The organism is Bradyrhizobium sp. NBAIM01 (genome assembly GCF_020194115.1).
Lineage (GTDB): Bacteria > Pseudomonadota > Alphaproteobacteria > Rhizobiales > Xanthobacteraceae > Bradyrhizobium > Bradyrhizobium yuanmingense.
Window position 1 is genome coordinate 1 of sequence record NZ_JADYVU010000019.1, and the last position, 55271, is coordinate 55271.

A 55271-nucleotide genomic window follows, 5' to 3' on the forward strand; every position below is an offset into this window, starting at 1 on the left:
AGGTGGCAACGAAGAATTTGCACAGCGGCATACAGGTGAAGCCAAACATCCGGCCTTCCCTGCGCAGTGGCTTTACGGCTTATGTCGTGCTCTCCTCGGGGAGCGATGCACTATTGCCCCCGTCGCCCCGCGGATGGCTGATGCGCTTGCCCGGTTGGGCCGCAACATCACCGCAAGACTTGACGCACAGACCCCGGGCGTCAGGACCACACGATTTTGCCGTACGCCGATGACACCGGTCGTATGCGCGAGGTCTTTGCTCACGGCTCTCCGCCCTGCAAACCCTTTCGCGCCAACGCCATCAGCGTCCACCGCCCCCCGGCCCGCGTTCGTGACGATCGCGATACGCCCCTCTTCCTTGGGCCGGGTTGCGCGACACATACGCGATTTCCGAATTTCGGTAAAGCGGAATATTTTGGGCCGCGTGCGTTGACCCATAGATTGGATGTTTTGCCCGTCGGGCAACGCAAGGGATGGTAGCTGCAACCATTCAATCCGGCGCGGTCTGCGCCGCCGGTGGATTCGGTGCAAGCGCCTGCGCCGGCTTCGTCGCGGCCGGATAGAGCTCGGTCTTGGCGAGATCGCGGCGGAGCGACGATGGCGCCGCGTGCAGGGCAAAGGCGATCGCGATCTGCGTTCTGTTCTGAAGCCGGTACTTGCGCATGATGTTGCCGATATGCGCCCGCACCGTGTTCTCCGAGATGTTGAGCTCGTAGGCGATGTTCTTGTTCTGCATTCCCCGCGCGATCAGCGTCATCAGCTCCCGTTCGCGCGGCGTCGGTGCGATCAAGTCCTTCGGATCCGAGCTCATGGCTGATGCCTCCCTGGCCTTTGCGAACATCCCGGCATGCTCTCACTCCGTCTTGAGCGCCTCGATCGGGCTCAGCTTGGACGCCTTGTGGGCTGGATAGACCAAAGACGAGGCCGGTCGCGATCGAGAAGACGAGAGACAGGCCGATCGCCTGGCCGTCGATCGAGGTGACCCAACCGGCCATGCGGGCGACCGTCATCGAGAGCGTGATGCCGCCGGCGACGCCGATGGCGCCGCCGAGCAGGCAGAGGACGAGCGCTTCGGAGAGAAACTGCAGACGGATGTCGCGCATTCGCCCACCGAGCGCCCCGGGCGACGGTCACACCACAATGGTCCAGGACGAGAACGGCACGTCGGTGATCACGCAGAGCGGCGATCGGCAGAAGGAGCCCGGGCGCACGACGGTCACTCGCCGCAGCGGCGGCAACACCGCGATCGTGACACAGGGCAGCGCAAGCCCGCAGGACATGCTCGACTGGCTGCGCAAGCTGCAGGGCCACTGATGCACGAAGCCATTGAAATGAGAGAGGAATTCCGGGCGTTCTGCCGCACCTTGTTCCCGGTTATTCGCGTGCCTTAACCAATAATTAATTATACGTTTGCGGGTGGGCGACAGCCCGGCCTAGCCTCCTTTCGGGGAGCCGCTATCGCGAAGCCAAACGAGTGTGGTGCGTATCATGATTGCCAGATCATATGGGGCGTTGTTCGCCTCGCTCAGCGCAGCTGCGCTGCTGTTCAGCTCCAGTGACAGTCTTGCCGGACCCGCCGGCGCCACTGCGTCAGGCGTCGCAACTGCCGCCGCGCCGCCGGCTGCGGCACGTCCGCCGATCGGGCCGGGCGCCAGGTTCCACCGCCGCAGCGCTCCCTGGGTCTATTGGCCGGGCGGCGGCAGCTACTTCTACGACGGCGCCGGCTACAGCCAGCCCTTCGCCGATGTGAACCAGTCGCTCTCCGCCGATGTGCGCTACACCTACACCTATGATGTGCCCTGGGACTGGACGCATCGCTATCCGCCGAACGTCGTGCCGTCCAATCGGCCCTACGTGCCGAGCTGCCCGACGGAGCAGGTGACGGTGCCCGGCCGTGGCGGCAGCGAGCACACCGTCAACATCATGCGCTGCTATTGAGCTAGCCGAGTTCGAAGCTGGTGACGCCGAAGACGCGGTCGATGCGCAGCGGCGCGATCGGCCCCGTATACATCCGCGCCGTTTCGAACACCGGCGCAAGGCCGAGCGCTTCGGCGAGCGCGATGGCGGCGGGATTGACGGCGGGGACATCGAGGAACACCTCGCCGGCGCCCGTGCTTGCGAGCAGGGCCTGCACGACGTCATCTGCGGCGGTGCGATCGTCGGCGACGAGCGGGCCGATCTTGTAGCCCGTTCGGCACGGACGGATCACGCCCCATGCAGCGAGCCTGCCCTCGCGGAGCAACGCACGGCCCACGTGACTTGGTGTGTTGATCCAGGCGCGCAGGAAGGCGCTGCGCGCGGCGGGGAAGACGCTGGCGTCATCGGCTTCCACCAGCGCAAACGGGACCTTGTCGAGCGCAACGACGCCGGCCGCCGGCTTCACCGATCCAGCAACCGTGCCGCCATAGCGGATATTGGCGTAAGCGAGCTGGAATCTCGATTTCTTGTAGTTCTCCTGCTGCGCCACCACGCCGTCGAGGCCGATCACGCGCGCGCCTGCATGCGCAATCGCGGCATTCCAGATGCGTAGGCCATGGCCCGCGCCGCGAAAGCGCTCGCGCACGATGTAGAAGCCAAGGAAGGCGAAGCGGTCGTCGTAATTGACGCAGGAGACGGTCGCGACCGGCTCGCCGTCGATCTCGCCGACGAAGAAGCCTCGGGCATCGGGGATCGCGAAGCAGGCGGCATCCGCCAGCCCCGGATTCCAGCCCTCCGCCGCGGCCCAGTCGACGGCGAGGGCGATTTCGTCGGGGCGCAAATTGCGGATCTGCAGATCACTCATTTCAAGCGCCTCATGATGGATGCCTTCGGCCATGGACCTGCCGACGGGTCTGGCTGTAGAAGGCCTCATGATAGGCCGAGCCTGCGGCTCGCCTCAACTGAAGGGATCATCGGATCATGGCAGTAGAGAAGGTTGCGCTCGTCACCGCCGGCGGCAGCGGCATGGGGGCGGGGGCTGCGCGGCGGCTGGCGGCGGACGGGTTTCGGGTCGCGATCCTGTCGTCCTCGGGCAAAGGCGAGGCGCTGGCGGCCGAGCTCGGCGGGCTCGGCGTTACCGGCTCGAACCAGTCGAACGACGACCTGAAGCGCCTCGTCGAGGCTGCGATGGCGAAGTGGGGACGGATCGACGTTCTCGTCAACAGCGCGGGGCACGGGCCGCGTGCCCCCATCACCGAGATCACCGACGAGCAATGGCACACCGGCCTCGACACTTATCTCTTGAACGTGATCCGTCCGACCCGGCTGGTGACGCCGCTGATGCAGGCGCAGAAGGGCGGCGCCATCATCAACATCTCGACCGCTTGGGCGTTCGAGCCCAGTGCGATGTTCCCGACCTCGGCGGTGTTCCGCGCAGGGCTCGCCGCCTTTACCAAGATCTTCACCGACACTTACGCGGCCGACAATGTCCGCATGAACAACGTGCTGCCGGGCTGGATCGACAGCCTGCCGCAGCAGGACGCGCGGCGCGACAGCGTGCCGATGAAGCGCTACGGCAAGGTCGAAGAGGTCGCGGCGACGATCTCGTTCCTCGCCTCCGACGGCGCCGCCTACATCACCGGCCAGAACATCCGCGTCGACGGCGGGCTGACGCGCTCGGTCTGAGCGGCCGCCGCGCGTCAACGAAGATAATTACTTAGCTTTTGAGCTAACAATCATTGACGCCGCGTCGCCCTGCCCTTATAGTTAGCTTCATGGCTAACCAATTATCCAATCTCGACCAGATCTTCGCCGCGCTCGCCGATCCGACGCGGCGGGCGATCGTGATGCGGCTGTGCGCGGGCGAGGCGTCGGTCGGCGAGCTCGCCGATCCCTTCGACATGGCGCTGCCGAGCTTCATGAAGCACATCCACGTGCTCGAGACGAGCGGGCTAGTTCAGTCCGAGAAATCGGGACGCGTACGTACCTGCCGCCTCAGCGCCGATGCGCTTGTCGGCGCGGAGGACTGGTTCCAGCAGCAGCGCGCGGTCTGGGAAGCGCGGCTCGACCGGTTCGAGGCCTATGTGATGAAGCTCAAGAAAGAACGGGCGGGGGCCGAGCGACCGTCCCGAACAACCAAACGGAAAGGTTCCTGACAATGACTGGTTCTGCCAACCCCGCTCTGTCGCAATGGTCGCTCGACCGCGAGATCGTGATGTCGCGCGTGATCGACGCGCCACGCGATCTGGTGTTCGAGGCATGGTCCGACCCGAAGCATCTGCCGCAATGGTTCGGCCCGAAGGGCTTCAAGGTCGAGACCTTCGAGATCGACGTGCGCGTCGGCGGCGTCTGGCGCTTCAACATGATCGGGCCCGACGGTACGGTCTATCCGAACCGGATGCGCTTCCGCCGCATCGAGCGGCCGTCGCTGATGGAGATGGATCACGGTACAGACCAGGATGACGATCCCCGCATGTTCCGCTTCACCGTCACCTTTGCCGAGCAGAGCAACGGCAAGACCGTGCTGATGATGCGGCAGCTGGCCTCGAGCACCGAGCAGCGCGATGGCATGATCGGTTTCGGCGCCGTCGAATACGGCTACCAGACGCTCGACAAGCTCGCGGCCTATGTGGCGGGCATGAAGCGGTGAAGGCAGCCCCGCCATTCCCGGGCCCTGAGATGGCGAGCCGGGAATGACGGCGTGCGCGAACGCATTCTGATCAAGCCGCCGTCGAAATGGCGGCTTGCCTCGTACAGGTCAGGTCAGCGCGTTGGTGACCGGCGGCTCCTGCATCTGCTCCACTTGCGCGGCGCTGTCGGGACGTGCGGGTCCAAGCACGGGCTCGTCGCCGAGCGGCTCGAAGGCGGGGCGGAAGCTGAATTCGCCGCGGCCGTCGAGCGAGGGACCTTCATTGTAGCGGCCCGGCTGGAGCGGCGCTCCGTTGCGCTCGGTACCCATGAACATGTAGCTGAACTCGGTCGCTTCCTTGCTCCGGTCGAAGCTGTTCGGAATCGGCAGCGCGGCATCTCCGCCCAGCTCCTCGATCACGGCGAGCCATTGCTGTTGATGCATGGTGTCGCGCGCGATCAGGTAGCTGAGCATGTCCTGCATGCCCGGATCGCTCGTGGAGTTGAAGAGGCGCACCGCCAGCGTTCGGCCGGTGGCTTCGGCGGCCACGTTGCAATACATATCGGCGGCGAGATTGCCGCTGGCGTAGATGTGCGAACAATCGAACGGGACGCCGTCGGCGTTGGCCGGGAAGGCCGCCATGCCCGTCGACAGGATATGCCGATGCAGCATGCCCTCGATCACGTGCCGCGGCCGCTCGCCGCCGGACATAACCGCGCCGACGATCGGATTGCCCTGCATGCTGCTCTCCTGCATCGTCGCCGGTGCATTTTCCAGGTTCAGGGCGACCGCGGTCGAAAGCATCTCGATGTGGCTGATCTCCTCGGTTGCGGTGTTGAGCAACACGTCGCGATATTTGGCCGGACCGCGCGCGCCCCAAGCCTGGAAGAAATATTGCAGGCAGACGCGGATCTCGCCCTCCACGCCGCCGATCGCCTGCTGCAGCTGGCGGGCGAAGATCGGATCGGGCTTCTCGACCCTGACCGGGTATTGCAGTCGCTTGTCGAAATAGTACATGCGCAACTCCTTTTTGTTCTGTCGTATTGGCGCAATGAAGCCCGTGGGGTTGCGTTCCTAATCATCTGCAATCGCAGTTCAGATCGCTTCGAAATTCGCGGACCGCAAAGCCGAAATTGACGCGGTCCCCCACCACCACTCCTATGCGCGTCGATGGGAAGGTACGGCGACCTCGTCGAACAACTCGGCCAGAGCATCGAGCGCAACGCGCATCGCCGGTCCTTGCATCGCCGCGCCATGGCCGGTCACGACGATCTCGGGAGCAAGCGCGGCAAGTTCGCGCACCGAGGTTTTTGCGCTGGCCCAATCCGGCGTGAAATACATCGGCGGCCCGTGCATCTCTGGCGTTTGCGTCATTGCCGCGTAAACTGACTCCTGCCGGGTGGTGATGAAGGCGTCGCCGGCGATCAGGACGCGGTCGCGCTCACGCCAGAGCGAGACATGACCGGGCGTGTGGCCGGGCGTCGGGATCCACCGCCAGTCTTGCATGAAGGGCACGCTGTGGTCCGAGGGCAGATCATAAAGGCGGGATGCGACGTTGACGGGTCTTGTCGGAAACAGCGGAGAGAGCAGGGCGAGCAAGCCGCCACCGACACTCGGATCGGCTGGCGGATAGGATTGCGTGCCGTCGAGATAGGGATGCTCGGCGTGATGCGCATAAACCGGGACGTCCCACTCGTTCGCCAGCGTCTCGAGCACACCGACGTGATCGAAATGAGCGTGTGTCATGATGATGCAGGCCGGGCGGCCGTGGCCGCCGAACCGAGCCTTGGCGGCGGAGCGAATCGCCGGTGCCGCTCCGGGGATGCCGGCGTCGACCAGTACCCAGTTGCCGTCGCCAGCACCTTCGCGGCCGACAAAGATCACGTTGACGATGGCAAGCTGCCGGTAAGCAACGTCGGCCACGATCTGTCGTGTGTTGTCGTTTCGCTCGAGGTCGAATTCGGGGTTTTCCGCCTCGGCCGCCGGGGAAAGAGGAATTTGCGTCATGCCGGTCCGTGTCGACCCAGTCTGATGTGTCATCGTTCTATCGTGCCCATCCGCCGGATTTTCTTCTGGAGCAGCATCACGCCGTAGAGCAGCGCTTCCGCGGTCGGCGGGCAGCCGGGGACGTAGATGTCGACCGGCACCACGCGGTCGCAGCCGCGCACGACGGAATAGGAGTAATGGTAATAGCCGCCGCCGTTGGCGCAGGATCCCATCGAGATCACGTAACGCGGCTCGGGCATCTGGTCGTAGACCTTGCGGAAGGCCGGGGCCATCTTGTTGGTCAAGGTGCCTGCCACGATGATCACGTCGGATTGACGCGGTGAGGCCCGCGGCGCAAAGCCGAACCGCTCGGCGTCATAGCGCGGCATCGACATCTGCATCATCTCGACGGCGCAGCAGGCGAGTCCAAACGTCATCCACATCAGCGATCCCGTCCGCGCCCAGGTGATCAAATCCTCGGCGGTGGCGGTGAAGAAGCCCTTGTCCGCGAGGTCATCGCGGATCTGCATGAAATAGGGATCTGAGGCGTTGTCCGGCTGCCCCTGGCCCGGACGCGGCACCGGGAAATTGCTGGCGGGTGAAGGACTGTCGGTCATTAGATCATCATTGTCGCTGGGGTGAGGGCGCAACGTCGCGCTGTGACCACGCGCTGCTGTGAACGGCGGGGCGCAGCCGGCGTTCCCGCGGTCGAAGACCACGTTTGCGTTTGGCTATCGCAGGTTAGCGCTGGGTCCTTCGGCCGGAACAGGCAACGAAGACATGGTCTCTCCTGCGGCAATCAGCGCGGCCGTGTTAGGAACAATCGCCCGTGCTTCCCGGTTGCGCGAACGACGCCAGTCAAATGGAGAACAGGAAAATGGCCAATGCAGCCCGCGATACGTTCGTGGTGGGACTACGCAATGCGCATGCGATGGAAGTGCAGGCGCGAGAGTTGATGGAGCGCCAGTCGGAGCGGCTGGACGAATATCCCGAGGTCAAGGCGAAGATCACGGCGCACCTTCAGGAGACCAATGAGCAGCTGCGTCGCCTCGAAAAGTGCCTGGAAGCCTGTGGCGAGAGCACGTCGAGCCTGAAGGATACGGCGCAGTCGGTGATGGCCAACATGATGGCCATGGCGCATTCGGTTGCCGGCGACGAGATTCTGAAGAACACTTTCGCGAACAACGCCTTCGAGAATTTCGAGATCGCCGCCTACAAGTCGCTGCTCGCGCTGTGCGGCGCGGCCGGCATGCCGGAGGCGAAGGAGCCGCTCGAGACGTCATTGAAGGAGGAGCAGCGCATGGCGGCCTGGATCGATTCCAATGTCGAGAAGGTCACCATGGAGTACCTCACGCATCAGCGCCAGGCCGCGTAGTTCTTCGCGTTCCTCGCTGACAGCGAACCACCGGCGCGCCCCGCGGCCGGTGGTTTTTTCGCGCCGCCGGGTTCCCTGCCATCTGCGCGTGAGCCTAGGAACGATCGCTGCGATCAGGCTTTGGCAGTGATGACGCACATCATCTTCAGCGATTACCGCAATCCCGCGGCGGAGCAGGCCTACGAGATCGCCTGGGACTTTCTTACGCGAACGGGCGCCATCAGCGACGAATTCGACGCCTGCGTGTTCCTGGCGCAGCGCATCACCGTGATGGTCGAGGAGGGACACACGAATCGGATCCGCATGGCCAACCGCGCGATCTCCGAATACCAGCGCCATGCCGCGGAACGCGACGATCTCATCCGTGGCGGCGGCCGTTACGCCGAAAGGCGTTGAGCGCCGGCGAAGCGGGTTCACTCCCTGGCTTCGTCCGTGACGATGTCGCCGAGCTTCTGCCAGCGCTGGCCGTCGAACTGCACCATCTGGAACTGCTTGTTGACGCGATAGTCCGTCGGCGTGGTCGTGACCGAGATCCCCGGGAGCGTCAGGTCGAGCTCGACGTTCTTGAGGTTGGCCGCCTGTCGCATCACGTTCTCGCGGGTCAGATCGTCGCCGCATTGCTTCAGCACTTGCACCAGGAGCTGCGCGGTGATGTAGCCGTAGACGTTCAGGTTCGAATCCTTGTCGCCCTCAGGATAGTACTTGGCCATGAAGGCGAGGTAGCGCTTCATGCCCGGGTCGTCCTTCCATTCGGGATCCGCGGCATCCTTGACGTATCCGACGCTGATGATGCCCTTGGAATTGTCGAGCCCGGCGGGCTTCAGCACGGCGCTGAGCGAGGAGGCGTTGATGTCGATGATGTGCAGCGCCTTCCAGCCGATCTCGGCGACCTTCTTGATGGCCTGCGCGGCCTGCTTCGGCGTGGTCGCGCTAAACAGCACGTCGGCGCCCGCATCCTTCAACCGCAGGATCTGCGAGTCGATCGTCGGCTCGTTGATCTCGTAGGAGGTCTCGGCGACGACCATGCTCGCCTTGTCGCCGAGGCCCGCCTTGAGGCCGGCGAGATAATCCTTGCCGAGATCGTCGTTCTGGTAGAGCACGCCGATTTTGGCGTTCGGATGGTTCTTCAGGAGGTATTGCGCATAGATCCGGCCCTCGACGAGGTAAGAGGGGTTGAAACCCATGGTCCAGGGGAAGTTCTTTGGATCGGTGAAGCGTGCGGCGCCGGTGGCGGCGAAGAGCTGCGGGATCTTCTTGGCGTTGAGATATTTCTGCACGGCGACGTTCGGGGCGGTGCCGATGATCTGGAAGGTCAAAAGCACTTCGTCGCTTTCGACGAGCTTGCGGACCTGCTCCACCGTCTTCGGCGGCGAATAGGCATCGTCATACTGGATCAGCTCGACCTTGCGGCCGTTCACGCCGCCCTGGTCGTTGATCATCCTCAGATAGGCGGCCTGGGTCTTGCCGATCACCGCGTAGGCCGAGGCCGGGCCGCTGAGCGGCACGGTCTGGCCCACCTTGATCGCGGTGTCGGACGCGCCGGGATCGTATTTCTTTTGTGCCTGCGCTGCCGCGACCGAGAGGAGAAGGGCGGAGGTGGCGATGAATTTGGTGACGACGTTTTTCATGTCGGTTTCCTCCAGCAATCCTCATTCGCCCTTGAGGCCGGCGTCGCGGATCAGCTTGGTCCATTTCTGCGTTTCGGCGTCGATGAACTTGCTGAACTCGGCGGCGGTGCCTGGGCGCACTTCGAGGCCCTGCGCGGTCAGCTTGTCCTTGATCGCAGGCTCGGCGAGCGCCCGCAGAACCTCGGCCTGGAATTTGTCCACGATGGCGCGCGGCGTCGTGGACGGCACCATGAAGCCGTACCAGCCGGCCGCAGCCACATTGGGAAAGCCCTGCTCGCGCAGCGTCGGTGCCTGCGGATACAGCGCGCTGCGCTCGGCCGAGGCGACGCCGGGCACGGTGAACTTGCCGCTCTGGATGTAGGGCAAGGCCGTCGGCAGCGCGGTCAGTGTGGCGTCGACGCGTCCGGCGAGCAGCTCGGTGTAGGAGGCCGCATCGCCCCGGAACGGGATGTTCAAACCCTTGACGCCCGCGTCGCGGAACAGGAGCTCTCCGGCAAGATGCGGCTGCGAGCCGGCGCCTGGGGAGGCGAAGGTGAGGCCGTCGGGCTTGGATTTGCCGTAGGCGATCAGGTCGGGAAGCGTCTTGAACGGCGCGTCGGCGCTGATGATGAGGAACAGCGGCGCGATCACCACCATCGCCACCGGCGCCAGATCCTTGCGCTCATAGGTCAGCTTGCCGAACAGCGCCTCGGCGGTGGCGTAGGGCGCCGCGACATAGAGGATGGTGTAGCCGTCGCCCGGCGCATGGGCGACCATGTCGTTGGCGATGCGCGTGCCGGCGCCCGGCTTGTTCTCGACAATAAACTGCTGACGCAGGCTGCGGCCGAACTCTTCGGCGAGCAGACGCAGCGAGATGTCGTTGGACCCGCCGGGCCCGTAAGGCGAGATCAGACGGACCATGCGCGAGGGCCAGGCGTCCTCGGCATGTGCCCTCATGCCTGAGCCGGCCGCGAGCCCGCCCGCGATCGTGCCCAGCAGAGCTCGCCGCGTCACCTTGAACGATGCCACTGTTGTCTTCCTCCCTGTATTTGTTTCTCTTTTATCTGCCGCTCTTACGACCTCAGATCACCTTTCGTTGGGTGAGCTGCTCGATCCTGGCGTCCGAGAGCCCGAGCCAATCCCGGTAGACCTCGTCATTGTCCTGGCCGACGTCGCCCGCGGCATGGCGCAGGCGCGCGGGATCGACGGTGAAACGCGGCACGACATTGGTCATGGCGACCGTGCCGAAATCCCGGTCGGCAACGCGCGTGATCACCTCGCGCGCCTTCACCTGCGGGTCGTCGGCGATCTGATCTATCGAATAGATCGGGGCGAGCGTTCCCTGCGCGGCGTTGAAGCTCGCGAGGACCTCGTCGAGGGGATGCGCGGCGCACCAGGCCGCGAAGATGTCGTTGAGTTCGACGGCGTGCTTGACGCGCTGCTCATTGCCGGCAAAGCGCGGATCCGCGATCAGATCGGGGCGGCCGATCGCCCGGCAGTTCGCTGCAAAGAGCGCGTTGGTCGAACCTGCGAGCGTGACCCAGTGACCGTCGCGGGTGCGAAACACCGCGGCCGGTGCTGAATAACCATTGGCGTTGCCGATGCGGCTGCGAACGGTGCCGAGCTGGTCGTGCTCGATGGCGAGGACGTCGAGCAGGCGGAAAGTGGCTTCGGTCAGCGCGAGATCGATCTCCTCGCCCGGCGCATCCGGGTCGCGCGCCCGCTTCCACAGCGCTGCCAGCACGCCGACGGCGCCGAACAGGCCGCCGATCGAATCCCCGATCGGGTATCCGGGATGGGTCGGTTCGCCGCCGCTCTCGCCGGTGATGTAAGTCAGTCCGCCCATGGCCTCGAAGATGCGGGCGAAGCCGGGGCGCTCCCGATAGGGACCATCCTGCCCGAAGGCGGTGGCGCGCAGAATCACGAGACGCGGCTGGATCGACCACAGCACCTCCTTGGGAAGCCCCCAGCGATCCAGCGTTCCCGGACGAAAATTCTCGATCAGCACGTCGAAGCGTGGAAGCAGCTGCTTGAACAGCGCAAGCCCTTCCGGCGTGCGCAGATCGAGCGTGGCAAACTTCTTGTTGCGGTTGGCGGCCTTCCACCACAGCGGCTTGCCGTTCTTGAACGGCGGAAACGACCGCACGCCGTCGCCGTGCCCGGGCATCTCGATCTTGAGCACGTCCGCGCCGTAGTCGGCCAGCCGTGGCGGCGAACGGCGCGGCGATGATCGTCGCGATGTCGAGAACCTTCAATCCTTCGAGCGGTCCAGCCATATCATGTTCCGGCGCTTGTGATTTTCTTGGTTTTGCGCGGCGGCGGCTTGAGCTCGGCCTGCCCGACCATGGCGCGGATGCTATCGGCGAGCGCCGCGATGCGCGGACCGATTTCGCCCTCGAGCTGCCCGGGCTGCAGCCGGAAGGCGGGGATGCCGCAATTGATCGAGAATGATTGTTTCGCTTCGCCGATATGAAACAGCGGCGCGGCGACGGCATGGATCGAGGCCATGTACTCGCCCCAGCAGGTGCAGAAGCCGCGGCTTTTGCATTGCGCGATGCCGGCGCGGTATTTGTCGCGGAGCGCCGACCACAATCCGGCATCCTCGGCGGCGAGATTGCGTTCCAGCCGGTCTGCATCGGCCGGCGGCAAGGTCGCCGCCGCGGCGCGGCCCATGGCGGTCATCACGACGGGAATGGGCATGCCGATGTCGGGCACGTGCGGGCCGACATCGCCGGAGCGCGCGGTCTCGACATAGATCATCGACGTCGCATCGAGCAGGCCGATCGACACCGTGCCGCGGACGCTGTGCGCCAGCTCCTGCATCATCGGCCGCGCCACCTGGCGGAATTGCATTCCGGCGAGCAGGGGATGCGCCATCCGCAGCGCCCGTGCACCGACGCGGTACTTCGACCGCTCGGCGTCGTAGCGGAGATAGCCGAGCTCGGCCAAGGTATGGGTCAGCCTCGCCACCGTCGGGCGCGGGATGCCGGTCAGCGTCGACAGCTCCATGTTGCCCAGCAGCGTGCTCCCGGCCTTGAACGCCTCGAGCACGACGAGCCCCTTGGCCAGAGTGGTGGCGAAAGCGGCGTCATCAGCGCTCTCGGCCAGCACGGCTGCGGCAGAGGAGAGCGGGCGCTGCGGCTTGGGTGAGTCAGTCGGAGCCATCCGGGCATATCAGACGGACGGATTTCGAATGTCCAATAGATTCGCCATCCATGAGAAAATTGTCCGATATGTGGACACTCGGCTCGCAGCGCTTCTTGCGCCTTCCGAGCACCGCTGGAACGACCGGGCACACAGATTTTTGTCGTGATTGCGTGTCGTTCTGTGACAGGATTATTACGACGACGTGTCAGATCGATAATTTTTGCGGAGCGGTTCATGTTGCAGTGGCAGGCGCGGTCAAATCCCCTGGCGTGGTGGTGGGGATCCCTCACGCTTGTGAGCAGCGCCAATATCCTCGTCTGGTTCATGCTCTATCGTGAGTTCTATCCGACGCCTTCGGCCAGCCTCGGTGGCGGCTCGGACATCGGGTTGATGTTCCTGCTGTGCGCCGGCTATGTGTTCGGCTGCGCCTTCCGTTCGGTGCTGCCGCGCGCCGACGTGCAGCGCATCTGCCTGTTCGACACCTGGCTCTCCAGCGTCGCCGTCGGCCGGACGGTGGCGACGGTGGCCGAGCTCTGCTTCGCCGCGCAATGGGCCATCATCCTGCATCAGCTCGGCAAGATGACGGGCGCGGAGACCGCGGTGAACATCGCGCTCGTGATCGTGCCGATCATCATCATCGCGGAATGCTTCTCCTGGTACGCGGTGGTGACGACCAACTTCCTCTACAACGCGATCGAGAATTCGCTGTGGGCTGTGACCTTCTTCCTGGCCGGCATCGCGCTATGCCGTCTGATGCCGGAATTCCAGGGCGTAGTGCGCTGGGCGCTGATGTCAGGCATCGTCGGCATCGCCTGCTTCCTTGCCTTCCTCATCACCGTCGATGTGCCGATGTATCTCAGCCGCTGGCGGGCAGGGCATGAAGAGGGCAACACATTCCTCGGCTTCCTCGAAGGACTGCATGACGTCTCGACGCGCTGGGTGGTGACCCATGACATCGCGCACTGGAAGGGCGAGCTGACCTGGATGTTCCTGTATTTCAGCGCCGCGGTGTGGTCGAGCCTCGCGCTCTGCGCGCTCTACGCGATGGAAGGCTATCTGACGCGCTATCTCGCCTGACGGTCAGATTCCAACTTGACGCGTTCTCTGAAGCGAAGCGGTATCCACTTCGCTTCAGAGGCTTTATTTGCCGACCAGGCTGCATTTGCTGCGATCGAGCGGGCGGAAGGCCTGGTCGGGCGGGATCGTCGCGACCAGCTTGACGAAGTCCCACGGGCCCTTGGATTCCTCCGGTGTCTTGACCTGCACCAGATAGAGATCGTGCACCATGCGTTGGTCCTCGCGAATGCGGCCGTTGGGGGTGTAGGCGTCCGACACCGGCGTCGCCTTCATTTTGGCCATCACGACGGCGCCCTCATCGGAACCGGTGTCCTTCACGGCCTGCAGATAGTGGCGCACGGCGGAATAGACGCCGGCCTGAATCTGCGAGGGCATCGCCTTGCGGCGAGCATAGAACGCATCGGAGAATTTCCGGGCTGCCGGCGAGACATCCTCGAAGAAGGAGGTGACGATGAGATCACCGCGCGTCGCTTTGAGCCCAACCGCCTCGATGTCGACGTTCTGGAACGACATCGGCACGATCTTCATGCCTTGGCTGGCGAGGCCGAACTCCTCGGCCTGCTTGATCGCGGTCGCGTTGTCGCCGGCAACGTTGATGGCCAGGATCTTGGCGCCCGACGACTGCGCCTGGAGCAGGAATGAGCTGTAATCGGGCGTGCCGAGCTGCGCCTTGACGCTGCCGGCGACCTTGCCGCCGAGTGCGGCGATGCGCTCGCGTGCGGTCACCTCGATCGAATGGCCGAAGGCGTAGTCGCCGGTGATGAAGAACCAGGGCTCCTTGCTGGTCTGCATGATGCCGGAGACCACGGCGGTCGCGGTGGAATAGGCGTCCTGGGTCCATTGCACGCTGGTTGGCGCGCACGCTTCATCGGTCAGCTGGTTCGCGCCGGCGCCGGAGATGAGGAATATCTTGCCGTTGCCGCGCACCAGCTCCTGCACCGCCAGCGCTGCGCCGGAGCTGCCGCCATCGGCGACGGCCTGGACCCCGTCGCTGAACCATTTTCGCGCCAGCGATGCGGCGAGATCCGGCTTGTTCTGGTGATCGGCCTGCAAGATCTCGATCGGCTTGCCGTCGATCTTGCCGCCGAACTCCTCGGCGGCCATTCGCGCCGCTTCGACCGAGCCCGGACCCATGGCGGTCGCGAACACGCCGTTCATGTCGGTGAGGACGCCGATGCGGATGGCCTCGCCCTTGATCTCGGCCCGCGCGGGGAGGGGCGCGAGCGCAAGTGCGATCAGGAGGGTGGCGGCGGAGGTGGTGCGGGTCGTGCCCATGGCGTTTCCTTGATGTTATCGTTGATTGATCGATGTTGACGGTCAGGCCTGTTCGGCGATCACCGAGTTGCGCAAGGTGCCGATGCCGGAAATCTCGACCTCGACGGTGTCGCCGGGGCGCATCCACAGCGGCGGCGTGCGCTTGGCGCCGACACCGCCCGGCGTGCCCGTGACGATGACGTCGCCGGGCACGAGCGGGCAGATGGTGGAGATGTAGGCGATCAGCTCGGGGATGGCGGTGATCAGGAGATCCGTCGTGGTGTCCTGCACGACATTGCCGTTCAGCCTTGTCTGCAAGGTGAGCTTTGACGGATCCGGAATCTCGTCGGTCGTCACCAGCCACGGACCGAAACTGCCGCTCTCGGCAAAGGTCTTGCCGGCGAGGAATTGGCTGGTGTGGCGCTGCCAGTCGCGGATGCTGCCCTCGTTGTAGCAGGAATAGCCGGCGACGTGGTCGAGCGCGCGGCCGGGGGGAATGTGACGGCCCGCCGTGCCGATGACGAGCGCGAGCTCGCCTTCATAGTCGAAGTCGTCGCTCACCCCAGGTTTGACGATGGGCTGGAGATGGCCGACCTGGCTACAGGCAAAGCGCGCAAACAGCGCCGGCTTTTCGGTGACGGTGCGGCCGGTCTCGGCGACGTGGTCGCGATAGTTGAGGCCGACGCAGATGATCTTGCCGGGATCGGGAATCACGGGCGCGAAGTTGATCTTGTCGAGCGGATGATCAGGGGCCGCGGAGGCGGCCAGCCTTGCCGCCTCGGCGAGCTGACCGGCTTCGAGCAGCTCCCGCAGCGTGGTGCACGCCGCCATCCGCGCGCCGAGATCGACGACGCCGTTGTCCTTGACGGCGCCGAAGGAGGGGCGTCCGTCCACACTGAATGAGAGCAGCTTCATGAAATGTCCTTGACAGGGTTCGGTCAGGCCGCGGAGGGCGCTTGGGCTGAAGGAATTCGGGTTGCAGGGGCGATGGCGGCGATGAGGCGGTCGAGCTCGGCCTCGTTGCGGGCGGAGCCGCGGATGTAACGGTCGGGACGAACCAGTGCGGCGATGATGCCGTGCTCGCGCAGCCAGGGCCCAAGATCGTTGGCATCGTCGCTGGTCAGGATCTTGATCCCTGCCTGCGACAGCGCGAGACGCGATGAGAGTGCCGCCGCTGTCTCGACGAGCAGCACGTGGTTGTAGCCGGTCCGGTCATCGCTGCGGCTGGCGTCAGTCAACGTGAACTGCGGCGCGAGATGTCCGGCGAGCGGCAGGTCGCCGAACTCTAGTCCGGGGCCGAGCAGGGGCTTCTTCACATCCAGTTTGACCGGCGCGTTCTCGCGCGCTTCGCCGGCGGCAAGGCCGGCCTCGATCGCCTTGGTGTTGATGACACCGCCGAGGCGAATGGCGAGCTCGATGAACTCGCGCACATGCGGCAGGCGTTCGCTCTGATAGGTGTCGAGCAGATCGGGCGCGGCGCCTTCGCGGATCACGCTCGCCAGCTTCCAGGCGAGGTTGGCGGCATCACGGATGCCGGCGCACATGCCCTGGCCGAGGAAGGGCGGGGTCTGGTGCGCAGAATCGCCCGCGAGCAGCAATCGCCCGTTCCGCCATTGCTGCGCGATGACCGAATGGAACGTGTAGACCGCGGCGCGCTCGATCTCGGCATCGGCGGGCGTGATCCAGCGCGACAGCAGCTCCCAGACCTTCGCGGGTTGCGCAACGTCCTGCGAATCCTCGTCCGGGAGAACCGTGATCTCCCAGCGGCGCCGCGTGCCGGTGCCGCGCACGTAAGTCGCGGGCCGGCTGGGATCGCAGTGCTGAAGGCTGTAATCACCGAGGTCGTCGCGCACGCGCTTGAGCAGGACGTCGATCACGAGCCAGCGCTCGTGGAAGCCGAGGTCGTCCATGCCAGAACCGATGAAGCGGCGCACCAGCGAGCGGGCGCCGTCGCAGCCGATCACGTAACCGGCGCGGACCTCGCTGAGCCTCCCGTTGGAGAGGTCTTCGCAGCGGACGCGCACGCCGTGCTCGTCCTGATCGAGCGCGAACACCTCGCAGCGGTTGCGCAAGGTGACGTGTGGCCAGCGGGCGAGGCCACCGATCAACGCGTCCTCCAGATCCGGCTGGTGGAAGCGGTAGCTGAGATGCCAGCCCATCGGCGTCAGCGTTTGCGGACGGGACCAGTCCAGCAGCATGCGGCCGGCTGCATCGAGAAACAGCATGCCGGGACTGAGAATGACGTGCGGCAGGATCGCCTCGGCAAGCCCGATGGTCTGGAACACGCGCATGCATTCATCGTCGAAATGCACCGCGCGCGGCAGATGATAGGTCCGCGCCTCGCGCTCCAGCACCAGAGTCCGCACGCCGCACAGGCCGAGCAGGTTGGCGAGCGTGGCGCCCACCGGCCCGCGGCCGACGATCACGACGTCAAACTCTTCCGGGGTGGATTTATCTTGCATGGGGTATCTCTTCCCCAAGCAGGGCCGGCGCATCAACGCCGGCGCGGCAAGTGTCCGCCCAGCGGACGGCCTCTATTCCGCAACAGGAATGGCCGACGCCGTTTCCAGCAGCTGGCTCGCAAACTGCGCGACCGCTTCCTCGATCCCCAGCGCCGAGCGGATCCAGATGATCGAGATGCAGCCGAATACGGCGCCGTCCCGCACGATGGCAACGGCAATCGAAGCCGTCTTGGGATTGTATTCGCCCTCGGTTCGGATGGCGTAACCTCGCGCCGCGGTCTCGGCGATCATGCGGTCGAGCCGGCCCTGGTCGAGGAAGGGGCGGTCGTCGGCCTCATCGATGCGGCGGAGATGATTGATGATGAGATCGCGTTCGCGCGCAGGGCAGGCGGCGAGATAGGCGCGGCCCGCAGACGTGCGCAGCATCGGCAGGCGCTTGCCGATCATGCCGCGGTCGATCGAGAGCGGGCTGCGAGAGTGGGTGGTCTCCTGCACCACCATCGCCGCGTTCTCGTAAGTCGAGAGATCGACCGGCCAGACCAGCTTCTTGCTGAGATCGGCGAGATAAGGCGCCGCCGCCTGGCAGATCACCACGCCGGGATCGTAGCCGTCGCCGAGGCTTAGGGCACGCCGGGTGACCCGAAATCGGTCGTCGCTGGCGCTGCGGGCGATATAGCCGAGCTCCTCCAGGGTTTCGAGGAGGCGGTAGACGGTGGGTCGGGGCAGGTCGAGCGCGCGGGCGACGTCGCCGGCGCGGATGCCGCCGGAGCGGTTGACCTCGTGCAGCACGTCGAGCCCGCGCTTGAAGGCACGGACGCCCTCAGACTGCCGAGGCTGGCCGTTCCGCGTCCGCTCCTTGGACACTTCCTATTTCCTCCCTTGTGGCACATCGCGGCGCGCTTATTGTCGCCTGCGAACGCGAGGCGATTGCGGAACGCCACCGTAGGATCGCGCGCGGCCGGTATCAAGCTCGCCGCAGTACGGTGATCGCGTCGCCTTCGGGAGGAGTTCGATGGAAATCGCAGCGCTCGGCTATATCGGAATCAGTTCATCCCAGCTCGAGCAGTGGAGCCGGATGGCGACCGGGCTGCTCGGCATGCAGCAGGTCGATCGCGGCGGCAAGATGCGGGCCTTTCGCATGGACGACCGCAAGCAGCGGCTGATCGTCGACGGCGGCAGCGATGCCGGCCTTGCGGTGATGGGATGGGAGGTTCCTTCGACCGCCGAACTGGATAAGCTGGCAGGACGGCTCGAAAGCCATGGCATCAAGGTGGCGAGGGGCTCGCGCGCACTCGCTGACGAGCGGCATGTCGCCGAGCTGATCGCGTTCACTGACCCCGCCGGCAACCGGCTGGAGGCTTTTTGCAAGCCGGAGCTTGCGAGCGAGCCGTTCAGGCCGGGTCGCCCGATCTCGGGCTTCCGCACCGGCGCGCTCGGCATGGGGCATGTCGTGCTCAATGTGGAGGACGTGGAGCCGCTGTTGCCGTTCTATCGCGACGTGCTCGGCTTTCACGTCTCCGATTTCGGGCTGAAGCCTTACGGGCTTTATTTCTTCCACGTCAACGGCCGCCACCACTCCTTTGCGATGGTCGGCTCGGGGCGAAAGGCGATGCATCACTTCATGGTCGAGCTCGGCTGCCTCGATGATGTTGGGCAGGGCTACGACCTCGCGCAGATGGACGAGGGGCGCATCGCCTACACGCTGGGCCGGCACACCAATGACCACATGACCTCGTTCTACGTGAATACGCCGTCCGGCTTCTTCATCGAATATGGCTGGGGCGGACGCGTCATCGATCCCGAGACCTGGCAGCCGCACGAGACCTTTGATGGGCCCTCGCTGTGGGGCCACGAGCGGCTGCATATGCCGGAAGAGCAGCGCAAGCGGTTGCGCGAGATGCGGCTGGATGCGGCTGCCCGCGGCGTGCGCGTCGCCGATCCGCGCGTGCCGCCACTCAACTGCGCGTGGCTGGACTCGGTGGTCGCACGTGAGTGATCCGCGACGCCGCGATCAGGCTTCGCCGAGATCAACCTCCGTCAAGATCCCCTGGCGCAGCGCCAGCCGGACCAGCTCGATGTCGGAGCCGACGCCGAGCTTGTCCTTGATCAGCGAGTGCAGGTTCGCCACCGTCTTCGGGCTGACATGCAGCGTCTCGGCGATCTCCTCCGTCGTGTTCTCGGCGAGCAGCAACCGCAGCACCTCGAACTCGCGTGGCGTCAGCACGTCGGCGGCGGAGCTCTCGCCGCTGATGCGGCTGAGCGCAAGCTCGTGGTCGATGTCGGGGCTGATGGCAATCTTGCCGGCGAGCACGTCCTTGACCGCGCGCACCAAGGTCTCGGGCGGGCTGGTCTTGGTGACGTAGCCCCGTGCACCGGCGCGGATCGCCTGCACGGCAAATCCGGCGTTCTCGTGCATGGTGAAAACGAGAATCCGTGCCGCCTTGTCCCACTGCCTGATCCGCCTGACGGCCTCGATGCCGCCTATGCCGGGCATGCTGAGGTCCATGATGACGAGGTCGGGCGTCTCGGATTTGTAGAGGCGATAGGCTTCCGCTCCGTCGGCCGCCTCGGCGACAACGCGCAGGCCCGGCTGCTTCTGCAGCACCGAGCGATAGCCCTCACGGACGACGGAATGGTCGTCGACCAGCAGGATGGTCGCTTCCGCCGTGCTCATGCAGCGTGCTCCAGGGCCTCAGAGGCGGCAGCCGGGAGCGGAATGAATACGCGCAGCGAGGAGCCCTGAAGGCCGGTCTCGAAGCTGATCCGGCCGCGAAGCGCGGCGACGCGCTCGCGCATGCCCAGCAGGCCCATGCCCGATTTTGCGGAAGCCTCGTTCGGGCGGCCGTCGTCCTCGACCACGAGAGCAATCTCGCTGTCGGCCATGGTCAAATGCAGGCTAACCTTCGTTGCACCGGCATGCTTGGCCGCGTTGGTGAGTGCCTCCTGCACGATGCGGTACAGGTTGGCACTGACGGAGGCGGGCACGCTGTCGAAGGCGCCGTCGAACCGGATCTCGAAGCGCGGCTGGCCGCGGCTGCGGCCGTTCCACCCCGAGATCAGGCCTTCGAGACTGGCGACCAGGCCGAGCTCCTCGACATCGGGCGGCCGCAGCCGGAACAACGCGCCGCGCAGCGTCTCCATCATGCCTGTCGCGGTGCGGGCGATGCTGTCGCATTCGCCGAGCAGGTCGGGACAGTCCTGTGCCGCAGTCTGGCGGGCGGATGCGGCCAGCGCGCGGATCGCGGCGAGGGACTGGCCGAATTCGTCGTGCAGTTCGCGGGCGAGATGGCGGCGCTCCTCGTCCTGGAGCGCGATCAGCTTCCGCGTCAGCTCGTTGCGCTCGGCAAGCGCAGTGTCGAGGCTTTCGGCGAGGTGGTTGAAGACGTCGCGGATGGCGGAGAGCTCGGCGAGATCGAACGGCGGCAGCCGCGTGGTGAGGTCGCCGGCGGCGATGCGTTCGAGGCCGCTGCCGATCATGCGGGTGGGGCGCAGGGCACGGGCCAGTGCGGCATAGACCAGCGCACAGAGCAGCGGCAGCGCGATCGCAAGCGCGATCATCAGGCGGCCGGCCTCATGCCAGGCCTCTGCCGTCTGCACCGCCGGGTCGATCGAGACCACGGTCTCGCCGAGTTTGGTTCCGCGCACGATCACGGGCCGCGCCGCCTCGCGGCCGGGGTCGAACAGGCTGCGATAGAAGGCGGAGAAGGCTTGCGGCGGCGGGCTCGCCGGGGCAGGCGCGCCGCTACAAAAGCGCTGCAGCATGTCGCCGCTCGCGCTGCGGAAGCCGAGGCAGAGGCCGGGCGTCATCACATGGGCCGACACCGGGTCGAGGTCCGGAAAGTCCGAGCGAGGGCTCGCCGCCCACTGCACCTTGCCTTGCTGCAGCTCCAGCGTCTTGGCCACGATGGCGGCGATCCCGTCGATGCGCGCATGCGCGGCGCTATCGGCGGTGACGAGGAAATAGGTCGATATCACGGCGAAGCAGGCAGCCGATATCGCCGCCACGCGCAGCGTCAGACGGACCTTGAGATCGAATCTCGGGCGATTCCACATCGGCTTGCACCTGGTGCGAACGGGCTTGTCGCGCCTCATTAAAGGGCAGAACGCCGGCGGCGGGAAGCGTTCCCGACTTGCCGCACCGCAATGTCGTGAAAATTTCCCGGCATTGGTCGGGATCGTGGCAGCTGCGGGGCCTGAGGCGGCCCGTCTAGATTTTCGTCCCATCCACGAGGTTCGTTCATGCACCGCTGCCGCCTTGTTCTCTCCGCCTGTCTCCTCCTCGTCCTCTCTTGCTCGCCCCTCGCTGCGCAGGCCGCCATCGGCGTCGCCATGGACGATTTCAGCTACACCGACACTTCGGGCGAGCCGACCGACCAGACCGCGGCCCACGAGCGGCGGCTGGCGGCGTTCATGGCCGCGCTTCGAAGGGACATCGAGGGAGACCAGCGCTACCGCTTGGTGCGATCCGTCCAAGACGGAGCGGTGTTCAAGGTGGTCGGCGGCATTCAGAAGACGAGCACGCTGGTGCAATGGGCCAAGGTCGCCGTTATCGACGTCGGCGCCAAGACGCTTGTGCTGGACAAGCTCTACAGCTTCCGCGGCGACAATGACGAGGCATGGGAGCGCGCCCAGATGTTCGTGTCTCGCGAGGTCATGGCCGCGCTCGGCACGCCTGCGCCGGTCGCGCTTGCCGTGTTCGATTTCGAGCTCGAGGACATGACGGCCGCCTCAGCGGGGACGTCCGGTGCGTCGGATGCGTCATATCTCGCGGAGGTCACTGGCGGTGTGCGCGAGGCGCTCGGCCAATCCGGCCGCTATCGCATCGTCGAGGTCGGCGCAGAGGCGGGGAAGGCCGGCGCTTTGCGGGATTGCGGCGGCTGCGAGGTCTCCATTGCGCGCAAGCTCGGCGCGGACCAATCACTGATCGGCGTGGTGCGCCGCGTCAGCCGCACCGAATACACGCTCGGCTTCCAGGTGCGCGATGCCAGGACCGGCGCGGTGCTGGCGCGTGGCGACAGCGGACTACGCATGGGCGCCGACTATTCCTGGAAGCGCGGGGCCGTGCGGCTGGTCACCGACCGGCTGATCGAGGGGCAACAGGCCAACGACGCGCCTAGAAGGTAAGCTGGACCTTCATCGACTGCGCGCGGTCGCTGGCGAGCTCGAAGGCCGCGACCGCATTCTCGAACGGCATGGTGGCCGTGATCAACGGCTTGACGTCGATCAGGCCGTCGCCCATCAGGCGCACCGCGAGCTCGAATTCGGGATCGAAGCGGAACGTGCCGCGCAGCTGCAATTCCTTAGCGACGATCGTGTTGATCGGCAGCGTCATCTCGCCGCCGAGGCCGAGTTGCACCAGCGTCGCGCCGGGCCTCAGCACGTCGAGCGCGGTGCGGAGCGCGGCCTGGTTGCCGGAGGCCTCGAACAGCGTGTCGAACACGCCCTTGCCGGCGCGCCAGGGATCGAGCGCAGTGGCATTGGTCGCGACGTTGATGGCATGCGTGGCGCCGAGCTTTTTCGCGACCGCGAGCGGGGCGTCGGCCACATCGGTGACAACGATCTCCGACGCGCCGCCGAAGCGCGAGACCAAAATCATCAGCGCGCCGATCGGACCGCAGCCGGTGATCAGCACGCGCTTGCCGAGCAGGGGACCGGCCTGCTTGCCGGCATGCAGGCACACCGCAAGCGGCTCGGCGACCGCGGCTTCCGCCAGCGACAGCTTGTCTGAGATCGGCACGGCCTGCGTCGCGTCGACCGTGATGAACTCGCGAAAGCCGCCCTGCACATGGGGAAAGCGCATCGCGCTGCCGAGGAAGCGCATGTCGAGGCACTGGTTGCGCATGCCTTCCTGGCAATGCAGGCAAGCCCCGCACGGTTTGCTCGGGTTGACCGCGACGCGCGTGCCCGGCCTGACATTGGCGACGCCGTCACCGACGTCAGCGACGACGCCGGCGATCTCGTGACCCAGGGCCATCGGTTGCTGAATCCGCACGACACCGAAGCCGCCGTGATGATAGTAGTGCAGATCGGAGCCGCAGATTCCGCCATTGGCGATCTTGACGCGGACCTCGCCAGGGCCGGCGGCGGGATCGGCATAGTTGTCGATCCGCAGGTCCTTCGGGGCGTGGATGACGACGGCGCGCATGGCTTGCTCCTTCGTGGTCTTGGCGATCACATCGCGGCGATCATGCCGCCATCGACATAGATGATCTGGCCGTTGACGTAGGTCGACGCATCCGAGGCGAGGAAGATCGCGGCGCCCACCAGCTCATCCGGCTTGCCCCAGCGCTTGGAGGGAATGCGGCCCATCAGCCAATTGTTGAAATCGGCGTTGTTGACCAGTGCCTCGTTCATGTCGGTGAGCATGTAGCCGGGGCCGATCGCATTGGCCTGGATGCCGTGCTGAGCCCATTCCACCGCCATCGAACGGGTCAGGTTCTTGATGCCGCCCTTGGCCGCGGTGTAGGGCGCAATGGTGGGGCGGGCGAGCTCGCTGCCGAGCGAGCCGATATTGATGATCTTGCCGTGCTTGCGCGGGATCATGCGCTTGGCCGCTTCGCGGCCGATCACGAAGGCGCTGGTGAGGTTGGTCTCGATCACCTTGCGCCATTCGTCGGTGGTGAACTCCACCAGCGGCTTGCGATGCTGGATGCCGGCATTGTTGACGAGGATGTCGACGGCGAGGCCTTGCCTGTCGAACTCGTTGAAGGCGGCGACGATTGCAGGCTCATCGGTGACATCAAAGGCGGCGCCTTCGGCCTGATGGCCGGCGGCGCGAAACTCGGCGACGGCCTGCTCGACTCGCTTGGGATCGACGCCGTTGATGATGATCTTCGCGCCGGCCTTGGCCATGCCCTCCGCAATGGCGCGACCGAGGCCGCGGGAGGAGCCGGTGACGAGCGCGGTGCGGCCGGAGAGATCGAAGAGGGAAGTGCTCATCTCAAGAATTCCTCAGACGTTGGAGCGGCGCACGGTGAGATCGGTGCGCTCGAAGACGGCAGGCAGGAGGTCGACGCCCAGGCCGGGGCCTTCCATCGGAAAGACATAGCCGTCCTTGATGGTGGGCATCGTGGTGACGAGCTCATTGTACCAGCCCTTGTAGAAGGCGCGCACTGATTCCTGGATCAGGGTGTTGGGCTGGCTGAACGACATGTGGATGGCCGCGATGAAGCCGATCGGGCCAATACAGTCATGAGGAGCAAAAGGCCGATGATAGGTCTCGGCCATTGCCGCGATCTTGCGGCCTTCGGTGAGACCCCCGGTCCAGCACAGATCGGCCATCACCACGTGCATGGCATCGCGGTCGAGCATGTCCTTGTAAGGGAAGCGCGAGCCCAGCGTCTCGCTGGCGCAGACCCAGACGTCGGTCGAACGGGCATATTCGGCCAACGCCTGCGGCGAGTTCATCCGGATCGGGTCTTCATACCAGGTCGGCTTGTAGGGCTCGAGCGCACGGGCGATCTGCTTGGCGGTCGGCAGATTCCAGAGCGAATGGAGCTCGACCATGATCTCCATCTTGTCGCCGACGGCTTTGCGGATCTTCTCGAACGGCTCAATCGCCTGCTTCATCTGTGCGGCGGTGATGTAGAGGCCCTTGTTCTCCTGCGCGGCGGGATCGAACGGCCAGATCTTCATCGCCGAGATGCCGCTTTCGAGCAGGCTTTCGGCGAGCGCATCGGCATGGTTCATGAAGCCGTCGAGATCTTCATAGGGCCCCTTGGAGGCGCCGAGATTCCAATTGGTCACCGGGCTGATATTGGTCGAGCGCACATATTGCGTGCCGGCGCAGGTGTTGTAGATGCGCTGCTTGTCGCGGCAGAGGCCGCCCAGCATCTGGTGCACCGGCTGACCGCAGACCTTGCCGAATAGATCCCACAGCGCGATGTCGATCGCTGATGCCGCGCGGTATTCGACGCCGGTCGAGGACTGCGCCATCGGCAGGTTCAGCATGTCGCGATGGATCGCTTCGATGTGCAGGGGATTGCGGCCGAGCAGGCGGCCGGCAAAGGTGTCGTGGATCTGCGCTTCGACCGCGCCGGCGCCATAGAAGGTTTCGCCGAGACCGATCAGACCAGTGTCGGTGTGGATGCGGACCCAGATGACGTTGGAAAATTCCTCGGCGCGCAATGTCTCGATCGACGTGATCTTCACGGCAAGTATCCTCCCATCGAACGGCGCTTCGCACCCGACGTCTCATTTTGCGCTGCAGCATGCTGCAGGTCGTGCCGAGTTCTTACGCTTGCTTGTAATATATCACAACATGTTTTAAGGGTGCCACAAACAAAGCGCCACCCAGCAACGAGAGCGCGGGCTGACGGGAGAGGACGGCATGGCACGGCGCAAGCGCGCACTCGCGGTGGTGAGACACGACGACGGGGAGGGCAGGCCCTCCCGGCGCAACCGTCTCAACTTCTTCGAGCTGGCTTATCAGAGGATCGAGGAGCTGCTCGTTCATTGCGAGCTCAAGCCCGGACAATTCATGACGATGCTGGAATTGCAGCAAATCACCGGTTTCGGCCGCACGCCGGTGCATCACGCCGTCAATCGTCTCTCCGCCGACACTCTCATCGTCATCCGGCCGCGTCACGGCCTGCACATCGCGCCGATCGATCTGGCGCGCGAGCGCATGCTGCTGGCCTTACGCCGCGACATGGAACGCTTCGTGATCCGCCTCGCCGCCGATCGCGCCACCCTGTCGCATCGCAATCAGGCGATGCACATCGAGCGTCTGCTGCGCGAGCGCCGCGCCAGCCTCACCCTCGACGAATTCAATCATATCGACCGCCGCATCGACGCGTTGGTGCTGGAGGCCGCCGGCGAGCCGTTCCTGGTGCACACGCTGCGGCCGCTGCACACGCTGTATCGGCGCATCGGTTACATCCACCATCGCTTTATGCCGGGGCAGGCGGATCTGTCAGGCACGATCGATCATCATCTCGCCATTCTTGCAGCCGTCGCCAACCGCCGCGTCGAGGAGGCGGTGAAGGCGAGCGACGCGTTGATCGACTACATGGGCGAGATGTTTACGGGCATGGAGGCGGGGATCGATCCGCGCCTGCTCGATTGCAGCATCGAGCCGCTGCTCGGCGCGTAGGGCTTGATCCGGAAAAATGTGAGGCGGTTCTCCGAAGAGATCATGCGCAAGACAACAAGCTAAAGCGCGAGGAGATCCTGATCTCATCGCGCTTCAGAGAGTTGTGAAGAAAGGAAGAGTCAACGATGGCGATGCCACAGGCGACCGCGAGCGAAGCCGCGGTCCGCTACCTCATCACGAACTACAGTCCCAAAGGCAACAAGGTCGGTTGGCTGATGATGGCCTCGATCCTGGTCGAGGCCTGGGACCTCTATTCGATCGCCTTCGTGCTGATCTTCATCAAGGAGCAGTACAATCCCGATCCACTGATGCTCGGCCTCGCCGCCGCGGGCACGCAGGGCGGTGCCCTGATCGGCGCGCTGCTCGGCGGTTGGCTGTCCGACAAGATCGGCCGCCGCGTGATGTTCCTCGTGACGATGGTGCTGTTCATCGTGCTGGCGCTGGCGCAAGCCTTCGTACCCAGCGTCGGCTGGCTCGTCGTGATCCGCTTCCTGCTCGGCATTCCGCTCGGCTCCGACATCTCGACCGGCTACACCTACATCATGGAATCCATGGCCAAGGGCGAGCGCGAGGTCATGGGCAACCGCTGGCAGTTCATGTTCGCCGTCGGTGAAGTTCTCACCATCGGCGTCATCGTGATCTTCCTGCTGGTCGACATGAACCACGAGATGCTGTGGCGCGTGACGCTCGGTCTCGGTGCGGTGCCGGCACTGATCATCCTGATCATGCGTCACGACGTGCCGGAGACGGCGGTGTGGCTGGTGCAAAAGGGGCGCTACCGCGAGGCCAAGCAGGTCGCGCGCGAGATGTTCAACGACAATCTCGACATGCTGCCGGATCGGGACGTCGAGGTTCCCAAGACCAGCACGCGCGCATTCCTCGCTGACCTCAGGAAGGATCCGATTCGCTGGCGTGCCACCCTTTATGGCTGGATCGCCTGTTTCGCCCAGGCGAGCGAGTTCTCGACCTTCGCATTTTATCTGCCGGTGCTGTTTGTGATGGTCGGCGTATCGAGCGTGCTTGGCATCAATGTGGTGACGATGGCGCTGTTCTCTTTCGCCGCCCTGTCGGGCTGGGTCGGACCCTTGCTGACGCCGAAGATCGGCCATCGTGGCATCGCCATCGCCGGCTTCGGCATCGTGCTGGTTTCGCTGCTGGTCGCGGCCTTCGCGCTCTACACCGACAACAAGATCCTGCTGCCGTTCGCCGCCGCCGGCATGCTCTGGGGCCATTATTGGGATGCGTCGAACTGCATGACGATCCCGACGATGGTCGCCCGTCCGCGATATCGAGGCACCGCAAGCGGCTTCGCTTACATGTTCGTGAAGCTGCCGTCGTTCCTGGCGATCTTCCTGTTTCCGACGGTGTTCGCCGCGATCGGGCAGGCGAACGCCACGCTGATGGTCGCGATCTTCCCGCTGGTAGGCCTGCTTGCCGCGATCTTCATCCTGCCGGAAGTCTACGGCTACGAGAACGACTGACGATGAGCGCTATCTGATCGCGGCGGCTAACGCCGCGATCAGGGCCGGCGGCGTCACCAGCAGGCCGAGCTTGAGGAACGGCCAGGCGCCGACCTCGATTTTCTCGCGGCGGAGCGCGACCAGCCAGAGGATGGTGGCGAGCGAGCCGGTGACCGACAGATTGGGGCCGAGATCGACGCCAATCAGGATCGCGCTGACGACGGGCACCGGCAGATGATCGCCGGCGGCAACCGAGCCGGCGACGAGGCCGACCGGAAGATTGTTGGCGATGTTGTCGGCGAGCGCGGTGGCAATGCCCACGCTCCAGGCCGCCTGCGGGACCGATTGAGCTACCGCCTGGTGCAGCAACGCGTTGAGCTGCGCGATCACGCCGGTCTTGATCAACGCCTCCACCATGACGAAGAGCCCGCCGACCAGCGGCAACACGCTCCAGGACACCCCGCGCAGCACGGGCAAGGGTGATTGCCGGCTGAGCAGCAGCACGATCGCGGCCGTCACGCCGCCGCAGATAAAGGTCGGCAGGCCGAGCTGCTTGTCGAGCGCTGACGCCGTGACCAGCACGATGCCGATCGCGACGATGCCTATTGCGGTGAGCTTGCCGCCGCGGCCGAGCTTGGGATGCGGCACGCTACGCGCGATCGTCTCTTCCTTCAGCGCGTGGTGCTGGGTCAGGCGCAGCACGATGTAGGTCAGCAGGATCGACGCCGCCGAGGGCAAGGCGAACAGGCGTAGCCATTCCGTCAGGTGCGGCATGCGCGCGCCGAACACGACGAGGTTGGCGGGGTTGGAGATCGGCAGGACGAAACTCGCGGCATTGGCGATGAAGGCGCAGACGAACAGATAAGGCAGCGGCTTCGCGCCGGCCGCGCGCGTCGCGGCATAGACGGCCGGCGTCAGCACGATCGCGGTAGCATCGTTGGAAAGCAGCACGGTCACGAGCGTGCCGACGAGATAGATCAGCAGGAACAGCCGCTGCGGCGAGCCGCGTGCGTATTCCACCGCGAGCGCGGCGAGATAATCGAACAGGCCTTCGAGCCGCGCCAGCTCGGCGATCAGCATCATTCCGATCAGGAAGAGATAGACGTCGAGGCCTTTCTCGATGCCGACAAGCGCGTCCTGCCAAGGCAGCAAGCCTGATAGCACCAGGGCGCTCGCGCCGATCGCGGCCCAGATCGCCTCGGGCAGGCGAAACGGCCGGATGATGACGCAGGCGGTCGCGACGAAGATGATGCTCCAGGCCCAGATGGCGTCAGACGGCACGTTCAGTCCTTGAGGTTCGGTCAGTCATTCGGCATCGATAACCGATGCGGGAACGGCTGTCTTCCCCTAGAGTCTTGCCGCGGCAACGGACTGGAATTCGTGGCTGCTTCTCGCGAATGTGACACTCACCTTGCCACCGACAGCTTCTCCATGATCGCCTTGCGCAGGATGCGCGAGAGCGATTCCACCGAATACGGCTTCTGGATCAGCTCGAATCCGCGGTGGGCGTTCTCGGCCAGCACGTTGCTGTAGCCGGAAGTGAGCACCACGGGCAGGCCCGGATAGCGCTCGCGGATGATGCCGGCGAGCTCGACCCCGTTCATGCCGGGCATGATGACGTCGGAGAACACGAGGTCGACGGCAAATTCGTTCTCGCCCAGGATCGCCAGCGCCGCGTTGGCATTGGCGACGCGGCGCACGACATAGCCGAGATCCTCCAGGAGCTCGGTGGAGAAGCGGCCGACCTCGTCGTCGTCCTCGACCACGAGCACGCGATAGCCACGCCCGGTCGTGGCCGCCTCGTGGCTCAGCGCCGCGGCTTCCTTCTCCGTGGCGGGGCTTTGCGCCTGCGGCAAGTAGATGGTGAAGGTGGCACCTTCACCTTGCGTGCTCGTCACCGCAATGTCGCCCTCGGACTGCTTTGCGAAGCCGAAGGCCTGGCTGAGCCCGAGGCCGGTGCCTTTGCCGACCTCCTTGGTGGTGAAGAACGGCTCGAAGATCTGTTCGAGATGTTCCGGCGCGATGCCGCTGCCAGTGTCGGTGACGGAGATCGCGACATAGTCGCCGCGGCGCGCCGATTGTGCGCGCAGGCTCGGGATTCCCGACACCTTGCGCACGGCGATGGTGAGGCGGCCTTCGCCGTCCATGGCATCGCGGGCGTTGATGGCGAGATTGATCAGCGCGGCCTCGAACTGGGCGATGTCGGCCACCGTGAAGCAATCGGCGTCCTGAACCTCCACGGCGATCTCGATGCGGGCGCCGACCAGCGGCCGGACCAGCTGCGCCACGCCCTCGACCTGGCTGCCGACGTTGAAGATCTGCGGCTTGAGCGGCTGCCGGCGCGCGAAGGCCAGAAGCTGCGCGGTCAGCTTGGAAGCGCGCTCGACGGTCTCGGAGATGGCATCGACGTAGCGTCGGCGACGCTCCTCCGGCAGCTCGCGCCGGCGCAGGAAATCGGTCGCCGAGCGGATAATGGTGAGGAGATTGTTGAAGTCGTGCGCGACGCCGCCAGTGAGCTGGCCGATCGCCTCCATCTTCTGCGACTGCCGCAGCGCTTCCTCGCCGCGGCGTCGCTCGGTAATGTCCACCGCCTCGGGCACGGCGCCGGTGATGTTGCCCTGGCGGTCGAGCACGGGACGCATGCCGAAGTCGAAATCGCGCTCGCCGATAGGAAGGCGCAGGCGCATCTCCAGCCGCACCGCTTCGCCCTTGAGCACGGTGTCGAAGGCCTCGCGCACCAGCGTGCCCATGCCTTCCGTCGCGCTGAACCAGGGAGTCTCCCACAACGGCCTGCCGATTACGTCGGACGAGCTTGCGTTGATGCCGGCGAGCGCGGTCTTGTTGGCGTAGACCAGCTGGCCCTCGAGATTGACCAGGCCCTGATACTGATTGCTGGTCTCCAGGATCGCGCGCAGCCGCGCCTCGTTGGCTTCGAGCGCGGCGGTGCGCTCGGCGATGCGCTCTTCCAGCGTCTCGTTCAGCCGGCGGAGCTCGATTTCGGCCTGCTTGGCGACGGTGATGTCGTGGGCGACGCCGATGAATCCGATGTGCTTGCCGGTTGCATCCCAGCGCGGCTGCGATTCCGAGCGCAGCCAGCGCCATTCGCCGCCGGCGTTCTTGTAGCGCGCTTCCAGCACGAAGGGTTTGAGGGATGCTTCACCCTGGACGGATTGCTGCAGCACGTGCGGCAGGTCGTCGGGATGAAGCACCTTGCGCCAGTCGAAGTCGATGGCCTGATCGTAGGGCAGGCCGACGAAATCGACATAGGCCTGGTTGGCGAAGGATCGCTTGCGGTCGAGCTTGGTCACCCAGATCGGCACCGGCGCGCTGTCGGCGATCAGTCGGAAGCGCTCCTCGCTTTCGCGCAGCGTCTCGCGCGCCAGCGCCTGATCGGTGATGTCGATATGGGCGCCGACCAGCCGGATGGCACGGCCGTCCTTGTCGCGCTCGATCTTGGCGACCACCCGGATCCAGCGGGTCTCGCCGTCGCTGGGGCGGATGATGCGGTATTCGGCGCTATAGTCTTCGCTCGCTCCGGCGAGAGCTTCGAAGAAATGCTTGACGGTGGCGTCGCGGTCGTCGGGATGGATACGGTTGACCCAATCCTCGTGCGATTCCTCGGCGGCTTCCGGCGGAAGGCCGTGGATCATCAGATATTCGGGCGAACGGCGGTTCTTGAAGCCTTCGCGGAAATCGACCTCGACGCCGCCGACCTTGCCGATGCGCTGGATGCGCGCCAGCTCGGCCTCGCGCTCCTGCAGCGCGCGATAGGCGTTGTCGCGCTCGCGCGCGACGTCTTCGAGGTGTTGGCGCAGCCTTTCGGCGGCGATGGTCTCGGGCAAGGGATCGTTCAAGGCATCGGCCGTTGTCATGCAGGTGCGCACGTGCCGGACCGATATTCACACAGACGGAGCGTGATGGCCATTGTTTAGAGGGCAGGTGGTGCCGGGAAATGGGGGCGCGTGCCTGAACGTGGAGAAGTACGCGGTGGCAACGTCCGGTCTGGCAATTTGTTCCGAATACTGGAACGATCGGCGGATTGAGGCGTCGTCGCGAGGCGGAAGCGCACTCATAAGCTTTCCTTTCCCACGAGGCTAAATCTTGAAGCTCTTTATCTGCCAGGCCTGCGGCAACGTCCTCTATTTCGAGAACCGCGCCTGCGAACGCTGCGGCCATCGGATCGCCTTCCTGCCGGAGAAGGAGACGATGTCGGCGATCGAGGCCGACGGGGAGGCATGGAAGATCCTCGCCGACATGGGCGAGAGCCGGATGCTGTGCCGGAATGCCGAGTACGACGCCTGCAACTGGCTGACCGACGTTGGCGATAGCACCGGCTATTGCCGCGCCTGCCGTCACAACGGCACGGTGCCGAACCTCTCGGATCCGGCGCAGCTCGCCGGCTGGCGCGAGCTGGAGGTGGCCAAGCACCGTTTGTTCTATTCTCTGATCCGCTGGAAGCTGCCGCTCCAGACCCGCCAGGACAATCCCGAGCACGGCCTCATCTTCAACTTCCTCGCCGACGATCCGCACAGCGGCGAGAAGGTCATGACCGGCCATGACAACGGCCTGATCACGATCGCGCTGACCGAGGCCGACGATATCGAGCGAGAGCGGCGCCGGCTCGAGATGGGCGAGCCCTATCGGACGCTGCTCGGGCATTTCCGCCACGAGGTCGGACATTACTTCTGGGATGTGCTGGTACGCGATGGCGGCAAGCTCGACCAGTGCCGCGCCGTCTTCGGCGACGATAGCGCAGATTACGGCCAGGCCCTGCAGCGCCATTATGCGGAAGGACCGCCGCCGGACTGGCAGCAGAGCTACGTCTCGGCCTATGCCACGACGCATCCGTGGGAGGATTTTGCCGAGACCTGGGCGCATTACCTCCATATCGTCGATGCCCTGGAAATGGCCGCCGAGTTCGGCATGGAGGTGCGTCCCAAGGTCGACCGCGACGGGGAGCTGACGGCGCGCATCCGCTTCAACCCGTACGAGGCCAGGGATGTCGAGGCGCTGGTCAACGCATGGCTGCCCTTCACCTTCGCCATGAACAGCGTCAACCGCGCCATGGGCCTGCGCGACCTCTATCCCTTCATCCTGTCGCCCGCGGTGGTCGGCAAGCTGGGCTTTATTCATGACCTGGTCCGGGACGCGGCCAAGGCCGGGAAGCCCTAGGGATGCCGCACGGCCGGCGCGCCGAGCCCATTTCGGTCTTGCGCTGGTACGCCAAAGGCGGCCCGATTTAGACCGTTGCCTCCGGCCCATTTTGATGTACCACGGGAGCCACACGGCCCCTCCCAAAGGCCCCAACGGCCAGGGAAGGGTCCCGCCCAAGGTCGAGACTCAAGAAAAGCATGTTCAAACGCATTCTGATCGCCAATCGCGGCGAAATCGCCTGCCGGGTCATCAAGACTGCCCGCAAGATGGGAATTCAGACGGTTGCGGTCTATTCCGAGGCCGACCGCGATGCCCTCCACGTCGAGATGGCCGATGAGGCGGTGCTGATCGGTCCGCCGGCCGCGGCCGAGAGCTATCTGGTGATCGAGAAGATCGTGGAGGCCTGCCGTAAGACGGGGGCCGAGGCCGTGCATCCCGGCTACGGCTTCCTGTCCGAGCGCGAGGCGTTTCCGCGCGCGCTGGAAGCCGCAGGCATCGTTTTCATCGGCCCGAACCCCGGCGCGATCGCCGCCATGGGCGACAAGATCGAATCCAAGAAGGCCGCCGCAAAAGCGAAAGTCTCGACCGTGCCGGGCTATCTCGGCGTCATCGAGGACGACAAGCACGCCGTGCGCATCGCCGACGAGATCGGCTACCCCGTCATGATCAAGGCCTCCGCCGGCGGCGGCGGCAAGGGCATGCGCATCGCCCATTCCAAGGCCGAGGTCGCCGAGGGCTTCAACCTCGCCAAGGCGGAGGCCAAGGCCTCGTTCGGCGACGACCGCGTCTTCGTCGAGAAGTTCATCGTCGATCCCCGCCACATCGAGATCCAGGTGCTGGGCGACAAGCACGGCAACGTGATCTATCTCGGCGAACGCGAATGCTCGATCCAGCGCCGCAACCAGAAGGTCATCGAGGAAGCGCCGTCGCCGCTGCTTGACGAGGCGACCCGCCGCAAGATGGGCGAGCAGGCGGTCGCGCTGGCCAAGGCCGTGAACTACGATTCCGCCGGCACGGTCGAGTTTGTCGCCGGACAGGACAAGAGCTTCTACTTCCTGGAGATGAACACGCGCCTGCAGGTCGAGCATCCCGTCACCGAGCTCGTCACCGGCGTCGATCTCGTCGAGCAGATGATCCGCGTCGCGAGCGGCGAGAAGCTCGCCATCGCGCAGAAGGACGTCACGCTGACCGGCTGGGCGGTGGAATCGCGTCTCTACGCCGAAGATCCGTTCCGCAACTTCCTGCCCTCGATCGGACGCCTGGTGAAATATCGCCCGCCGGCGGAAGCCAGCAAGGACGGCATCACCATCCGCAACGATACCGGCGTGCAGGAGGGCGGCGAGATCTCGATCCATTACGATCCGATGATCGCCAAGCTCGTCACCCATGCGCCCTCGCGCGCGGGCGCGATCGAGGCGCAGGCGACTGCACTCGACTCTTTCTATGTCGACGGTATCAGGCACAACATCCCGTTCCTGTCGGCGCTGATGCATCATCCGCGCTGGCGTGAGGGACGGCTCTCGACCGGCTTCATCGCCGAGGAATTCCCCAAGGGTTTTGCGGTGCGCGTGCCCGAAGGCGAGGTCGCGCGGCGCATCGCCGCGGTCGGCGCCGCGATCGATCACGTGCTCGGAGCGCGCAAGCGGCAGATCTCCGGCCAGATGGGCGGCCGCGTCGTGCAGCGCGAGCGGCGTCGCGCGGTCTGGCTCGACCGCCAGGAGATCCTGCTCGAGGTCGCGCGCGAAGGCGAGGCGATCGCGATCCGCTTCATCGACGCCGACGGCAAGGCCGGCAACGCGCATCTGCTGCAGTCGCCGTGGAAGCCGGGCGATCCGGTCTGGCAGGGCACCATCGACGGTCAGTTCGTCGCCGTGCAGACCCGCCCGATTCCGAACGGCATCCGCCTCGCGCATCAGGGCGTCGAGGTGCCGGTCTATGTCTGGACCGAGGCCGAGGCGGCCTCCGCGCGGCTGATGCCGGTGACGACGGCCTCCGACAGCGGCAAGAAGCTGCTCTGCCCGATGCCCGGCCTCGTCGTCTCGATCGCGGTGAGCGAGGGGCAGGAGGTCAAGGCCGGCGAGACGCTGGCGGTGGTCGAAGCCATGAAGATGCAGAACGTGCTGCGCGCCGAGCAGGACGGCACCGTGAAGAAGATCCACGCCAGCGCCGGCGCGACACTCGCGGTGGACGCGCTGATCCTGGAGTTTGCGTGAGCGTGTGAGTGGAGCAGGCGATCCGCCCACAACCACCGTCATTGCGAGGAGCCCTTCGCGACGAAGCAATCCAGGCTTTCGCCGCGGATGCATTCCTGGATTGCTTCGCTTCGCTCGCAATGACGGAGTATGCTGCGGTCTTCGTGACCTAACCGAGACAGCACCATGGCCTTTCGTTCCCGCCGCGAGAAACTGCGCTCCATCCTGTCGGCCACGACTTGCGTCCATCCCGGCTCGGTCTATGACGCGATATCGATCCGCATTGCCGAGGATCTCGGATTTTCGCTCGGCATGTTCGGCGGATCGGTGGCTTCGCTCGCCGTGCTCGGCGATCCCGATGTTACGCTGATCACGCTCACCGAGCTTGCCGAGCAGATGCGGCGGATGTCGCGGGCCTCGGCGCTGCCGGTGCTCGTCGATGCCGATCACGGCTATGGCAATGCACTGAACGTGCGCCGCACGGTCCAGGAGCTGGAGACGTCGGGCGCGGCCGGCCTCACCATCGAGGACACGCTGCTGCCCGCCGCATTCGGCGAGACCAAGGCGCAGCTGATCTCTCTCGAAGAAGGCGTCGGCAAGATGAAGGCGGCGCTTGGCGGCCGCAGCGATCCCTCGCTGGTGATCATGGGCCGTACGGGAGCAGCCGCGATCACCTCGATCGAGGATGCGGTGCGCCGCGCCCAGGCTTATGAGGCTGCCGGCGTCGATGCGCTGTTTTTCACCGGCATCAAGTCGCGCGCCGAGCTCGAGACCATCGCCGCCGCCACGCGTCTGCCGATCGTGCTCGGCGGCGCGTCGGAGGAATTGAGCGGGCTCGATTATCTCGGGGGTCAGCGCGTGCGCATCGCGCTGCAGGGCCATGCGCCGATCGCCGCCGCGACGCAAGCCGTCTACGAGACGCAGAAGGCGTTGCGCGAGGGCATGGCGCCAAAAAGCCTCAAGGGCCTGGCATCGTCGGAGCTGATGGCCCGCGTGACGCGCGAGGCCGCGGTCAAGGCGCGCAGCGCCGATTGGCTGGGATCGAAGACATGAGCCGGGCGATTCTCCAGGTCATGATCCGCGGCCGCGTGCAGGGCGTCGGTTATCGGGCCTGGGTGGAGTCGCAGGCCACCGCGTATGGCCTCGAAGGCTGGGTCCGCAACCGCCGCGACGGCAGCGTGGAAGCGCTGTTCGCTGGCGCGCCGACGCACGTTGCCGACATGGTCGCACTGTGCCGCCACGGCCCGCCGTCCTCGCGCGTCGACGCTGTCACCAGCGAAACGGCAAGCGCGGATGAGCTGAATTTGCGCAGGGCAGGGGAAGCGTTTTCGGTGCTGCCGACGGTGTGATGTGCATCGACTCCCGCGCCCGCACGCGGCGAGAGGCGAAGAGAAGCCGTCACTTCGGCAATTTCGCGATCGCCTCGCTCAGCTCGTGGATCTCGTAGGGCTTGCGCAGGATCGGGAAATCGCCGCGCACGCCGGCGGCGACCTCGCTGTAGCCGGTGGCGAGCAGGATCGGCAGGCCGGGACGGATCTGGCGGAGGCGATGGGCGAGGCTGAGGCCGTCCATCTTGCCGGGCATGACGATGTCCGAGAACACGAAGTCGACGCCGTCGCTCTCGATCTCGCGCAATGCCGCTTCGGCATCGGCGACACGGCGCACCTGATAGCCGAGCTGCTCCAGAAGACCGATGCTGACCAGCGCGACGTCGGGATTGTCCTCGACCAGCAGCACCGTGCCGCTGCCGCGGAACGTCGCTCCCGGCGTCTCCCGCGACGGCACATCTGTGCCGCGCGGCAGGACGATGGTGAATGTCGTGCCCTTGCCGAGCTCGCTCGCGACCTTCACCGTGCCGCCGGCCTGGTGGGCGAAGCCGTGCACCTGGGAAAGGCCGAGGCCGGTGCCTTTTCCGATCGGCTTGGTCGTGAAGAACGGCTCGAAGATCTTGTCGAGGACGTCGGAAGGAATTCCGAGCCCGGTATCGCGGACGTCGATTGCGACGAAATCGCCGACGAGGGGCGTCTCGTTCAGCACGACGTTGCGTGCGCCGATCGTCACCGTGCCGCCGTCCGGCATCGCGTCGCGGGCATTGATGACGAGGTTGAGCAGCGCGGTCTCGAGCTCGGAGACGTCGGCCCTGATCGGCCAGGTGTCGGAGTGGATGTCGAAAGCGAGGCGTACGGAGCTGCCGACGCCCGCGTCGAGCACCTCGCGGATCGCCGCGACACGGTCGGCAAAATCGATCGCCTGCGGGTTGACGCTTTGCCGACGCGCGAAGGTGAGAAGCTGGTTGGTCAGCGCTGCGCCGCGCTTGGTCGCGGTGTCGATCGCCGAGATGGCGCGCTCGAGCTTGGGGTCGTCGGCGGCGCCTTTCTTCAGGATGTGAAGGCTGCCGCTGATGATCATCAGAAGATTGTTGAAGTCGTGGGCGACACCGCCGGTGAGCTGCCCCAGCGCATCGAATTTCTGCGACTCGGCCAACTGCTTCTGCATCGCCTCGAGCTTGAGCTGCGCATTGCGGCGCTCTGTGATGTCGCGTGTGATCTTGGCGAAGCCGATCAGCCTGCCGTCCTCGTAGATCGGGTCGATCACGACGCTCGCCCAGAAGAACGTGCCGTCCTTGCGCACGCGCCAGCCTTCCTCCTCGTATCGGCCTTTTTCCCGCGCGATGCCGAGCGCCCGGGCTGGCTTGCCATTGGCGCGGTCGGTCTCGGTGTAGAAACGGGAAAAATGCTGGCCGAGGATCTCCTCTGGGGGGTAGCCCTTGATGCGTTCGCCGCCGATGTTCCAGCTGGTGATGATCCCGTTGGGGTCGAGCATGTAGAGCGCGTAGTCGGCAACCCCCTCAACCAACAGCCGGAAACTGCGCTCGCTCTCGAACAGGTCTCTCTGTTGACTGAACTTTTCGACCATTCCCGGGACCCCGCCTCGACGGGAACAAACGCGGCATCCGCGAGATGGTTCCCGCCCTGTGGGACATTTCTAGGCAAGCTTTACCGACCGTATGCAAGGCGCGTCTTGACAAGAAAGCAAGTTCGTCAGATATTTCTGTCATGACAGAAATAACCGGAAAAAAGAAACTCCCCGCCGCCGTCGAGCGCTTCATCCTGCACTGGGGCGACATGGGCGACGAGTGGGGCGTGAACCGCTCGGTAAGCCAGATTCATGGGCTGCTTTATCTCGCCGAGGCGCCGATGACGGCCGAGGACATCGCCGACACGCTCGGCATGGCGCGGTCCAACGTCTCCAACTCGCTGAAGGAGCTGCTCGCCTGGAACCTGATCCGGCGGGTCCCGATCCTGGGCGACCGCCGCGACCATTACGAGGCCGAGACCGACATCTGGGAGATCGCCGCGAGGATCGCGGCGCGGCGCAAGGAGCGGGAGATCGACCCGGCGATCGCGGCCCTTCGCGCCTGCGTGTCCGATGCCACGGACGATCCCGGTATCAGTCCCGTCGCAGCCAAGCGCCTGAAGGAGATGCTGGCGTTCACCGAGCTCGCCGACCACTGGTTCATGCAGATGCTGAAAGTGCCGCGGCCGCGTCTGGTCGCCTTGATGCGGCTTGGCGAGAAGATCGCCAACCTGCTGCCGATCGGCAAGGTCAAATAGCATCGAGGAGGTTGCGATGACGTCGGCAAGACTATCGGGCTCCAACGCATCGACCTCCGCTCACGTCAGACTGCTCGACGACCGGCGTTTCCGCACGCTGCTGTCGGACGAGGATTGGGGCCGCCTGCCGCTCGCCACATGGCGGCGCTTCTCCAAACGCGTCGCCGACGGCGACAGTATCGTCTATGTCGGCGTGGTCGACGAGATCGCCTTCAGCGATTTCGGCTGGTGGTTTGCGCAGGCCGCACGCCTGATCGGCGGACCATTGCCGACCGGCCGCGACATCGGCGTGCCCATGATCGTCACGGTCACCGAGGACGGCGCGACCGGCGGCCAGACCTGGACGCGCATCTGCGCGCGCAAGCGCGGTTTTCCGCAGGTGATCCATTCCGCCAAGCGTTTTGCCGGTCCGACCGGGCTCGAGGAATATGTCGGCTTCGGCGTGTCGATGGCGCTGCGCATCGCGGTCGAGGATCAGGTGCTGACCTTTCGCAGCGCCGGCTACGGCCTCCAGCTTGGACGGCTGTGGCTTCCGCTGCCGGGCTGGCTGACGCCGGGCGAGCTCACCGTGACGCACCGAGATCTCGGCGAGGGCGCTTTCCGCTTCACCCTCGATGTCACTCACCCGCGTCGCGGCGCGCTGATCCATCAGTCCGTCCTGTTCAGGGAGGCCGTATCATGACGCCGCTGTTGTGGACGCTCATCGCCATCCAGATCGCGATGGGTGTGTTCGATACCTTCTATCACCACGAATTCACTGAGCGCCTGGCCTGGCGGCCGTCGCAGCGCTTCGAGCTGAAGCTGCACGGCATCCGCAACATGCTTTATGCGCTGCTGTTCCTGGTGCTCGGCTGGCTCGAGGTTCACGGCGTGCTGGCGCTGTTGATCGTCGTGGTGCTGGTCGCCGAGATCGTCATCACCTTGATGGATTTTGTCGAGGAGGATCTGAGCCGCAAGCTGCCGCCGAGCGAGCGCATCAATCACACGCTGCTTGCGATCAATTACGGCGCCATCCTGGTGCTGCTGATGCCCGTCCTGATCGATTGGGCCATGCAGCCCTTCGGCGTGAGCGTCGTTGATCAGGGCCTGCTCAGCATCGCCGCGACCGCCTGCGCAGTCGGCGCGGCACTGTGCGGCCTCAGGGATTTCGCGGCGATGCGGCGGCTCGGCCGCATGCGAAGCGTGGCGGCAGCCGGGCTTGTCGAAAAGCTGCCCGGCCGCAAGACCGTGCTCATCACCGGCGCCACCGGATTCATCGGCAGCCGGCTTGCCGCAAGCCTCAGCGGGGCAGGGCATCACGTCATCGCGCTGATCCGAAATCCCGCGAAAGCCGAGATGCTGCCGCCGCCGGTGACGCTGATCACCAGCCTCGATCAGCTCACCTCGGACGCGCAGATCGACGCCATCGTCAACCTCGCGGGTGAGCCGATCGGCAACGGCCTGTGGACCGAAGCGAAGCGCGCGAAGATCATCGGCTCGCGCATCGACACGACCGGCGAGGTCGTCAAGCTGATCGCGCGGCTCGCGCGCAGGCCCGAGGTGCTGATCAGCGGCTCGGCGATCGGCTGGTACGGCCTTTGGGCCGACCAGGTGCTGACGGAATCGGCCAAATCTCACGCCTGCTTCAGCCACGAGCTGTGCGCGGCCTGGGAGGCGGCAGCGCGACCTGCGGAAGAGCTCGGCGTGCGCGTGGTTTATTTGCGCATTGGCCTCGTGCTCGGCACCGAAGGCGGCTTCGTCACGCGCATGCTGACGCCGTTCGAGTTCGGCCTCGGCGGCCCGCTCGGCACCGGGCGACAATGGATGTCCTGGATCGAGCGCGACGATCTGATCCGCCTGATCGCCTATGTGATCGCGACGCCGGACCTGTCGGGTCCCGTCAACGCCACCGCGCCGATCCCGGTCACCAATGCAAAGTTCACGGAAGAGCTCGGCCGCCGCCTGCGCCGGCCCGTCCTGTTTCGCATTCCCGGCGGCCTGCTCCGCCGGATCGGCGGCGGCTTTGCCGACGAGCTCCTGCTCGGCGGCCAGCGCGTGCTGCCGAACAAGGCGCTGAGCCGCGGCTTCGTGTTCCGCCACGAGACGTTGCGCAGTGCGTTCGAGGCGATCTTGTGAGCGTTCAGGTCGGCGCCACACTCCGAAATGTCGCCGCCACCGCACGCAGCGCCGCGAGTTTCGCAGGATCGCTGACCTTCGAATGCAGCATCACCTTCGAGCTGCCGAGCTTCGGCAGCTTGTGCGCTGGGCCGATATCGACCAGGCCGGAAGGCGCGATCCGTCGCGCCAGCGGCGCGATCGCAAGCCCCGCTAGCGCGGCCGCGACCACCGCGGTGACGCCGCCGCCGACGAAGCGCTCGCGCCAGGAGATGCCGGCCTTGTCGAGCGCGCGCACGGCGACGGCGCGGACGCCACAGGGCGGGGCGAGCGTTGCGAGCGGCAACGGCTCCCCTTTCGGCAGGGTGAAGCGGCGTGCGGCGAACCAGCCGAACTCGTCCTCGGCCAATTTTTCGCCGCCGCGGCGGCTGCCTTCCTGGCGCACGATCACCGCATCGAGCTCGCCCGCATCGTAGGCATCCTGCATCTCGCGCGAGAAGCCGATGGTGACGGCGAGGGTGAGGTTGGACGACATGGCGTGCAGGCGCTCAAGTAGCGGCACCAATTCGGGGCCAGCGGCGTGATCGGAGATGCCGAGCGAGAGCGACTGCGCGGCCGGCGCGTCGCCCGACAGCGCGAGATCGTGTGCCGTCATCAACGCGCGGGCGCGATCGAGGAACGCGGCGCCATCGGCGGTAAGGCGGACTGCGCGCGGCGAGCGCTCGACGAGGCGCTTGTCCAGCAATGTCTCCAGCCGCTGCAGCTTGAGACTGACGGCGGCCTGCGTCGTGCCGAGCGCTTCGGCGGCGCGGGTGAAGCTCTGAAGGTCGGCGACCAGAAGGAAGGCCTGGACGGTGGCGATGTCGAGTGTGGGGTTCATTATAAATCATTATCACTGATATCAGGATAGATAAGATACCAAAATGACAGCGACAGGTCTAGTTTCTCCTCCAACGCCGCGCAACTTGCGCAGCTTATCGAGGAGAACGACAATGCCCCTGATCACCGTATCTTACACCACGTCCCGCCAGTCCCCCTCGCTGAAGGCCGATATCGCGAGCGCGGTATCCGAGCTCACAGCAAGTATCCTGCACAAGGATCCCAAGGTGACCGCGATCATCGTGAAGTCGGTCGAGGCAGGCGACTGGTTCGCTGGCGGCAAGTCGCTCGCCGAGCAGAAGCTCGCGAGCTACTGGATCGACATCCACGTCACCGAGGGCACCAACACCAAGGACGAGAAGGCAACCTATCTCGCCGCCATGTTCAAGCGCATGGCCGAGATCCTGGGCCCGCTGCATCCCGAGACCTACCTGCATGTCGACGAGGTCAAGGGCGACGCCTACGGCTTCGGCGGCCTGACCCAGGAGCGACGCTACATCGCAGGCAAGCTCGAGGTTTCGCTGCAGGCGGCGTGATGCGAGAGGCCGCGGGTGAGCCGTCTCACCCGCGGCCTGCAGCCATCAGCTCGCCGCGCGGAATTGCACTTCGGCTTTGTTGATGAAGCATGTTTTGTCGAACAGCGTCAGGTCCAGCGGGTTGGGCAGGCGGACATCGCTGAGATCGGGGCAGGGCTTCGCTGCGGGATCATAGGATCGATCGATCTGCGAGATGAAGACGAGGATCAGCCCCGTGTCGCGCGCGAACGACCTCAGCGCCCGCACCTGCACCGTCAGGTCGGGGTTTTCCCGCCTCTGATCGAGCAGTTGCAGATAGTCGATCACGACGAAGGTGCCGCGCGGCGCCGCTTCCATCTGCTTGACGATGTAATCGGCGCTGATTGCGTCCGAGCAATCCACCTCGAACAGCTTGTCGAACTGTGTGGGCTCCACGCCGATCGCACGGAGGCGGTCCAACACATCTCGCTCGGTGTACTCCAGTGAGAAGAATGCGGCGCGATGGCCGGACTTCATGGCTTCGACGGCAAGTTCGAGGCTCATCAACGTCTTGCCCTGGCCGGGACGGGCCCCGACCAGCACCAAATCGCCCGGCCGGAACTGCGCGAACAGTTTGCTCGCCGCCGTCAGTGCGGCTGCTTTCGCCGCGAGCATGCTCCAGGCGGAAAAGCCCTCCGTCGCAGCGATGCGGTCAAGCGCGTCGTGGAGCGGAATGCCGGCCTCGCGGGACAGGCGCCTGGCCTTGCGCTTCAGATGGTAGATGGGCGCAGACAGTTTCATCGTCAAAACCTCCCATTGCGAGCATGGATCGCAACCCCTCCTTATGCCTGGCGCTCGAACAGTCGGCCGATGATCAACTCGCCCGGCATGAGGTCTGCTTTCCCGGCGGAGGGAGGAGGCGTGGGCGGCACCGAAATGAAGCGTAGCTGATTCCGCGACGGGCGGAGAGCGGCGCGGTCGGCTCAACAAAAAAAGTATTAGACTGCCGCTTCCGGCAGCAGCGCGCGGGTCGGTCCGAACAGCTCTTCGAACGCCTGCCTGAGCGCGATGTCGACGTCGGCCATGGTCACGAACTGGCCGAGATCGACCAGGGAGGTGACGCCGTAACGGGGGTCGACGACGCCGCAGGGCACGATGCCGGCGAAATGCGACAGCTCCGGCTCGACATTAATGGCGATGCCGTGAAACGAGACCCAGCGCTTCAGGCGGACGCCGATCGCCGCGATCTTGTCTTCGTGTCCAGGTCCCTTGTCGGGCCGCCTGACCCAGACGCCGACCCGGTCCTCGCGCCGCTCGCCGCGGACGTTGAAGGCGGCGAGCGTCTTCAGGATCAGCTCTTCCAGGCTCGCGACATAGGCCCGCACGTCCGGCCGGCGGCGCTTGAGGTCGAGCATGACGTAGGCCACGCGCTGGCCGGGTCCGTGATAGGTGAGCTGCCCGCCGCGCCCTGTCGCGAAGGTCGGGAATCGGGAATCGAGCAGGTCGCTTTCCTTGCCCGAGGTGCCGGAGGTGTAGAGCGGGGGATGTTCCAGCAGCCAGACCAGTTCAGGGGCCTCGCCCGCGGCGATCGCCGCGACACGCGCCTCCATGGCGGCCACGGCCTCCGGATAGGGCACCGGGGCATCCGAAATCCGCCATTCGACGACTTCGCCGCCTGCGGCGGAAAACGACGTCAAATCGAGGTCTTGGCGGTGGCTTTCAGGGGAATTAACCATTGGCTAACCATAACGTGGTGATCATCTCTGGAGCAAATGAAGAGTCCCAAGTCCCAAGTCTCAAGTTGCGGCGGTCCTGACAGTGCCCACTCTCGACAAAGTCACCGTGGATCTCATGGTCGTCCTCGGGACGACCACGATGCCGATCCATCAAGTATTACGTCTTTCCCGCGGCGCCATCATCGAGCTGGACGCAACTGAGGCCGACGAAGTCAAGGTGCTCGCCAATAATCTGCCGGTCGCCTCCGGCGTTGTGCTGGTCGACCGCAACAGAATCGCGGTCGAGGTCAAGCAGATGCTGCCGCGCTCGCCGGGGACGCGGTAGGCCCCCGGTCACACGGGACCGGGCAAGCGGTAGCGGCCTGGGTATCCTATAAGGCCGATCTCCTGGGGAAGGGCGGCGTTTTTCCTGCCAAGCTTGTGGAATTCAGGGCTTTTGCAGGCTTGTATCCCCCTGATGGATTTGTTAGATCGGCGCCGCTGATCCGGCCGCCCGAACGACCTCAGGCCGGCATCTCCTAGCGCTCGTGGCGGAACTGGTAGACGCGCTGCCTTGAGGTGGCAGTGGGTAACACCGTGGGGGTTCGAGTCCCTCCGAGCGCACCACAATTTGCAAATCGCTGGCGGGTTGCCCACCGTGGCGGTGAATACGAGTGTGCAAGAGCCGTCGAAAGTGAACGCAAGCTCACTGTGTGGCTTGCTCGTTGCCCTCAAGATTTCACCCCCCATCCTAAGTAATGATGAGTTTCAGCGGAGAGCCGGCCGCAATGATCCCACGCCTGTCGGGCACGTTGCGGACGATTGGGGGCGGGGTAATCCGGGAAAATGCCTGGCATGCTCAGTTGCCGACGCTGCTGTTGAGCTCGCCAAACAAAGCGGCGGATCGCGTCCACGTTCTTCGTCATCGAGTAGAGGTTGCACACGTTCAGGTCTCGGGAGGTGCCTGGCGAGGACGGTTGTCAGTTGCGGGTTTGGCATGCGCCAGCTCGCGGGTCGGTCAGACATACCCAGCTAGAACATAATGGGAACGAAAGAGGCGATACGGTCGCTCGTTATCGTTCTCCTCGCCCGTTGGGCATCGATGAAGCGGTCCTACACTAACGGGGATCCAGAAGAGCGCTTGCAATTCCATGCTGGCCTTCAACTCCAGGGAGCATAGTCGTCACAATTGCCCCTGAACTGCGGATGCCTTGCGTGCGATGTCTCATGCTCGGCGGCCTCGGGCGCGCGATGCCGACGATGATCGTCGTCTTTGTCCCGAGCGCCGTGCTTCCGCCCTTCTTACTCTCTCGCGGAGCCGCCTCAATTGGGCCAGCAGGCTGACGAGCTCGATTCTTGTGTCACGCAGAACAGCCAGGCTGGAAATCCCACTACTCACTACAACACCCCCAAACAGGCCTTTGCCGAATTCGTGACGGAAGCTCGGATTTGTGGCGACGTGCCAACAACGTCTAAGCGATGGCCACCGGGGGCGTCGGTTCGTTTTACGACAATGCGCGAAAATATTCTAAATGGTTGCAATGCATTGCAACAGCAACGCGCTATCGGAAGGGGAATATCAACACACTCTCCGAAGCGCGCGCGTCATTTGCATCAGCACGTTGGCGCTGTACGAGCTACCTCTACTGTTCTGACGATCGGCTCCTCGACCCAGGCCTCGCGGGCAAACCAGTTGTGATTGGCCCGACAGTCCGGACAAAGAGTATTGCCGAAAAACACGATGCTTCGCAGGAAAGTCTCACGATCGGATTTGATGCCGGTCGGAATCGCGCGGCCGGATTGCGGACACTTGACCATGATCATGCCCATACGAGCCTCCCTGAAACACGTATTTGTCGAGAAAAAGGGCCGGCCGGCTGGAGTGCGCTCTCGTCGGTGCGGGTGACTTGGGGGGCATCGCACCTGGGGTCGTTGTTCGAGCAAAAGGGCAGCTTGCTCGTGACGACGCTTCTCCAACCGACCGGATTCCTGCTTGGCGAATTCTTGGGATAGCTGCGGGCTTTCGCCGCAACTCTGAATAATGTCCGACCTCAACCGAACGCTTCTGGGAGGCGCCTAATAACCGTCATGTCGAAATACCCGCGACTTCGTGTCGAACGTTCCCCCTGCGACAAAACCATCAATTTCCTCTCGACGGACAGATCAGCCAACCGCATCACTGGTGTCACTCCCCTCGGTACAGTCAATTAACTATTCTCTTTTTTATTATTTGTGCAAATTAAAACTCGCCTTGTCGGTCTGATTTACGACTCTCGGCTGATTTATTTTTTTGCGCGGCGCGATGCATTACCGAAAAACGTCAGTCCCTTTTCTCATAGGCTTCTGCAGGCCACCATTCTCAAGTCGGTTCGGCACGTGGTTGCGCTTTGTCACGGTATTGAATGCTCGCCCGAGGTTCAAATATGAAACAAATTTTGATTATAAGCAAAATCTGCAAATCTCGTTGGTTAATTGCTGCCGATCACGTAAGGTACACTCGTCCAGGTTTCTTCGGCTGGAGGAGACAATGTGGGAATTAATTCTTAACGAGTACAACCTCACCTCGGAGACGCTGCAGCTGGCTCAGATGCGCGCAGAATTGGTCAGCATTGGCGAGAAGGAACGCATTCTAAGAGAACGGAGTGCCGATCGCGAAGCTTATCGGTACCTATTGGATGCTCATCGGTCGATCGCCAGGCCGAGCCTCATGGGAGAGCAGGGGTTGAACATTTCTCCTCAAGACGGGGGCAAGGACGGTCAGCTCGCGGCATGACCAGCCGGATTGACATGTCCAAACGAGCCGGACCGGTGGCGTGTGTTCGGGTGAACGAAATCGCAGGCGCCGCAGACCGGGCTAGATTGAGTCTCGCAGGTGGCGGCAGGTCCGCTTGTCCGGTGCCGCGACAACATCGCATCCCGGAGGCTGTCGCCGCCTCGCCGGAACAGGCGAGGCAGAATGGTTCACATTGGTGGAAGCCGTGCTGGAAAGATCGTCGGCGGAGATAGTATTGAGACCGGCTCCGGATGCAGTATTCGCGCTGTTGGATGGTCGACCAATGATCTTCAGCGAAGCGGGGCAGAAGATTTTTGAACTCGACCGAGTAGGGGCATTCATCTGGTGCAAGTTAGGGGAAGGCTCCTCGCTTGGAGACATTTATCGGGGGCTTGCGGCGCAAGGCATTGACGAGCACACGGCACGCCAGTTCACGCGACAGGTCGTAGATGTCTGGGTCGATCGAGCGTTGCTCGAAGTCGATTGGCGAATGCCGACCGATTGCGCCTTCTCAGCTCATCTGGGTCGCCACAGAATAGACATCCGGGCTGCAAATCCGGACCTCTTGAGGCGGCTGCTGTCGCCATTCAGTGTGTCGGACCAGAGTGCCGGCGGCGACGGCGACATCGCGATCGAGGCAATGATGCTGGATGAACAAGTGTTCTTGCGCGCAGAAGATTCCAGCATTTCCAGATGCGAAGTTGATGCACTAGCCCCTACGATCAAAGCTCACGTCACCGAGCGGCTTATTCGAAATATTCGCTGGGTATTCTCCCTTCATGCCGCTTCTCTCGTGAACGACGGCATGGGCCTGTTGTTATGCGGCCATCCGGGAGCAGGAAAGTCTACCCTCACATTGCAGCTGGTGGACGCCGGATTTCGGTACGCTGGCGATGACGTCGCGCTGGTTGGCGGTGACGGAACGATCTGCGGAGTCCCGTTTGCGCTCACCCTCAAGGAAGGATCGTGGGACTTGCTCTCGCGACTACATGGCGACCGCTACGATGCGACGCATTGCCGCTCCGACGGCGTTCGGGTGCGGTACGTACCCATTCCTGATGCGCAGAACGAAAGCTTCTCCGCAGGCTGGATCATCTTCTTGAACCGGGTCGCGAGCGGTCCGACCGAACTAACCGAAATAGATCGTTTGGATTCGATGAGGCGGCTCATCGAGCACGCATTCGCCAGCGATGGTAGACTGTCGCAGACTGGCTTTCTTGCTTTAAGGCGGATTGTCGCGGGTGCGCAATCGCTTCAACTCACCTACTGCGAGGCCGGAGAGGCTCGGCGCCTGCTTGTGGATCTGTGCAATGGCAAGGCATAGCAGCGCGGTCAGGAGCCTCTGCAATTGCTTGCGAGGCATGCCGCCTGTCGACATAGAGTGGACCTCAGTCATCGGGCTCGCAAATCAGACCCTGACGACGCCGGCGCTCATCGACTTTGTCGACAAATTCGCGTCGGTGCTGCCGGAGGACGTCTGCGCCTATATTCGCCATATCCACCGCCGAAACGGGCTGCGCAATAACCGCCTCGTCGCTCAACTCGAAGAGGCCGTCGTTGCGCTGAACGGTCATGGCATTACGCCGGTCCTACTCAAGGGGGCTTCGACACTGGCGACCGCGCCCGAGGCGCGAAGAGGTGTTCGGATAATGTCCGATCTGGATATCATGGTCATGCCGGACGAGGCCAGAACGGCAGTCGCCGCGCTATCTGGAATTGGTTACGATATCCATAACCAGACCCCTCCCGAAAGCCATAGATGGTATGCCGATCTGAATCGCCCCCAGGATGTCGGGTCGATCGACCTGCAGCAGGCAGCTCCAGGTCCTGCGTACCTCTACCAGAACTTCGGGCATGCGCTGAACCATTGTATTCCTGCGCCGCTCGGACGGGCGCGCGTATATATCCCCACGCCAACCTTCCAAGCGCTGATGTTGATCATCCATGATCAGTTTCAAGACTATGGTTATTGGCTCGGCGACCTCGACCTGCGGCACCTTGTTGAATTGCGCGACCTAAGCCATTCAGCCGAGCCTGTCGATTGGGAGAAGCTTACCTCTCGTGTCTCGGGCGACTTGATGAAGAACGCGGTTGAAACCCAGCTGATCGCCGTTGCCGAGCTGCTTGGCGTCGATATTCCACACGCGTTGCGCTCCCGACTGATTCCTCGCCTGCAGTTCATGCGTCAGTTGATGCAAGCACGCTTTCCGGCTACGCGCGTGCCTCTCCTGGCGATGAGCCTTCTGGACTTCAGAAACTACCGCAGAGAGGCAACTATCGTCTCGACAAAAACAGGGGCGAACCGACGGGGATTGTGGACTGTGCCAAGAGCTAGCACCTTACGACTTCTTTTGAACGCGACGACCGCAGCTCGTGCGGGCAAGGTCTAAGGCCAGCGAACGTCATCGCTTTCGCGATTGAGGCGTCGGTTGGCCAAGCGGGTTTTCGATCCGCCGCCTGTTCGAGGTGGAATTCGCCGCTCGGGACGCACGGTGGAAATTCCCAGCTCAATGCGGTGTGTCCGACTTTCGCGCATCTAGGAATGCTCTCGACCACCAGCATTCCGTTCGGACGATTCACCGTTCTCGGGGATCTTGAACTCCTCGAGCGTGTGGCCCGATTGCAGGGCGGCAACGAGCCAGCGGGGCTGCTTACCACGTCCGGACCAAGTCTCTGTTGGCTGAAGCGGATTGAAGTATTTCGGCACGACCTTCGGGTATTTGCGACGAGGCGGCTGGCCTGTTCCCGCCTCAGTCGCCCCGCTTTCAGCTCCGCCGAGTTGATCCGGCTGGTTGAGCTGCGCAAGACGCTTTTCTAGCTCTCGCTTTTCGGCGGTGATCTTTTCGGCGAGAATCTTTGTCAGCTCCTCGTGAAGGAGCCAAAGTTCCTCAAAATCCATGGCTTCGAGATCTTGCCTTCGCATTAGCATTTCTCGACACCGTTCGACTGACCCGTCGTCATCCAGCCATTCTTCGTCCGAGTGACAAATGAATGTTTGACCAAATCAGTGCTCAAATTGACCATGCAATAAATCTATTATATATTATTTAATAATTAATGCGACGATTATTTTATTAATTGATCTTGGTGGCAAAGAATCTTGCGAAGATGCGTAGAGGAGGCATGGTTTGATCGAGTATCCTCTTGAACGTCTTCAGAATTCAGTCGGCCGGTTTGCGGCTCCGTCGACCGTGTTGTCCGATATCCGGGCCCTGAGCTTCCAAATCGAGCTCAGACGGCGCGCGCTGAAGGATATTGGGATTATTAGCTGCCGTTTGCGTCTCTGGGGAGGCCGCAAGGCGGTAGGCCAGCCGAGGCTTAACAAAAGCAGTCCGGCGCGTCAGCATCTAATGCTGCGGCGTGGCAGGTCCCTGACGGGGATCGGCTCATATGCCATCTCTGATGGGGCTTGAGCAGTTCCCGCGCGGTGATTAAGCAAATAGATGTGCGCATCTCCTGTACGCGGTTAAATTGTGCGGATCGCTCATTTTCCCGGCTTGATTATTAACGTGGACCCAGTTATCTGGAGCGCCAGTTCCAGTTCGGTTCCAAACATTCTTCTGGGATAATCGGGCTCTCTGTCTTGATTAATATATCGACAGAGGCAATATTGGGTTGGGCGCAACTACACGGTGAGATCATGGCGGCTAAGAAACTTGAGTTAGAAGCGATGTCCCTTGACGATCTCTGGTCGCTTCATGAGGAAATCAGCGGGATCCTGTCTGACCGGATCAAAGCGGAAAAGAACGAACTGGAAAAGCGCTTAGCGGCACTTGGGGGCGGGATGGCTGTTTTGGCGGATTCGAGCCCGGCAGGCGCGTCTTCGACCGGCAAGCCGAGACGCAAATATCCTCGGGTGCTGCCGAAATATCGGAATCCGCAGACGGCCGAGACCTGGTCGGGACGTGGTAAGCGGCCGCGCTGGTTGGTTGCCGCAATGAAGTCTGGCCGGAGAATTGAAGAGTTTCGCATTGGCGAAGCAAGTCCGAAGCTTCGCCAGCGTGCGTGACTAATCGGTAATTGGCAGGAGTGTAAGGGCCAATAAGAGGCGCTACTCGCATGATCTGTGCTCTAGTAGGCATTGCGCCCTCGCAAGACCTCTACCGGAGTTCGCAGGAGGATTGCGAGATCCAACCCAAGACTCCAGTTGTCGATGTACCAGAGATCATATTGGACACGTGTTTCGACCATGACTGCTGTGGGAGTGGCGCCCCGGCAGCCATGGACTTGAGCCCAGCCAGTCAATCCCGGCCTGACCCGGTGCCGAAGCGCGTAGTTTCGCACAAGCTTGTCAAATTCACTGTCGTGAGCCACGGCGTGAGGACGCGGGCCCACGAGCGACATGCTGCCATCGAGAACGTTTAGCAGTTGCGGCAATTCATCGAAGCTCATTCGGCGCAGCCATTTGCCGACGCGGGTAACGCGTCGATCGGCGCGGTTGGCCTGAAGGATTACGGGCCCGTCCTCGAGCACACGCATGGTCCGGAATTTACGGATCAAGAAGATTCGGCCGTTAAAGCCACAGCGTTGCTGCCGAAAGAATACAGGACCCGGGGAATCTAACTTGATCGCCACCGCGGTGAGCGCAAGCAGCGGGGCGAGCATCACCAATGCGAGGCCCGCACCGATAACGTCAATCGTCCGCTTGATCGCGCACTCCAGCGGTGTGAGGGGGCCACGCTGGAGCTCTACACAAACGGCGCTTCCAAGACTCCGCTTGGGGTGTCGAAGCAATTCGGATGTCGTGCCAACGGGCACGAATATAATCGGGAAGGGCAAAACGCGCAGATCGGCAACAAAGGCTCGCAGTTCGGGCCATCGCTCCGGTTCAGCTTCCACCACCACCTGATCAAGATGGCAAGTGCGGATGTAGTCGATGACGCGCGTCGTGAGCCGCCTTCGGCAGGCAGGACCGAAGCCTAACGGAGGCAAGCTGAACCGTTTCTTCACGAGATACCCGTGCATCGACAAGGTCTCGGACAATCCCACGTTCTTCGCCAATGGTTGATCGCTGATCAGAACAATGTTTGTAGTGGCAAACCTCCTGCCGCTCAGGGCCCTTCCGAGAAGCACCTTGACTCCCCACCGTTCGCCCAAAAGTAAGCTCAGGCCCAAGACCGCGAAGAGCAGGCCTGGGTGCTGAGATGTCTCCGGGCGAATTGCGAAGCCGTACACCGCCAAGATGAAAAGTACTGAAGACATCCAAGCTAAACAGACCGCGCGCATCTGGTTTCGGAGGACGAGGAGCTCAACCGGCTGATAAAGGCCGTAGGTCTTCAGCAGGCAAACGAGACAAGCTGCGCTAACCAGCGCCAAGCCAAGGGCGTTGGCCAAGTTGGCCGCGGCTTGCCCATACTGAGCTTGGTAAAGCAATGTAGAGACGAGACTGGCGAACAGAATAGTCGCAACATCAGCACCGAGCACCACGTGCTCGATCGCGTCATAACGGAGGGGCCATTTGGGCTCGCGGAATACCGTCGGTTCGGGACTGAGGCGACCCGTAACCTCCCGATCGGGGAAATGTCGGTTCACGAAATTCATGTGCCGGGGGCTCTGCGATTTAATATTTAATTATTTATTAATTAATCGCGCTTATCAAGCAAAAACCCGGGTTCCGCAAATTTAATGGCGTGCGCCCCTTTGTCGCCGATCTGCGATCGTGGCGTGGGCTGAGGGCGCGGCTCTTGAGGTTATCGAGAACCCCTTTGCGAACTCTGCGCGTGCACCTGGTCGAGGAACGTCGGATCGAGTTCCGAAATCAGGCCTTCGAAATAGATCTTACCATCAGCCGAGGCTGACCGGTACGCGGTCACAAGGGCTGGCTTGAGGGCAGGGCGATGCCTAACGACGAGGCTGACGTCCCGTTTGATCAATTCCCGCAGGTCGGGCTCCCGCACCATGACATCTGCGGCGAGTGCGACCGATACGCGCAACGGAAGCAGGTCCAAATCATTCGGCGCAGTATAGTATGACATTCTGAGCATCGCTGCCGTGTTGGGCTGGGGCGAACTGTGCTTCGACGTCGCCGCGAGCAAGAGCCAAATGTCGCCGCGGAGTGGCGAAGAGCGCAATGCACGGGCAAACTCGTCCGAAGTCATGGGAGGAGCTGTCCTTTGTTCGTCGGCAGCCAGAGCTGAATCCCGGTTGAATGTTGATTCCCCTCGGATCAACAAATCTTTGCGCGCTGCCGCAAGGGAAATCGTCTTCGACATCGCGCTCGGCCCTGCTGCTGCAGTCGACAGAACTGCCGGCAAAGACGATCTTGCACCGAGATACCGCTCAGGAAGGGCCATCCACGCTGCCTCCACGATCAGCACAATACCAAGTACCATCAGGCTAACGCGGGGCCAAATGGCGACTACCGTTGGGGTCGACGTTCGGCGAGGCGCAGGTGCTTGAACTGCAATTTGGTCAGACGTCGCTTTCGGCTCAGAAGATATGGCGTCACGTCCTGCGTCGGAGAGGCTTTGACCGAACGCCAGCCCAAAAAGCGCAGCGAGCAGAAGCGATGCTCCTAAACCCAGAATACCATGATCGGAAAACGCGAGTATCGTCACTGCAATCAATGCACCGGCGCCCAGCGCTGGGAAGACGTAATCGTAAGCACGCGACAGAGCACGTCTGATCAGCACAGAAGCGCAGAGCAAGGCAGCAACCACGACCGCGCAGAGAAAAGCCCACCCCATGTCTATAACGATCGTGGCGGCGGCGGTTGGTCTTTCCGGCGAGTCGCCAACTCCGGCGTCCTGATAAATCGGCAAAAGTACCGTCGAAGCACCCGCACCGGATCCTGCCGGCGCGACGTCCTGCAGCATCCGTTCTGTCGCGGCCTGACTGCTCATTGACAAGACGATCGCCAGATCGGTGTTCGTTCTGAAGGGAATGACCGTAGCCGTGGCAATGAAGACAATCGTGGCAGTCGCAAGGACGCCAGCGGTACCCCACAATCCCGGGAACCACCTGCGAACCGCGAACACCGAGAGCAAGATTTCTGAGCCGAGGAGGGCCGAGACGAGTGCAGTTGAGTTGCCCCGAATGAGCAGCGCCGCCATACAGACAATCAATGCGATGGTCGCGACGGACAACGCAGGGAGAGGGCCTAGCGCAATTGTTCCTGGCCGACTGCGTCGGAGTATTTGATCGACCGCACGAATTGCCGTTGCGCAGGAGAGCAACACACCGAGCACCGCGACGGTTGAGCCATCGGGCCCAGCCACACCGGTTATTTCCCTGCCGAACCACAAGGCGGTAACGATTGTGGCTATCGACAGCAGAATATGTAGCAGTCGCGCTGCGCGATGTCGGTCAAGCGCAATGACTGCTGCAGTGAGACCTGCAGCAAGCACGGCGCAATACTGCACGAGCGAGAACATGGTCGCCGTGGTGTCGACTGTGATTTTTTCGGCGAGGGGCTCGTTTAAGGTCGCCGATGCAGTAGCCCAAATGGGATTGCCGAGTTTGCCAATCGGCATCGGCACCGCCTGCAAAGCCATCCAGAGCGCCGGAGCCGCGAGTACAACGACGAGACTAGGACGGAGCAGTTTAGCAAGCCCGAGGGAGGAGGGAGGTAGAAAGATCGCGACCGTTAGCGCCGCTGTTGCGAGTACGACCGATATCAATACCCAGGCCTGCAGGCTTTCTGGCATTGCAAACGCCGCGGCAATCGCCACCAACTCGGCCAATATGACAAGCCGGACCATCATGTGAACACCCGTGGTATTGTGCGGTCACTCCGCTGGTCCCTCAGGCCAGCTAAAGGGGCAGGCCGCTATGAGCGAGCCTCAAGAGCCAGAAAGACCATAACGGATGTAATGGCTATCATGGTAATAGTAGCTCCGATGACCGTCATATCGAGCCATCGCCTTGGTATCGGTCTTGCTGAGAACTGCCCCAATCAGAGATTCGTGAACGTTTGGTGCCGTGTGCAGAGCGTGTTGCACGACATCAATCTTGGTCCGGCCCCATTCAACAACGAGAATGTAGCAGTCAATCAGGGATGAAGTGGCTCGAACATCCACCAACGGCGTCAAGGGCGGAAGGTCGACGATGATGTAGTCATACTCGGCTCGTAAACGGTCGAAGAGTTTGCTTATCGAGTCCGCGCAAAGAATTTCGCTGGTGTGGAGCAAAGGTCCGCGACGCACGGCGGGCAGAAATGCAAGATTGGTCGTCGGGTCCCTCCAGACAGCTTCGGCGAGCGACCGGCTACCGTTTGCTACTTCGATGATCCCGCAGGCCGCCTTGGGCGCGAAGATGCCGGTTAGTGACGGATTCCTGAGGTCGCAATCGACGATGATAGCTCTTTTGCCGGTGTGCCCGATCAACTGTGCGAGCGAGGCTGCAATCGT

Annotated in this window: 53 protein-coding genes, 1 tRNA gene and 1 pseudogene (1 of these 55 running past the window's edge); 26 read left to right on the top strand and 29 right to left on the bottom strand. The window is 63.8% G+C overall.

What is annotated here, in order from left to right; all coding sequences use genetic code 11:
• Positions 1-490: 490 nt before the first annotated feature.
• Entirely contained in the window at positions 491-811 is a 321-nt protein-coding gene (locus I6F31_RS33030) for a LuxR C-terminal-related transcriptional regulator (protein WP_225124938.1), read from the bottom strand.
• A gap of 281 nt (positions 812-1092) precedes the next feature.
• Between I6F31_RS33030 and I6F31_RS33035 the strand changes: the two genes are divergently transcribed.
• Complete coding sequence (locus tag I6F31_RS33035; RefSeq protein WP_036013472.1) at positions 1093-1314, top strand: hypothetical protein; 222 nt, start codon at positions 1093-1095, stop codon at positions 1312-1314.
• Positions 1315-1488: 174 nt separating this feature from the next.
• A complete protein-coding gene (locus I6F31_RS33040) occupies positions 1489-1938 on the top strand; it encodes a hypothetical protein (RefSeq protein ID WP_225142838.1) in 450 nt (149 codons plus the stop codon).
• 1 nt (position 1939) lies between these two features.
• On the opposite strand, the gene I6F31_RS33045 is transcribed toward I6F31_RS33040, so the two are convergent.
• Positions 1940-2782 carry a GNAT family N-acetyltransferase gene (locus I6F31_RS33045; RefSeq protein ID WP_225186806.1) on the bottom strand — a complete coding sequence of 281 codons (843 nt, stop codon included), beginning with the start codon at positions 2780-2782 and terminating at the stop codon, positions 1940-1942.
• 116 nt (positions 2783-2898) lie between these two features.
• Here I6F31_RS33045 and I6F31_RS33050 point away from each other — a divergent pair, with 116 nt between their 5' ends.
• The 3 genes from I6F31_RS33050 (at position 2899) to I6F31_RS33060 (ending at position 4567) form a co-directional block, all read left to right on the top strand.
• Positions 2899-3603, top strand: a complete 705-nt coding sequence (locus I6F31_RS33050; RefSeq protein WP_225171022.1) for an SDR family oxidoreductase — start codon at positions 2899-2901, stop codon at positions 3601-3603.
• Between the two features lie 89 nt (positions 3604-3692).
• On the top strand, positions 3693-4073 hold the full coding sequence (locus tag I6F31_RS33055) for a metalloregulator ArsR/SmtB family transcription factor (protein WP_225186807.1): 381 nt from the start codon (positions 3693-3695) through the stop codon (positions 4071-4073).
• 2 nt (positions 4074-4075) lie between these two features.
• Positions 4076-4567 carry an SRPBCC family protein gene (locus I6F31_RS33060; RefSeq protein ID WP_225124945.1) on the top strand — a complete coding sequence of 164 codons (492 nt, stop codon included), beginning with the start codon at positions 4076-4078 and terminating at the stop codon, positions 4565-4567.
• 108 nt (positions 4568-4675) lie between these two features.
• Here I6F31_RS33060 and I6F31_RS33065 read toward each other — a convergent pair whose 3' ends face one another.
• From I6F31_RS33065 to I6F31_RS33075, 3 genes are all read right to left on the bottom strand, one after another.
• The gene (locus tag I6F31_RS33065; protein WP_057029680.1) at positions 4676-5563 is read right to left on the bottom strand and encodes a manganese catalase family protein; all 888 of its coding nucleotides are present in this window, start codon (positions 5561-5563) and stop codon (positions 4676-4678) included.
• Positions 5564-5704: 141 nt separating this feature from the next.
• Positions 5705-6553 carry an MBL fold metallo-hydrolase gene (locus I6F31_RS33070; RefSeq protein WP_057029681.1) on the bottom strand — a complete coding sequence of 283 codons (849 nt, stop codon included), beginning with the start codon at positions 6551-6553 and terminating at the stop codon, positions 5705-5707.
• Positions 6554-6582: 29 nt separating this feature from the next.
• A complete protein-coding gene (locus I6F31_RS33075) occupies positions 6583-7149 on the bottom strand; it encodes an NADH-quinone oxidoreductase subunit B (RefSeq protein ID WP_225124950.1) in 567 nt (188 codons plus the stop codon).
• 260 nt (positions 7150-7409) lie between these two features.
• Here I6F31_RS33075 and I6F31_RS33080 point away from each other — a divergent pair, with 260 nt between their 5' ends.
• Together I6F31_RS33080 and I6F31_RS33085 are read left to right on the top strand one after the other, a co-directional pair.
• Positions 7410-7907, top strand: a complete 498-nt coding sequence (locus tag I6F31_RS33080; protein WP_036013491.1) for a ferritin-like domain-containing protein — start codon at positions 7410-7412, stop codon at positions 7905-7907.
• 129 nt (positions 7908-8036) lie between these two features.
• Positions 8037-8303 carry a hypothetical protein gene (locus tag I6F31_RS33085; protein WP_081493004.1) on the top strand — a complete coding sequence of 89 codons (267 nt, stop codon included), beginning with the start codon at positions 8037-8039 and terminating at the stop codon, positions 8301-8303.
• A gap of 17 nt (positions 8304-8320) precedes the next feature.
• On the opposite strand, the gene I6F31_RS33090 is transcribed toward I6F31_RS33085, so the two are convergent.
• The 4 genes and pseudogenes from I6F31_RS33090 to I6F31_RS33105 all read right to left on the bottom strand — a co-directional run bounded on the left by I6F31_RS33090 (position 8321) and on the right by I6F31_RS33105 (position 12679).
• Positions 8321-9535, bottom strand: coding sequence for an ABC transporter substrate-binding protein (locus I6F31_RS33090; RefSeq protein ID WP_225147646.1), 1215 nt, complete (start codon positions 9533-9535; stop codon positions 8321-8323).
• A gap of 21 nt (positions 9536-9556) precedes the next feature.
• Positions 9557-10543 (bottom strand): tripartite tricarboxylate transporter substrate binding protein, encoded by a 987-nt coding sequence (locus I6F31_RS33095; RefSeq protein ID WP_225186808.1) that lies wholly within the window; start codon positions 10541-10543, stop codon positions 9557-9559.
• Between the two features lie 52 nt (positions 10544-10595).
• Positions 10596-11790 (bottom strand): annotated as a pseudogene (locus I6F31_RS33100) (CaiB/BaiF CoA-transferase family protein).
• 1 nt (position 11791) lies between these two features.
• Positions 11792-12679 (bottom strand): IclR family transcriptional regulator, encoded by an 888-nt coding sequence (locus I6F31_RS33105; protein ID WP_036029094.1) that lies wholly within the window; start codon positions 12677-12679, stop codon positions 11792-11794.
• A gap of 216 nt (positions 12680-12895) precedes the next feature.
• Between I6F31_RS33105 and I6F31_RS33110 the strand changes: the two genes are divergently transcribed.
• Complete coding sequence (locus I6F31_RS33110; RefSeq protein ID WP_036013504.1) at positions 12896-13738, top strand: hypothetical protein; 843 nt, start codon at positions 12896-12898, stop codon at positions 13736-13738.
• A gap of 63 nt (positions 13739-13801) precedes the next feature.
• On the opposite strand, the gene I6F31_RS33115 is transcribed toward I6F31_RS33110, so the two are convergent.
• The 4 genes from I6F31_RS33115 to I6F31_RS33130 all read right to left on the bottom strand — a co-directional run bounded on the left by I6F31_RS33115 (position 13802) and on the right by I6F31_RS33130 (position 18318).
• Positions 13802-15013 (bottom strand): ABC transporter substrate-binding protein, encoded by a 1212-nt coding sequence (locus tag I6F31_RS33115; protein ID WP_225147644.1) that lies wholly within the window; start codon positions 15011-15013, stop codon positions 13802-13804.
• 42 nt (positions 15014-15055) lie between these two features.
• Positions 15056-15907 carry a fumarylacetoacetate hydrolase family protein gene (locus I6F31_RS33120; RefSeq protein ID WP_225147643.1) on the bottom strand — a complete coding sequence of 284 codons (852 nt, stop codon included), beginning with the start codon at positions 15905-15907 and terminating at the stop codon, positions 15056-15058.
• Positions 15908-15930: 23 nt separating this feature from the next.
• Complete coding sequence (locus I6F31_RS33125; protein WP_225147642.1) at positions 15931-17454, bottom strand: bifunctional 3-(3-hydroxy-phenyl)propionate/3-hydroxycinnamic acid hydroxylase; 1524 nt, start codon at positions 17452-17454, stop codon at positions 15931-15933.
• 72 nt (positions 17455-17526) lie between these two features.
• Positions 17527-18318: a DNA-binding transcriptional regulator gene (locus I6F31_RS33130; protein WP_036029106.1), complete on the bottom strand. Its 792-nt coding sequence runs from the start codon at positions 18316-18318 to the stop codon at positions 17527-17529.
• A gap of 148 nt (positions 18319-18466) precedes the next feature.
• On the opposite strand from I6F31_RS33130, the gene I6F31_RS33135 reads away from it, so the two are divergent.
• Positions 18467-19450, top strand: coding sequence for a VOC family protein (locus tag I6F31_RS33135; protein WP_225147641.1), 984 nt, complete (start codon positions 18467-18469; stop codon positions 19448-19450).
• A 15-nt stretch (positions 19451-19465) separates the two neighbouring features.
• Here the strand turns inward: I6F31_RS33135 and I6F31_RS33140 are convergent, their stop codons facing one another.
• Together I6F31_RS33140 and I6F31_RS33145 are read right to left on the bottom strand one after the other, a co-directional pair.
• Positions 19466-20128 carry a response regulator transcription factor gene (locus tag I6F31_RS33140; RefSeq protein ID WP_036029111.1) on the bottom strand — a complete coding sequence of 221 codons (663 nt, stop codon included), beginning with the start codon at positions 20126-20128 and terminating at the stop codon, positions 19466-19468.
• Positions 20125-21507, bottom strand: a complete 1383-nt coding sequence (locus I6F31_RS33145; RefSeq protein WP_225114973.1) for a histidine kinase — start codon at positions 21505-21507, stop codon at positions 20125-20127. Before I6F31_RS33145 ends, I6F31_RS33140 begins: the two co-directional genes overlap by 4 nt.
• A gap of 186 nt (positions 21508-21693) precedes the next feature.
• On the opposite strand from I6F31_RS33145, the gene I6F31_RS33150 reads away from it, so the two are divergent.
• Positions 21694-22578 carry a DUF3280 domain-containing protein gene (locus tag I6F31_RS33150; RefSeq protein WP_225186809.1) on the top strand — a complete coding sequence of 295 codons (885 nt, stop codon included), beginning with the start codon at positions 21694-21696 and terminating at the stop codon, positions 22576-22578.
• On the opposite strand, the gene I6F31_RS33155 is transcribed toward I6F31_RS33150, so the two are convergent.
• The 3 genes from I6F31_RS33155 to I6F31_RS33165 are packed head-to-tail and all read right to left on the bottom strand — an operon-like array spanning position 22568 to position 25605.
• The gene (locus tag I6F31_RS33155; protein ID WP_225186810.1) at positions 22568-23599 is read right to left on the bottom strand and encodes an L-idonate 5-dehydrogenase; all 1032 of its coding nucleotides are present in this window, start codon (positions 23597-23599) and stop codon (positions 22568-22570) included. The two genes, I6F31_RS33150 and I6F31_RS33155, sit on opposite strands and share 11 nt — an antisense overlap.
• A 26-nt stretch (positions 23600-23625) precedes the next feature.
• A complete protein-coding gene (locus I6F31_RS33160) occupies positions 23626-24393 on the bottom strand; it encodes a glucose 1-dehydrogenase (protein ID WP_225186811.1) in 768 nt (255 codons plus the stop codon).
• Positions 24394-24405: 12 nt separating this feature from the next.
• A complete protein-coding gene (locus I6F31_RS33165; RefSeq protein ID WP_036029115.1) occupies positions 24406-25605 on the bottom strand; it encodes a mandelate racemase/muconate lactonizing enzyme family protein in 1200 nt (399 codons plus the stop codon).
• 178 nt (positions 25606-25783) lie between these two features.
• Here I6F31_RS33165 and I6F31_RS33170 point away from each other — a divergent pair, with 178 nt between their 5' ends.
• Positions 25784-26548 (top strand): GntR family transcriptional regulator, encoded by a 765-nt coding sequence (locus I6F31_RS33170; RefSeq protein ID WP_036029119.1) that lies wholly within the window; start codon positions 25784-25786, stop codon positions 26546-26548.
• 125 nt (positions 26549-26673) lie between these two features.
• Positions 26674-28029 (top strand): MFS transporter, encoded by a 1356-nt coding sequence (locus I6F31_RS33175; RefSeq protein WP_036029121.1) that lies wholly within the window; start codon positions 26674-26676, stop codon positions 28027-28029.
• A gap of 9 nt (positions 28030-28038) precedes the next feature.
• On the opposite strand, the gene I6F31_RS33180 is transcribed toward I6F31_RS33175, so the two are convergent.
• Together I6F31_RS33180 and I6F31_RS33185 are read right to left on the bottom strand one after the other, a co-directional pair.
• A complete protein-coding gene (locus I6F31_RS33180) occupies positions 28039-29289 on the bottom strand; it encodes an arsenic transporter (RefSeq protein ID WP_225132550.1) in 1251 nt (416 codons plus the stop codon).
• Positions 29290-29414: 125 nt separating this feature from the next.
• Complete coding sequence (locus tag I6F31_RS33185) at positions 29415-31892, bottom strand: PAS domain S-box protein (protein ID WP_225186812.1); 2478 nt, start codon at positions 31890-31892, stop codon at positions 29415-29417.
• Positions 31893-32109: 217 nt separating this feature from the next.
• On the opposite strand from I6F31_RS33185, the gene I6F31_RS33190 reads away from it, so the two are divergent.
• From I6F31_RS33190 to I6F31_RS33205, 4 genes are all read left to right on the top strand, one after another.
• On the top strand, positions 32110-33180 hold the full coding sequence (locus I6F31_RS33190; protein ID WP_225186813.1) for a putative zinc-binding peptidase: 1071 nt from the start codon (positions 32110-32112) through the stop codon (positions 33178-33180).
• 179 nt (positions 33181-33359) lie between these two features.
• Entirely contained in the window at positions 33360-35375 is a 2016-nt protein-coding gene (locus I6F31_RS33195) for an acetyl/propionyl/methylcrotonyl-CoA carboxylase subunit alpha (protein ID WP_225186814.1), read from the top strand.
• 165 nt (positions 35376-35540) lie between these two features.
• Positions 35541-36407 carry an isocitrate lyase/PEP mutase family protein gene (locus I6F31_RS33200; RefSeq protein WP_225186815.1) on the top strand — a complete coding sequence of 289 codons (867 nt, stop codon included), beginning with the start codon at positions 35541-35543 and terminating at the stop codon, positions 36405-36407.
• On the top strand, positions 36404-36703 hold the full coding sequence (locus tag I6F31_RS33205) for an acylphosphatase (protein ID WP_036013541.1): 300 nt from the start codon (positions 36404-36406) through the stop codon (positions 36701-36703). The genes I6F31_RS33200 and I6F31_RS33205 overlap by 4 nt, the downstream gene beginning before the upstream one ends.
• Before the next feature lie 49 nt (positions 36704-36752).
• Here I6F31_RS33205 and I6F31_RS33210 read toward each other — a convergent pair whose 3' ends face one another.
• Positions 36753-38270: a PAS domain-containing sensor histidine kinase gene (locus tag I6F31_RS33210; RefSeq protein WP_225114296.1), complete on the bottom strand. Its 1518-nt coding sequence runs from the start codon at positions 38268-38270 to the stop codon at positions 36753-36755.
• Positions 38271-38410: 140 nt separating this feature from the next.
• Between I6F31_RS33210 and I6F31_RS33215 the strand changes: the two genes are divergently transcribed.
• The 3 genes from I6F31_RS33215 to I6F31_RS33225 are packed head-to-tail and all read left to right on the top strand — an operon-like array spanning position 38411 to position 41083.
• Positions 38411-38968, top strand: a complete 558-nt coding sequence (locus tag I6F31_RS33215) for a MarR family transcriptional regulator (protein WP_036029135.1) — start codon at positions 38411-38413, stop codon at positions 38966-38968.
• A gap of 16 nt (positions 38969-38984) precedes the next feature.
• The gene (locus I6F31_RS33220) at positions 38985-39650 is read left to right on the top strand and encodes a DUF4166 domain-containing protein (RefSeq protein ID WP_225186816.1); all 666 of its coding nucleotides are present in this window, start codon (positions 38985-38987) and stop codon (positions 39648-39650) included.
• Positions 39647-41083 carry a TIGR01777 family oxidoreductase gene (locus I6F31_RS33225; protein ID WP_225186817.1) on the top strand — a complete coding sequence of 479 codons (1437 nt, stop codon included), beginning with the start codon at positions 39647-39649 and terminating at the stop codon, positions 41081-41083. The genes I6F31_RS33220 and I6F31_RS33225 overlap by 4 nt, the downstream gene beginning before the upstream one ends.
• 4 nt (positions 41084-41087) lie before the next feature.
• On the opposite strand, the gene I6F31_RS33230 is transcribed toward I6F31_RS33225, so the two are convergent.
• A complete protein-coding gene (locus I6F31_RS33230) occupies positions 41088-41942 on the bottom strand; it encodes a LysR substrate-binding domain-containing protein (protein ID WP_225147630.1) in 855 nt (284 codons plus the stop codon).
• A 112-nt stretch (positions 41943-42054) separates the two neighbouring features.
• On the opposite strand from I6F31_RS33230, the gene I6F31_RS33235 reads away from it, so the two are divergent.
• The gene (locus I6F31_RS33235) at positions 42055-42477 is read left to right on the top strand and encodes a 4-oxalocrotonate tautomerase family protein (RefSeq protein WP_036029153.1); all 423 of its coding nucleotides are present in this window, start codon (positions 42055-42057) and stop codon (positions 42475-42477) included.
• 45 nt (positions 42478-42522) lie between these two features.
• On the opposite strand, the gene I6F31_RS33240 is transcribed toward I6F31_RS33235, so the two are convergent.
• Together I6F31_RS33240 and lipB are read right to left on the bottom strand one after the other, a co-directional pair.
• The gene (locus I6F31_RS33240) at positions 42523-43236 is read right to left on the bottom strand and encodes a DNA helicase (RefSeq protein WP_225147629.1); all 714 of its coding nucleotides are present in this window, start codon (positions 43234-43236) and stop codon (positions 42523-42525) included.
• Between the two features lie 197 nt (positions 43237-43433).
• Positions 43434-44171 (bottom strand): lipoyl(octanoyl) transferase LipB, encoded by a 738-nt coding sequence (lipB, locus tag I6F31_RS33245; protein WP_225186818.1) that lies wholly within the window; start codon positions 44169-44171, stop codon positions 43434-43436.
• A gap of 82 nt (positions 44172-44253) precedes the next feature.
• On the opposite strand from lipB, the gene I6F31_RS33250 reads away from it, so the two are divergent.
• Positions 44254-44496: a FliM/FliN family flagellar motor switch protein gene (locus I6F31_RS33250; protein ID WP_018647371.1), complete on the top strand. Its 243-nt coding sequence runs from the start codon at positions 44254-44256 to the stop codon at positions 44494-44496.
• Positions 44497-44692: 196 nt separating this feature from the next.
• Positions 44693-44777, top strand: a tRNA-Leu gene (locus I6F31_RS33255).
• 987 nt (positions 44778-45764) lie between these two features.
• On the opposite strand, the gene I6F31_RS33260 is transcribed toward I6F31_RS33255, so the two are convergent.
• Positions 45765-45980, bottom strand: a complete 216-nt coding sequence (locus tag I6F31_RS33260) for a hypothetical protein (protein WP_074448160.1) — start codon at positions 45978-45980, stop codon at positions 45765-45767.
• 697 nt (positions 45981-46677) lie between these two features.
• Here I6F31_RS33260 and I6F31_RS33265 point away from each other — a divergent pair.
• The 3 genes from I6F31_RS33265 (at position 46678) to I6F31_RS33275 (ending at position 49313) form a co-directional block, all read left to right on the top strand.
• The gene (locus I6F31_RS33265; RefSeq protein ID WP_036013565.1) at positions 46678-46923 is read left to right on the top strand and encodes a hypothetical protein; all 246 of its coding nucleotides are present in this window, start codon (positions 46678-46680) and stop codon (positions 46921-46923) included.
• A 283-nt stretch (positions 46924-47206) separates the two neighbouring features.
• Complete coding sequence (locus I6F31_RS33270; RefSeq protein WP_225139921.1) at positions 47207-48247, top strand: PqqD family peptide modification chaperone; 1041 nt, start codon at positions 47207-47209, stop codon at positions 48245-48247.
• Positions 48248-48284: 37 nt separating this feature from the next.
• The gene (locus I6F31_RS33275; protein ID WP_057027322.1) at positions 48285-49313 is read left to right on the top strand and encodes a nucleotidyltransferase family protein; all 1029 of its coding nucleotides are present in this window, start codon (positions 48285-48287) and stop codon (positions 49311-49313) included.
• Between the two features lie 146 nt (positions 49314-49459).
• On the opposite strand, the gene I6F31_RS33280 is transcribed toward I6F31_RS33275, so the two are convergent.
• Entirely contained in the window at positions 49460-49846 is a 387-nt protein-coding gene (locus tag I6F31_RS33280) for an H-NS histone family protein (protein WP_081493007.1), read from the bottom strand.
• Positions 49847-50563: 717 nt separating this feature from the next.
• Between I6F31_RS33280 and I6F31_RS33285 the strand changes: the two genes are divergently transcribed.
• Positions 50564-50932 carry an H-NS histone family protein gene (locus I6F31_RS33285; protein WP_036013596.1) on the top strand — a complete coding sequence of 123 codons (369 nt, stop codon included), beginning with the start codon at positions 50564-50566 and terminating at the stop codon, positions 50930-50932.
• Positions 50933-50994: 62 nt separating this feature from the next.
• Here I6F31_RS33285 and I6F31_RS33290 read toward each other — a convergent pair whose 3' ends face one another.
• The 3 genes from I6F31_RS33290 to I6F31_RS33300 form a co-directional block, all read right to left on the bottom strand.
• Positions 50995-52464, bottom strand: coding sequence for an exopolysaccharide biosynthesis polyprenyl glycosylphosphotransferase (locus I6F31_RS33290; protein ID WP_225186819.1), 1470 nt, complete (start codon positions 52462-52464; stop codon positions 50995-50997).
• 149 nt (positions 52465-52613) lie between these two features.
• Positions 52614-54626: a hypothetical protein gene (locus tag I6F31_RS33295; RefSeq protein ID WP_225186820.1), complete on the bottom strand. Its 2013-nt coding sequence runs from the start codon at positions 54624-54626 to the stop codon at positions 52614-52616.
• A 78-nt stretch (positions 54627-54704) separates the two neighbouring features.
• Positions 54705-55271 carry the 3' end of an AAA family ATPase gene (locus I6F31_RS33300; RefSeq protein WP_225132787.1) on the bottom strand. 1770 nt of this gene lie beyond the right edge of the window, so 567 of the gene's 2337 nt are visible here — the last part of the coding sequence; the start codon falls outside the window, past its right edge; its stop codon occupies positions 54705-54707.

Excerpts from the sequence above, each read along its gene's own strand:
- I6F31_RS33030 (WP_225124938.1), bottom strand. The coding sequence starts at position 811 with ATGAGCTCGGATCCGAAGGACTTGATCGCACCGACGCCGCGCGAACGG.
- I6F31_RS33035 (WP_036013472.1), top strand. The coding sequence starts at position 1,093 with ATGTCGCGCATTCGCCCACCGAGCGCCCCGGGCGACGGTCACACCACA.
- I6F31_RS33040 (WP_225142838.1), top strand. The coding sequence starts at position 1,489 with ATGATTGCCAGATCATATGGGGCGTTGTTCGCCTCGCTCAGCGCAGCT.
- I6F31_RS33045 (WP_225186806.1), bottom strand. The coding sequence starts at position 2,782 with ATGAGTGATCTGCAGATCCGCAATTTGCGCCCCGACGAAATCGCCCTC.
- I6F31_RS33050 (WP_225171022.1), top strand. The coding sequence starts at position 2,899 with ATGGCAGTAGAGAAGGTTGCGCTCGTCACCGCCGGCGGCAGCGGCATG.
- I6F31_RS33055 (WP_225186807.1), top strand. The coding sequence starts at position 3,693 with ATGGCTAACCAATTATCCAATCTCGACCAGATCTTCGCCGCGCTCGCC.
- I6F31_RS33060 (WP_225124945.1), top strand. The coding sequence starts at position 4,076 with ATGACTGGTTCTGCCAACCCCGCTCTGTCGCAATGGTCGCTCGACCGC.
- I6F31_RS33065 (WP_057029680.1), bottom strand. The coding sequence starts at position 5,563 with ATGTACTATTTCGACAAGCGACTGCAATACCCGGTCAGGGTCGAGAAG.
- I6F31_RS33070 (WP_057029681.1), bottom strand. The coding sequence starts at position 6,553 with ATGACGCAAATTCCTCTTTCCCCGGCGGCCGAGGCGGAAAACCCCGAA.
- I6F31_RS33075 (WP_225124950.1), bottom strand. The coding sequence starts at position 7,149 with ATGACCGACAGTCCTTCACCCGCCAGCAATTTCCCGGTGCCGCGTCCG.
- I6F31_RS33080 (WP_036013491.1), top strand. The coding sequence starts at position 7,410 with ATGGCCAATGCAGCCCGCGATACGTTCGTGGTGGGACTACGCAATGCG.
- I6F31_RS33085 (WP_081493004.1), top strand. The coding sequence starts at position 8,037 with ATGACGCACATCATCTTCAGCGATTACCGCAATCCCGCGGCGGAGCAG.
- I6F31_RS33090 (WP_225147646.1), bottom strand. The coding sequence starts at position 9,535 with ATGAAAAACGTCGTCACCAAATTCATCGCCACCTCCGCCCTTCTCCTC.
- I6F31_RS33105 (WP_036029094.1), bottom strand. The coding sequence starts at position 12,679 with ATGGCTCCGACTGACTCACCCAAGCCGCAGCGCCCGCTCTCCTCTGCC.
- I6F31_RS33110 (WP_036013504.1), top strand. The coding sequence starts at position 12,896 with ATGTTGCAGTGGCAGGCGCGGTCAAATCCCCTGGCGTGGTGGTGGGGA.
- I6F31_RS33115 (WP_225147644.1), bottom strand. The coding sequence starts at position 15,013 with ATGGGCACGACCCGCACCACCTCCGCCGCCACCCTCCTGATCGCACTT.
- I6F31_RS33120 (WP_225147643.1), bottom strand. The coding sequence starts at position 15,907 with ATGAAGCTGCTCTCATTCAGTGTGGACGGACGCCCCTCCTTCGGCGCC.
- I6F31_RS33125 (WP_225147642.1), bottom strand. The coding sequence starts at position 17,454 with ATGCAAGATAAATCCACCCCGGAAGAGTTTGACGTCGTGATCGTCGGC.
- I6F31_RS33135 (WP_225147641.1), top strand. The coding sequence starts at position 18,467 with ATGGAAATCGCAGCGCTCGGCTATATCGGAATCAGTTCATCCCAGCTC.
- I6F31_RS33140 (WP_036029111.1), bottom strand. The coding sequence starts at position 20,128 with ATGAGCACGGCGGAAGCGACCATCCTGCTGGTCGACGACCATTCCGTC.
- I6F31_RS33145 (WP_225114973.1), bottom strand. The coding sequence starts at position 21,507 with ATGTGGAATCGCCCGAGATTCGATCTCAAGGTCCGTCTGACGCTGCGC.
- I6F31_RS33150 (WP_225186809.1), top strand. The coding sequence starts at position 21,694 with ATGCACCGCTGCCGCCTTGTTCTCTCCGCCTGTCTCCTCCTCGTCCTC.
- I6F31_RS33155 (WP_225186810.1), bottom strand. The coding sequence starts at position 23,599 with ATGCGCGCCGTCGTCATCCACGCCCCGAAGGACCTGCGGATCGACAAC.
- I6F31_RS33160 (WP_225186811.1), bottom strand. The coding sequence starts at position 24,393 with ATGAGCACTTCCCTCTTCGATCTCTCCGGCCGCACCGCGCTCGTCACC.
- I6F31_RS33170 (WP_036029119.1), top strand. The coding sequence starts at position 25,784 with ATGGCACGGCGCAAGCGCGCACTCGCGGTGGTGAGACACGACGACGGG.
- I6F31_RS33175 (WP_036029121.1), top strand. The coding sequence starts at position 26,674 with ATGGCGATGCCACAGGCGACCGCGAGCGAAGCCGCGGTCCGCTACCTC.
- I6F31_RS33195 (WP_225186814.1), top strand. The coding sequence starts at position 33,360 with ATGTTCAAACGCATTCTGATCGCCAATCGCGGCGAAATCGCCTGCCGG.
- I6F31_RS33200 (WP_225186815.1), top strand. The coding sequence starts at position 35,541 with ATGGCCTTTCGTTCCCGCCGCGAGAAACTGCGCTCCATCCTGTCGGCC.
- I6F31_RS33205 (WP_036013541.1), top strand. The coding sequence starts at position 36,404 with ATGAGCCGGGCGATTCTCCAGGTCATGATCCGCGGCCGCGTGCAGGGC.
- I6F31_RS33210 (WP_225114296.1), bottom strand. The coding sequence starts at position 38,270 with ATGGTCGAAAAGTTCAGTCAACAGAGAGACCTGTTCGAGAGCGAGCGC.
- I6F31_RS33215 (WP_036029135.1), top strand. The coding sequence starts at position 38,411 with ATGACAGAAATAACCGGAAAAAAGAAACTCCCCGCCGCCGTCGAGCGC.
- I6F31_RS33220 (WP_225186816.1), top strand. The coding sequence starts at position 38,985 with ATGACGTCGGCAAGACTATCGGGCTCCAACGCATCGACCTCCGCTCAC.
- I6F31_RS33225 (WP_225186817.1), top strand. The coding sequence starts at position 39,647 with ATGACGCCGCTGTTGTGGACGCTCATCGCCATCCAGATCGCGATGGGT.
- I6F31_RS33230 (WP_225147630.1), bottom strand. The coding sequence starts at position 41,942 with ATGAACCCCACACTCGACATCGCCACCGTCCAGGCCTTCCTTCTGGTC.
- I6F31_RS33235 (WP_036029153.1), top strand. The coding sequence starts at position 42,055 with ATGCCCCTGATCACCGTATCTTACACCACGTCCCGCCAGTCCCCCTCG.
- I6F31_RS33240 (WP_225147629.1), bottom strand. The coding sequence starts at position 43,236 with ATGAAACTGTCTGCGCCCATCTACCATCTGAAGCGCAAGGCCAGGCGC.
- lipB (WP_225186818.1), bottom strand. The coding sequence starts at position 44,171 with ATGGTTAATTCCCCTGAAAGCCACCGCCAAGACCTCGATTTGACGTCG.
- I6F31_RS33260 (WP_074448160.1), bottom strand. The coding sequence starts at position 45,980 with ATGGGCATGATCATGGTCAAGTGTCCGCAATCCGGCCGCGCGATTCCG.
- I6F31_RS33265 (WP_036013565.1), top strand. The coding sequence starts at position 46,678 with ATGTGGGAATTAATTCTTAACGAGTACAACCTCACCTCGGAGACGCTG.
- I6F31_RS33270 (WP_225139921.1), top strand. The coding sequence starts at position 47,207 with ATGATCTTCAGCGAAGCGGGGCAGAAGATTTTTGAACTCGACCGAGTA.
- I6F31_RS33275 (WP_057027322.1), top strand. The coding sequence starts at position 48,285 with ATGCCGCCTGTCGACATAGAGTGGACCTCAGTCATCGGGCTCGCAAAT.
- I6F31_RS33280 (WP_081493007.1), bottom strand. The coding sequence starts at position 49,846 with ATGCGAAGGCAAGATCTCGAAGCCATGGATTTTGAGGAACTTTGGCTC.
- I6F31_RS33285 (WP_036013596.1), top strand. The coding sequence starts at position 50,564 with ATGGCGGCTAAGAAACTTGAGTTAGAAGCGATGTCCCTTGACGATCTC.
- I6F31_RS33290 (WP_225186819.1), bottom strand. The coding sequence starts at position 52,464 with ATGAATTTCGTGAACCGACATTTCCCCGATCGGGAGGTTACGGGTCGC.
- I6F31_RS33295 (WP_225186820.1), bottom strand. The coding sequence starts at position 54,626 with ATGATGGTCCGGCTTGTCATATTGGCCGAGTTGGTGGCGATTGCCGCG.